The sequence below is a fragment of the Halopseudomonas salina genome (assembly GCF_008641105.1).
The window spans coordinates 282649-340076 of record NZ_VTTI01000006.1 but is presented as its reverse complement, the minus strand read 5'-3'; the positions used below and the strand labels follow the sequence as shown (position 1 = coordinate 340076).

Below are 57428 nucleotides of genomic sequence, written 5' to 3'. Positions count from 1 at the left end.
TGAAACTGGAGCGTAGACACAGCCTCTCGATAAAACTCTTGCGCCTGGTATTGATGTGGGCGCTGCTGGTCGGGCTGGTATTAAGTATGGGGCAGATCTTCTATGAGCTTGTAAAAGAGCGCAGCCAGATCGATTCGACCGCCAAACAGATTCTCGCCATGTCACGCGACCCGGCCACGCAGGCGGTTTATAGTCTTGACCGGGAGATGGCTCTACAGGTCGTGGAAGGCCTTTTCGAACATGACGCGGTGCGCTTCGCTTCGATAGGTCACCCTGATGAAACACCCCTTGCCAGCCGCGAACGGCCACTGGTTGACTACGCCTACCGACCGCTGACCGACTGGTTGTTTGGTACCGACCAGCATTACAGTATCGAACTGCATGGCCGCGAACCTTACAACGAATACTACGGCGACCTGCGCCTGACCCTCGATACGGTTCCCTATGGCCGGGAATTTCTCAACCGCTCCATGATAATCATGATTTCGGGCATGCTGAGAGCACTGGCAATGGCCCTGGTCCTGTTTCTGATCTATCACATACTTCTGACCCGGCCATTGTCAAAAATTATCGGCTATCTGGCCGATATCAATCCCGACCATCCAGGCAAGATGCATATCCCGATGTTGCCGGGACAAGAAAAGAACGAGCTGGGCATCTGGATTTACAAAGCCAATGAACTGCTCGAATCCATTGAACGCAACACCCACCAGCGCAGGGAGGCCGAGGCCAATCTGCTGCACATGTCCCAGCACGATACCCTTACCGGCCTGCCCAACCGAACCATGTTGCAGGAGCAGCTGACACGCATTCTGGCCGACGCTGCCCGTCGACAGCGAGGGGTAGCCATCCTGTGCTGCGGGCTGGACGACTTCAAGGAAGTGAACGAACAGTTCAGCTATCAATCAGGTGACAGCCTGCTGGTTGCCGTAGCTGACAGGTTGCGCGCCAACAGTGGGCGGCTTGGTAGCCTGGCACGCCTGGGTGGTGATCAGTTTGCTCTGATCCAGACCGGGATCAATGAGCCCTATGAGGCTGCCGAACTGGCACAGACCATTCTGGATGATCTTGCACGCCCTATGCTGCTGGGAGAGCAGAGCATCAGCCTGCGCGCGACCATCGGCATCACCCTTTTTCCTGACGACGGCGACGACGCAGAAAAGCTGCTGCAAAAGGCCGAGCAGACGATGATGCTGGCCAAGGCTCGTTCGCGTAATCGCTACCAGTTCTACATCGCCAGCCTGGACAGCGAGATGCGGGTACGCCGCGAACTTGACAAGGACCTGCGCGGCGCACTGCAGCGCAATGAGTTCTATCTGGTTTACCAGCCCCAGGTAAGCTACAGCACCCACGAGGTGGTCGGTGTTGAAGCGTTACTGCGCTGGCAGCATCCCGAGCGGGGCCTGGTTCCACCCGATCTGTTCATTCCCCTGGCGGAACAGAACGGCTGCATCATCGACATCGGTGAGTGGGTCCTGGACCAGTCCTGCCGGCAACTGCGTGAGTGGCATGACAGTGGCCTGAAAAACCTGCGGATGGCGGTCAACCTGTCTACCGTCCAGCTTCATCAGGGTGGCCTCTCCAAGCTTGTCAGCAATGTCATGCAGCGCTACCAACTGCCTCCTCACTGCCTTGAGCTGGAAGTCACCGAAACCGGCCTCATGGAAGACATATCAGCAGCCGCAGGTCACCTCAACAGCCTCAAGAAAGCGGGCGTGCTGATTGCGATCGACGATTTTGGAACCGGCTATTCCTCACTCAGCTACTTGCGCGGTCTGCCTCTGGACAAGATCAAGATCGATAAGAGTTTCGTCCTTGATGTGCTGGAAGACGAGGACGATGCCACTATCGTGAGAGCAATTGCCCAGCTGGGGCGCAGCCTGAATATGCAGGTCATTGCCGAGGGGGTGGAGTCGGCTGCTCAGGAGGCCTACATCGTTGCCCTCGGGTGCAACGAGGGCCAGGGCTATTACTACAGCAAGCCATTGACCGCTTCGGCCTTTCGCAAATGGCAGGAGACCTATTCCGTGAGTGAAGCCCGCAAGCGCACCTCAAGCATCATCTGAGGCTGTGTATCAGGCGATCAGCGCCAGCCACAGCCAACCTGCCGTCCCGCCGGCTATCGCCAGCCCTGCCAGACTCCATGCCGACTGCCTGCGCAGTTTCCTGCTCAGCTTTACCTCATGATGGTCAGAAAGGAGAAACGGCAGACCACTGTGAGGTGCTTTGCCCAGTTGATGCACCACGGGTGCAAGAGACTTGGCGCCTATCCGTCTCGAGGCTTCCTGATCTGCAGCCTTTCGGACCCTCTCCCATTCGGCCATATCCAGCTCGCCATCTCGATTGCGATCAAAGCGCGCAAGCAAGTCTGGATAATCGGCCTTCCACTGTCCGATAACCTGGCGCGCCACAGCCTGACGATCAGTAACCTGACGCCCTCCGCCGTGGCTCTCAAACCAGCCCAGAGCGTAAAGAATCTGCCCTTCTTCCAACCATTCTTCGGTATAGCGATAACGCTTGCCGATCAGCCCGGCCAGAATACCGGTGCGCAATGCGTGCCCCGCAGGCCAGCGTCGGTGTCCTTCCCACCGGCGCACGCGACTCGGGTGGACTTCCGCATCCTGGGGCGCAATCCAGCAGATACCCGTGTCATCACGCAGAACGAAGGGTCGCTCGGAACAGCCTTCTTCGACCGTCCGCCATTGGCTGCTTTTGCCACTGCGCCGGTACTCCTCCACACGAAACCGGTACCAGAGGCAATCCACCTCACCCAGTGGTGATATCAGGGGTGTATGCCCACCGGGATCCAATTGACCTTTCAGCTCGACCAGCCCCTGCGCCGCGGACCTGATCCGCGAAGTCGGGGTATCCTCGATCCAGCGTGCTCGGCGCAATCGGGTAAAGGTGCGATAAAGCAGTGCAAGGGTAACCCCGGTCATGATCGCCAGAATCAGTGCGTAATAGCCCACTGACAGCACCATGAAGCCATGTATATCGATCATGAAAACAGTGCGCGCATATCAACATCGGCGGTTTCGGCTTCAGAGAACTGCAGGAGTTCGGCAGGCTGGAAGCTGAACATCCGCGCCACCAGCACATCCGGAAATTGTTCGATCCGCACATTATTGATGTTCACTGCCTCGTTATAGAGCTCCCGACGATCGGCGATACCGCTTTCCAGACCGGTTATTCGCGACTGCAAATGCATGAACGACTCGTTCGCCTTGAGATCCGGGTAATTCTCAGCCAGGGCGAAAAGCTGCCCCAGGCCGGTTCGAAGTGCGGTTTCTGCACGCCCCAGGCCCTTGACGTCCGATTGTTCGCGCGCCTCTGCCACCGCGTTGCGGGCCAGCACCACGTTTTCAAGGGTCTGTTGTTCGTGCTGCATATAACGTCTGCAGGCTTCTACCAGCTTGGGGAGCTCGTCGTGGCGCTGACGCATCAACACGTCGATATTTGCCCAGGCCTTGCTGACAGCATGTTTGATACTGACAAGCTGGTTATATAGCAGGGCCGCATAGAGAAAGGCCACAATCAATACTGCGATAAACGCCAGAGTAAGTGGACTGGTCAGATCCATGATTAAGTCTCCTTGTTATTGCCGGCAGCTACCGACACGGCATGCCTGCGACCGTTATAACCCAACTCGGCTGGTTGTAAATACTGAAATCAGTCTATCCGGTAGACTGGCAGAAACGAAAAAGCCGGGCCATAAGATGGCCCGGCTTAGCACTCAGCGTCGATCGTGACGTTCTCAACTACTGAAGATGGACTCACCGCTCAAACCGTGGTGCTCGAGTATCTCCCGCAAACGTTTGAGCGCCTCGACCTGGATCTGCCTTACCCGCTCGCGGGTCAGACCGATCTCCCGACCCACTTCCTCCAGCGTGCTGCTTTCATGACCTCGTAGCCCGAAGCGGCGGGTAACCACTTCACGCTGCTTTTCACTCAGTTCGGACAACCAGTGATCAATGCTCGTATTGAGATCGTCATCCTGCAACAGCTCACAGGGATCAGTTGCCTGCTCGTCAGTCAGGGTATCGAGCAGCGTCTTGTCCGAGTCAGGGCCAAAGGACATGTCGATAGAGGCAACGCGCTCGTTGAGCCCCAGCATGCGCTTCACATCCTCGACGGGCTTGTCGAGCAACTGGGAAATTTCTTCCGGGGACGGCTCGTGATCAAGTTTCTGAGTCAGTTCACGAGCCGCACGCAGATAGATATTCAATTCCTTGACAACATGAATGGGCAACCGGATCGTACGGGTCTGATTCATAATCGCCCGCTCGATTGTCTGTCTGATCCACCATGTGGCGTAGGTCGAGAAACGAAAACCCCGTTCGGGGTCGAATTTTTCTACTGCCCTGATCAGGCCGAGGTTACCCTCTTCAATCAGGTCCAGAAGCGTCAGCCCGCGATTGACGTAACGTCGGGCAATTTTCACTACCAGGCGCAGGTTGCTCTCGATCATCCGCTTGCGACCCGCAGGATCACCCTTCTGTGCCAGACGGGCAAAATGCACTTCCTCTTCTGGGGTCAGCAGCGGTGAAAAACCGATTTCATTCAGGTACAGCTGGGTAGCATCCAGCTGCTTGGTAAATTCGAAGGCGTTCTCACGCTTGTGGGTACGGGGAGTAACGGGGGCACGCTTGGTTGGGCTGCATTCAGTGGGGCTGCAGTCAGCTGGACTGTTTTCGGTCGACTCGGAGCTGGCCGGCTCTGAATCCTGCGACGACGCGTGGGTGCTGGCGCTCACTTTTCCTTCCAGCGTTGCAGTTTCCTCGTCGAGAACCTGCCCGGATTCCATTTTGTCATTCAACGCCATGCCTGCATGCCCCATTTCGGTTCGATATCACGTGCGGTGTACGCATCCGTAACGCCCGGTGCGCCTTTCATATTATTCGGACAACTTATTCCGCCTATGGTTCTTATCGGTAAGACTACATCCCTGTTTACACCTACAACTACTTGATTAAGGTTACAACTTGGGAAGATAAACCAATGGATCGACAGGCTGCCCCTTGCGACGTATTTCGAAATGTAACTTCACGCGGTCGGTTCCGGTGCTGCCCATCTCTGCAATGGTCTGACCTGAGCGGACCCTGTCGCCTTCCTTGACCATCAACAGGCTGTTGTGGGCGTAGGCACTAAGATAGGTTTCGTCGTGCTTGACGATAATCATCTCGCCATACCCCAGCAATCCACGTCCCGCGTAGACCACCGCACCGTCAGCTGCGGCTTTTATAGGCTGGCCCTGTTTACCCGCAATATCAATGCCTTTATTCAAACTGCCGTTTGACTGAAAACGCGATATCAATGTCCCCTGGGCGGGCCAGTTCCAGCCTGAGACCCTCGCCGGGAGATTTGGGGTGGCAACGGGCTTTGAAGGCGCTGGACGCACCACTACAGGGGTCGGATCTGGTGCGGAAGGGGTGGAGATCCGTGGAGTGGAAGGGCGTGATGTGGATAACGGGGGAGCCACCGCACGGCTACCGCCTTGCGGGCGCAAGCTGATTTCCTGACCCGGATAAATGGTATAGGGTTCACGCATATTGTTGGCTCGGGCCAGCTCTTTCCAGTCCCAGCCATAACGGAAGGCAATCTGGTAAAGGGTCTCGCCTCGCTGAACACGATGCGTACCCGAGGTGACCGTTTGCATCTGTTTGCCACCACCGCGACCACGATCATCTATGGGCACAATGCCCGATGGCCCGGCACAGGCGGTGAGCATGAGCGCGAGCAGCAGCACACCCAGTTGCTTGGCTCCATACACGGCAGTTCTCACGTCAGACACATACGGCCCCTGGCCTGTTTGAACAGCGGATTGCATCAGGTTGCGGTCATCAATCTGTTTGCCGTCCCAACCACTCTAGCGCCAATACTAATACCACGGCCAACAGCATCAATGCCAACCCGGCCTGCCAGTACGAAGGCTCCCCCAGGATGGATTCATATTGCATGGGCCACAGGTTCTCCTGCTGCAGCGCGACGGACTCACCCTTGCTGTTTTCCCGCCAGGTGAGCGTCTGCTTCCAGGGCCACACCATGTTCAACGAACCGATGAGCAGCCCGGTCAGAAACGCCAGCGTAATATGTCGAAGGTGACTCAACAGCCACCCGAGCAGTCTCGAAAAACACAGCAGCCCCGCCACGCAGCCAAGCATGAAGATACCCAACAGGGTCACGTCAAACTCTTTCACAGCGCCAAGTACTGCGCCGTAAAGGCCCAAAAGCAGGAGAATGAAACTACCGGAGATGCCCGGCAGAATCATTGCACAGATGGCGATGGACCCGGCCAGGAACAGCATCAGGGGGGTCGCTTCCCATTGCAGCGGAACTGCCACCGTAATCAGGTAAGCAAACACCGCCCCACCAATCAATGCGGCCACAGTACTCGCGTTCCAACGACCGATCTGCTTTCCCACCAGCCATATGGACACCAGGATCAAACCAAAAAAGAATGCCCATATCAGCTGTGGCCAGGCCACCAGCAGATAACTGATTACGCGGGCGAGGCTGGCGATACTGGTCAATATGCCCGCTAGCAGAACAACCAGGAAAGTCCCGTCGATAGCAGTCCAGGTCTCCCGCCAGCGCCCCTGACACAGCCAGACAACCTTGGCCGGCGTACAGGCCGCAATGGCAGCCAGCAGACGTTCGTATATCCCGCTTATGAAAGCAATGGTGCCACCGGAAACACCGGGGACCACGTCGGCAGCTCCCATGGCAAGTCCTTTGAAAAATATGATACACAGGGAACTGAAGCTGTCCGGCTTGCTCAAGATCGTATGGCTCCTGCCAATAAGGGGACAAAATTCACCGGCTCAACCTGTTGGCGGATAAATGCGTCGCCTTCACGTATCACCAAGGTAAGAAATTGTTCGTGCTGACCTACCGGGATCACCATACGACCACCGTCGGCCAGTTGGTTCAATAGTTCTACAGGCACTTCCGCGGGCGCCGCAGTAACCAGGATGGCGTCGTAGGGCCCATATTGAGGCCAACCCCAATTGCCATCGGAATGTCTGAAAACCACGTTACGCACATCAATGGCCTTGAGTGTTTCCTTGGCCCGCTCCTGCAGCGGGTAGATCCGCTCGACGGTGAAAACCCGCTCGACCACCTGCGCCAGCACCGCGGTCTGATACCCCGAGCCGGTACCCACCTCCAGCACCTTGTCCAGCGGCCCGCCACCCAGCAACAACTCGGTCATGCGCGCCACTATGTAAGGCTGTGACAACGTCTGATTGTGACCTATGGGTAAAGCCGTATCTTCATAGGCCCGATGGGACAGTGCCTCATCCACGAACAGATGCCTCGGCGTTCGGCGCATGGTCTCCAGCACATGCAGATTACGGATGCCTTCCTCGAACAGACGCTCGAGCAAACGCTCCCGAGTTCGCTGTGAGGTCATCCCGATACCGTGGCGATTCATGTCTTCACGCGCAGCCATTCACTCAAGCCCCTCAAGCCATTGTCCGAGATGATCGAAGACCTCGAAGTGGGTCTTGTCGACCCGCAATGGCGTCACCGAGACGTAACCCTGCATGACGGCATGGAAGTCGGTGCCTTCACCACCGTCCTCGGCATCACCGGCTACCGAAATCCAGTAACCTTCCTTGCCACGTGGATCCACCCAACGGACGGGCTTGGCTGCTCTCTGACGATGCCCAAGACGGGTCAGCCGGATACCCTTGATCTGATCCAGGGGCAGGTTTGGAATATTCACATTGAGGATGGTGCGGGGCGGCAGATCCAGTTGATCGTGGGTTTCCACCATGCGCCGGGCAATACTCGCTGCGGTACTCATGTTGTCTCCCTGCCTGCCGACGAGGGAAAACGCCATGGCCGTGCGCGACAGAAAACGACCTTCCAGGGCTGCAGCTACCGTACCGGAATACAGCACATCGTCCCCCAGGTTGGCACCGTGGTTGATACCCGCCACTACCATGTCGATGCTGTCTTCATAGAACGCATTGAGCCCCAGATGAACACAGTCGGTGGGCGTACCATTGAGTCCGACAAAACCGTTTTCCAGTGTGAATGGACGCAACGGACGATCCAGACTCAAGGAACTGCTCGCGCCACTGCGGTCCTCGTGTGGGGCCACAACCACGCAGTCGGCGTAGTCAGTCAACGCACCATGCAGGGCCTTTACGCCAGGCGCCAGAACGCCATCATCATTGGTGATCAAAATTCGCATCAGATTTCGCTTTCCAGTCCGCCGCCCGGCTCGTCATCGAGTATGACCAGCTCACGTAACACCGCTGTCGCAAAACAACCGGTCGGCAAGGTGAATTCAAGTTCCAGGCTATCCGCTGAGGGATAATGCCATGCCAGGGCTTCAATGGGGAGGCGCAAGATTCTGCGTGCCTGTTCCAGCCCGGCTTTTTCCAGCCACGCAGTCAGGACGGGCTCGGCCCCGGTGATGACTTGCTCCATCTCCCGTACCTGGTCGCTGACCGGGAGCTCACCCTGCCCCCACAGCGGGCCTGTCGGGTGGAGGTCCAGGGCGGCCAGTCGGGGATCATTGGACTCCAGCCGCTCAGCCGAGAATTGACTGCGGCTGTTGGTGAAGGCCAGACAATCGCCGGGCAACACCCTGTTCCAGGAGCCATCGGCCACCCGACTGGCCAGCAGTCTATTGAACAACAGGCTACGCGCGGTAGATAGCAAGCGTGAGCGTGTTCCCCTGGCTGGTGGCAACGCCTCCCGCGCGGCCCAATTGCGCGCGTCAAACACATTGCTGCCACCGCGCCCGAAGCGCTGGGGCCCGAAATAATTGGGCACACCCTGACTTGCGATCTGTTGCAGGCGCTCTTCCAGGGCAGGCAGGTCTGCATCAAGTCGATTCAGGCGTATGACGAATCGGTTGGCACTGTGCGCGCCGCGCTGCAATTTGCGGCTGTGCCGCAGGGACTCGAGGCAGCGCAGGTTGTCGCCCCAGAGGCCTGTGAAATCAGGATCTTCCCGGCCGGGCAGTTGCAGGCTGAACCATTGGCTGGTGACTGCCAGCCGATCTTTCATTCCTGCATAGCTGACATCACGCAGTTTGACCCCGGCTACGCGGGCGAGTTGTCTGGCTACCTCCTCGGTATTCAGATTGCGCTTCTCGATCAGCAACCACAGGTGTTCACCTGCACCACTGAGCTTGATGTCCATCACCTCAGCGACCCGAAAATCCTCGGGCGAGGCCTTCAGTACCGCTCGACCACAAGGTTCACCCCATGCGCGGGGACCCAGCAATTGGTTACCGGGGACTATCAACGGGTCGTTCACAGGGGCAGCAGCAAGGCAACTGCGTGAACCGCGATGCCTTCCTCGCGCCCGGTAAAGCCAAGCTTCTCGGTGGTAGTAGCCTTGACGTTGACCTGATCACGGCCAATCTGCAGGTCGGCGGCAATAAACTCGCACATGGCCGCAATGTGTGGCGCCATTTTCGGAGCCTGAGCAACAATGGTCGCATCCATATTCCCAACCTGCCAGCCCTTACCCCGCACCAGAGTCAACGCATGGCGCAGCAATACGCGGCTGTCAGCCCCCTGAAAACGCTCATCAGTGTCCGGGAAGTGCTTGCCAATATCGCCCAGCCCGGCAGCGCCAAGCAAGGCATCGGTCAGCGCGTGCATCAGGACATCGCCATCAGAGTGTGCTATCAGCCCCTTGTTATGCGCAATCCGCACGCCGCCAAGGATGATGGAATCGCCTTCGCCGAAACGATGAACGTCATAGCCGTGCCCGATACGCATGAAGATCTCCCCCGATTAATCAGGGGGAGATCTTACAGTGTGAGGCGCAAAGCTTGAAGCTCAGGCGCGACCCAGTGCCTTGGCGTGATAGCGCAAATGGTCCTCGATAAAGGTCGCGATAAAGTAATAGCTGTGGTCATAGCCTGGCTGCCTACGTAGTGTCAGAGGATGTCCCACCGCTGCAGCCGCCGCCTCCAACGCCTCGGGGTTCAACTGCTGGATGAACTCATCACCCTCACCCTGATCAACCAGCAGCGGCAAACGCTCTGTCGCGCCTGCAATCAGCTCGCAGGTGTCCCACTTTTTCCATTGCTCAACATCGCTGCCCAGGTACCGCCCGAGCGCTTTCTGGCCCCAGGGCACCTGACTGGGATTGGTGATCGGCGCAAGGGCAGATACCGATTGATAATGACCCGGGTTTTTCAGAGCACAAATCAGTGCTCCATGCCCGCCCATCGAGTGACCGAAGATGCTGCGCTGTTCCGATACCGGAAAGTTGGCCTCAATCAGCTTGGGTAACTCATCCACCACATAGTCGTACATGCGGTAATTGCGCGCCCAAGGCTCCTCGGTAGCGTTGATGTAGAACCCGGCACCCATGCCGAAATCGTAGGCGCCATCCGGATCATCCGGCACACCCTCACCGCGGGGGCTGGTGTCAGGAGCCACAATAACCACTCCCAGTTCTGCGGCCACCCGCTGGGCGCCGGCCTTTTGCATGAAGTTCTCATCGGTACAAGTCAGTCCCGACAACCAGTAGACCACGGGCACAGGCTCACCCTGATCCGCCTGGGGCGGCAGATAAATCGCAAACGTCATATCGCAGGAAGTAGCGGTAGAGCGGTGACGATAACGCTTGTGCCAACCGCCAAAACTCTTGTTGGCGGAGATAAGTTCGATAGTAGACATGGTAGATCCCCTTGAGCGTCAAGCCGCAAGCTTCAAGCCGCAAGTTTAAACCCTCAACCTCTGTCCGGCACTTGTAGCTTGTAGCTTGTAGCTTGCCGCTTGTGGCTTGTGGCTTGTAGCTTGCCGCTTGCAGCTTGTGGCTTGTGGCTTGTGGCTTGTGGCTTGTTCTAGAAATGTATGACCGTACGGATGCTCTTGCCTTCGTGCATCAGGTCAAACGCCTTGTTGATGTCCTCCAGACCCATGGTGTGGGTGATAAAGGTATCCAAGGGGATTTCGCCGCTCTGGGATTTGGCAACATAGCCCGGCAGTTCGGTACGGCCCTTGACGCCGCCGAATGCGCTGCCGCGCCAGACTCGGCCGGTTACCAGTTGGAAGGGCCGGGTGCTGATTTCCTGGCCAGCTCCGGCAACACCAATGATGGTCGACTCGCCCCAGCCCTTGTGGGCGCATTCCAGGGCTGCGCGCATCAGCTGTACATTGCCTACGCATTCGAAGGAGTAATCCACCCCGCCATCGGTCATCTCGACGATGACTTCCTGGATCGGCTTGTCATGATCCTTGGGATTGACGAAATCGGTAGCACCAAGCTCCCGGGCGATATCGAACTTCGAGGGGTTGATGTCGATCGCAATGATGCGGCTGGCCTTGGCCATGGTCGCGCCAATAATCGCCGCCAGACCGATGCCACCCAGACCGAAGATAGCCACGGTTGCGCCCTCTTCCACCTTGGCAGTATTGAGCACCGCGCCAATCCCGGTGGTCACGCCGCAGCCCAGCAGACAGACCTTTTCCAGAGGCGCATCCTTGGGAATCTTGGCCAGGGAAATCTCCGGCAAAACGGTATATTCGGAAAAGGTCGAGCAACCCATGTAGTGATAGATGGGTTTGCCCTGGTAAGAGAAGCGCGAGGTGCCATCGGGCATCACACCCTTGCCTTGCGTACCACGCACGGCCTGACAGAGATTGGTCTTGCCTGACTTGCAGAATTTGCACTCGCGACATTCGGCGGTGTAGAGCGGAATGACATGGTCACCTACTTCCAGCGAGGTTACGCCTTCGCCTATAGCTTCAACTATCCCACCGCCCTCATGGCCCAGAATCGCCGGAAAGATACCCTCGGGGTCTTCACCCGACAGCGTGAAGGCGTCTGTGTGACATACACCGCTGGCAACAATACGGACCAGCACCTCGCCCTTCTGGGGTGGCGCGACATCTACTTCGACGATCTCCAGTGGCTTACCGGCCTCGAATGCGACTGCGGCTCGTGATTTGATCATGTGACTCTCCTGAGGGTAAAAGCGATGGGATGAGTGTAGTAGAAGCATCAAGTGTGGATAATAGGCCGCGGGACAAAACATTATTGCCACACAGGGATAATCACGCAGATATGAGTAACTGGGACGGTCTGGATGAATTTGTGAGCGTAGCTGAGCTGGGGCAGTTCAGCAGCGCGGCAAAGCAATTGGGCCTGTCGTCCTCCCATGTCAGCCGGCAGATCGCCCGGCTTGAAGACCGCTTGCAGACACGGCTGTTCTATCGCAGCACCCGCAAGGTGAGCCTGACTGAAGCAGGCCGGACATTTCTACAGCACTGCCAGCGTCTGCAGGATGCCCGCGAGGAGGCACTGCAGGCTATTGGTGACATGGGTGGTGAGCCCAAGGGGCTGTTACGCATGACCTGCGCCGTGGCCTACGGAGAGAACTTCATCATGCCGTTGGTGAACCGGTTCATGCAGCGCTATTCGCAGCTACAAATTGAAACCACGCTGACCAACCAGACCCTGGACCTGTTACATGGCAGCTATGATCTGGCTATCCGTCTGGGTCGGCTGCCGGATTCGAGCATGGTGGCAACGAAAATAGCTCCCAGACGCATGTACCTGTGTGCCGCTCCTTCCTACCTGGAGCACCATGGCGCGCCCCATAGCCTGTCTGAGTTGCCTCGGCACAACTGCCTGGTAGGCAGCACCGATAGCTGGGATTTTCAACAGGCAGGGCGTGAGCTGACCATTCGAGTGCAGGGGAACTGGCGCTGTAACAGTGGCAAGGCAGTGCTGGATGCGGCGCTGCTGGGCTTTGGGCTCTGCCAGCTACCTGATTACTATGTGCGCGAGCATCTTCAGAGCGGCGCACTACGCTCGCTACTGAATCAGCACCAACCTCCGCATACTGCTGTCTGGGCTCTGTACCCCCAGCAGCGTCATCTATCGCCCAAGGTGCGTCAATTGATTGAAATGCTCAAGGAAGGGCTGGCCGAGCGACCGGAGTATCAAGAACGGTAACTGCAGCCAAACAAAAACCGGCATAGCAAAAAGGCCACGCCGGTTCTCGGGGGATATTACTGCGAGCCGCCATCTGCGGCCCGGGAGCTCAGACTCAGTTGAACTGCTGAGCACGCTCCTGCAGGTCAGTATCGGTTTGCAAGCGGGTCGCAATCTCGTTGTACACAGGCACTTCAATACCAGTGTCAGTGACTGCTTCCATCATTTCTTCCTGTGCTTCCATCTGCAAGGACTGCGCTTGCTGCGGATCATCTACCCCGTTGAGCTTCTCGGTAAACTCATCGCGGATCTCGAAAACCTTATCGGAAGCTTCCACGAACTTCTCGAGATCGGCATCGCTGATTTCTGTGGCGGCTTGCTGGCCTGCCATGCCTGGCTGGCTGGCCATACCTTGCTGAGTCTGATTTTGCTGAGCCGGCTGACCCTGCTGCGCACCAGTAGCCTGCGCCATAACGCTGGGAGCCGCGGCGCCGAAGGCGGTAAGACAGATTGCGGCGGCGAGAGTTTTAAGGTTGTTCATATGGATATCTCCTTCTGAATGTGTACCTGACACTATCCATGTTCCATGCCAGTTTATGGAAAAAACCCCCAACACACTGTTTTAGCTAATATTTTTTAAATAATAGAATTTACCCAAGGACATCAACTGGCACTCGACAGGCGTTTTGTGTATCTTTTCTCTACATGAGCAAAAAATATCCGTTCAGATTGAATACACTCCGACACTTGCGATTGTTGCCTCCCATTAGCGGCCTGCAACGCTCACTGCTGTTGTTCGTCGTACTGCCATTGATGCTGCTTTCCGCCCTAGGTATTCGTTTCGGCCTGGGGCAAGCGAGCGAGTTTCAGGAGCAGCGGCTCAAGAATGACCTTGAGCTGATCGGACGTGCCATCAGCATTCCCATCGGCACCTCACTGGTGAAGGGCGATCGCGCAGGTATAGAACTGGCTCTGCGCTCGGTATTCGATATTGGCGAGGTGTACGGCGCTTCGGTTTACGATGTTGATGGTGTGCGGATCGCGTCCGCGGGCGTGACGGAGCGGGACCTGACCCGAACCACGATTCCCGAACGAATAGTCACCACCGGCCAGGGCCAGGAAGCCTACAGCCGCGTTGCTGGACGCAATCTGTTTTCCCACTTTCTCCCCCTGACCGATGCCACCGGTCAGATACGCGGACTGATCCAGATAACCCGACGCGCCAGTGACTTCGGCCGTGCTCTGGAACAACTGCAACTGATCGCGTGGCTGGTCTGGGCGCTTGCCAGTCTGACCATTCTTGGCGCGGTACTGCTGGGGCATTACGGAGGTGTGGGCCGTCATGTCGACAAGCTACTGGCTCATATGGGCCGTGTTGCCCATGGCGACCACTCCCACCGCGCCGCAGCAGAAGGACCCAGCGAGGTGGCTAATCTGGCCCATGGCCTGAACCGTATGCTCGACAGCATCGAGCATGCCCAGGCAGACGTGGAGGCGCATCGTCGTGCCGAAACAGATTTGCTGGGCCGCCTCAAGGATAACGAGAAAATGGCTGCAATCGGCAGTATGGCCAGGGGCATTGCCCATGAGCTTGGAGCACCGCTGAGTGTGATCGATGGCAGAGCCCGCCGCCTGCAACGCAGTGATGATCTGACTGCACAACAGCAACAACAGCTTGAGGGAATTCGCACCCAGGTCGCGCGGCTGACGCGCACTGTTCGGCAGCTACTGGACTATTGCAGACCCTCAGCGCCGCAGCATCGCCAGCTTTCGCCAACGCAGCTACTGCACAGTGCTATCGAGGCCCTGCGTCCGGAGGCCGACATGGCGGCAAAACAGGTACTCCTGGAGCAGGATGAGACAAAACTCCCGGGATTCGAGGGTGATGCGGGCCGGATTGAGCTGGCGTTGCTCAATCTGATGCGCAACGGCCTGCAAGCGGCATCCACCCGGGTAGTGATCAGCACCACGGCTGGAGCTCAAAGCCTGTGTTTCCATATCGATGATGATGGCCTCGGCCTCCCCGGTGAACCGGTCGCGCAGTTGCTCGAACCTTTCTACACCACAAAATCCTCCGGTGAAGGCACCGGTCTGGGCCTGGCAATTGTCCAGGCCGTGGCTGAAGAACATCAAGGATCCCTGATACTGGGCAGCGGCCCCCTTGGTGGATGCCGCGCCACACTCTGCCTGCCAGTTCCACGCCCCCGGCCCACCATCAACGGAGACACCGAACATGGCCCAGCCTGAATCCATTCTTCTGGTCGAGGACGACCGCGGCCTGCGCGAACTACTGACCGAAGAGCTGGAAGCCGAGGGTTACAGAGTTACCCCCTGCCGTGATGCCAGTGAGGGCGAGCAAGCGCTGGGCGAGACTCCCCCCGATCTCTTGATCAGCGACCTTCGCCTGCCCGATGCGAGCGGCTTGACCCTGCTGCCTGTGGCCAAAAATATCGAGCCACCGCCGGCGATTCTGATCATCACCGCCTTCGGGTCGGTGCAGCAGGCGGTGGAAGCACTCAAGGCCGGGGCGGACGATTTTCTTACCAAGCCGCTGGAAATGGATCACTTCCTGCTGGCGGTGTCGCGCCTGCTGGAAAATCGCCGGCTGAAAAGTGAGGTTCTGCAATACCGCTCGTTACTCGCCATTGAACAGTTCAACGGCATTATCGGCCAGAGCCCGGCTATGCAGCAGCTGTTTCACCAGATCCGGCAGATTGCTTCGGCGGACGGCCCCGTACTGGTCCAGGGTGAAAGCGGCACGGGCAAGGAACTGGTTGCGCGCGCCTTGCATGAAGAAAGTGGGCGCCGCGGCAAGCCCTACATGGTGGTCAATTGCGGCGGCATACCCGCAGAGTTGATGGAAAGTGAATTTTTTGGCCACGCTGCCGGGGCATTCACCGGCGCCCGCACCCAGCGCGCGGGCCTTTTTCAGCAGGCGGATGGCGGCACTCTGCTGCTCGACGAGCTTGGCGAGATGCCGTTGGCGCTCCAGGCAAAACTTTTGCGCGTGCTGCAGGACGGTCGCGTACGACCGGTAGGCAGTGATCATGAGATCCAGCTGGATGTACGGATCATAGGAGCGACCAACCGGAACTTGACAGAAGCGGTGGCTGACGGCAGCTTTCGGGAAGATCTGTTCTACCGGCTGGAAACCTTTGCCCTCCAGGTTCCACCCTTGCGCGGCCGAGGTGAAGACACGCTGCTGCTGGCGGAATTCTTTCTCACCCGATTCAATGCCCGCAAGCAGCAGTCGATCCGCGGCTTTACCGATGACACCCTGCGCGCCCTGCTGCAATACAGCTTTCCCGGCAATGTGCGCGAACTGCAGAACGCAGTGGAGAGGGCCGCCACCTTCTGTGACAGCGCCCTGATTGAAACGCGTCATCTGCCCCAGCGTATCCTCGACAATCCCACCGAGGGCCTCCCACGGCCTGATGCTCAGCCGCTGCCCAGCCGAACATCCCTGCCTGCAACTGCAGAGACGGATCCTGCGGGCATGCCAAGTCTGGAAACCGTCCAGCGCGACTACATCCATCAGGTACTGAACGCCACTGCCGGCAATAAACGCAAGGCAGCGGACATTCTAGGTATTACCCGACGGACTCTGTACCGCTGGCTGGAGTAATCGCCCGCAGGAGATCAGCCGGGTTAATCGGCATGGATTTCGCTGATGATTACAGAATCATTTGCCGGCCGGCTGGTATATGGTCAGGCTTTTACGGAGCCCTTTCCCATGCCTTTTGCCAAGGATTTTTTTGATGTTGGCCTGTTTACCAACAAGGCCGATGCTCTGCGGGCCTATTACAGCGACCTGGGCCTGCCCTTCGACCACACCCTGAAGCTTGGCGGCGGAGTTCTGCAACACCGTTACCAGGCAGATCAGGCCGTGCTGAAAATCAATGACGCCCGCGCCCCCCTGCCGCCACGGATAGACAACAGCCCGCTGGCGGAGCTGATCATTGCCAGCCCCAAGTGCACCGTGCCGACCACCGGTGTTGATCCGGACGGGACGCCTGTGCGCGTCGTGCCTCCGGGGCACGAGGGCGTAGAGGGGCTGGCAATGCGCCTGAAGGTCGCCAGTTTGCAGACCAGTCGGCAATTTTACATGGAGGCTCTGGGGCTGAACGAGGTTTCCCCGGGGGTTATGGCCTGTGGCCGGAGTCTGTTGCTACTGGAAGAAACCGGCATACCACCCCAGCCAGCTGCACCCCTGGCGACCCTGGGATTACGCTACCTTACGCTACAGGTATCCGATTGCGACGCGTCCTACGCCAAAGCTCTGCAGGCCGGTGCGACCTCAGGCCGTGCGCCGGAAACGCTTGGCAACACCGCGCGTATTGCATTCGTGTTTGATCCTGACGGAGTATGGATAGAAATCTCGGAAAGGGCTTCGGTTACCGGTAAGGCAGTCTGATTAACCTGACCGACAACCCCAGCACATTTATCTTGTAGCTGCGGGGCAGGAACGCATAAACGGTAGAAAAGGAAATCAACCGTCATGAGCTTGAAAGCTGCAACCAGAATACTCCTGGCAACCACCCTGGGATGCCTGCCTGAACTGGCCAGTGCGTTACCAGAGCCTGTCGATCTGGTCAGTGGTGACGATTATCCGCCATTTGCGGGCAGTACGCTGAGCGAGGGTGGCGTGCTTACACAGATGGTACGGCAGGCGTTTGCTACCGGGGGCCAATCGGCCAGAGTTGAATTCAAACCCTGGGCACGTGGTTACGAAGAGACATTGCGTCTCGAATACGACGCTACCTTCCCTTACCTCAGTACTCCCCGCCGTGCGTCGAGTTTTCTATTTTCCGACCCCCTGTATGAGTTGAATCTCAGGCTCTATGTTCGCAGCGACAGCACCTGGAAAACCGGCACGCCGGAAGAGCTCAGCGACGCAACCTTCTGCCTGCCCACGGGTTATGAGGTTAGTGGATGGGTACGTCTGGCAAGTGACCGCTTGGCGTTTGTCCGACCGCGCAGCATGGAGCAATGCCATGCGATGCTGCAACTTGGTCGCGTGGATGTGCTGATCAGCAACCCCGACGAGCTCGCCTGGCAGGCGGTCCCACCAATGCTGACACCGCGTAATGTTCGCAAGCTACCCGAACCGTTGGACGATGTTAGCCTCCATCTGATCATTCCCCGGGATCATCCCCGGGCACAGCAGCTGATGGACGCTTTCAACCACGGATTGCAGCAACTGGTCGACAGCGGTGCACGCGATCGATTATTCCGGGCCAATCAGGATTACCGGCGCAGCCTGGAAGCTGACCGCTGATACGCCTCTTTACAGAGTCTTTACCTTTCTCGTCCCCGCCCTGACGCTACCGACTGTAGACTTGGCCCGGACATTTCACGCAGGGCAGGTTCATGCAGGCTGGCAAATCCCGATCGCTCCCCAGGCTTCTACTACTGGTAACAACGGCGTTGGCAATAGCCGGCGCACTGGCCTGGTTTCTATGGTTTGCGCCGCAAAGCCGCTCCGCGGACTATCTGACAGCCGAGGTGCTGCGCGGCGACATTGAGGAGAGCATTACCGCGCTCGGTACTCTGGGTCCGCTGGAGTATGTGGATGTTGGCACCCAGGTATCCGGCCAACTACTACGTCTGCATGTGGAGCTTGGCGATCGTGTCGAGGAGGGCCAATTGCTCGCCGAGATCGACCCGACTCTGTATCTGGCCCGTGTGGAGGCCAGTACCGCCCAGCTGGAGAACCTGCAGGCTCAGCTTGCCGATCGCGAGGCCCAATATACCCTCGCCCGGTTGCAGGCAGAGCGGCAACAGAGCCTGATCGAACTGGATGCGACCAGCCAGGAATCGGTTGAAAGCGCACAGGCTACACTGCGCTCGGCCCAGGCCCAGATTGCCGCAATCAAAGCACAGATACGCCAGACTGAATCGACATTACGCGGCGACCAGGCGGACCTGGACTACACCCGCATTCATGCACCCATGACCGGCACGGTTGTGCAACAGCTCGCCAATCAGGGCCAGACCCTCAACGCCAATCAGACGGCACCGGTGGTAGTACAGATCGCCGACTTGTCGACCATGACCGTAAAAACCCAGGTCTCAGAGGCAGACATCAGCCGACTTGAAGTGGGCATGCCGGCCTACTTCTCCACGCTGGGCCGCCCGGAGCGCCGCTGGGAAGGCATATTGCGCCAGATTCTGCCCACCCCGGAAGTAATCAACAATGTGGTGCTGTTCAACGCGCTTTTCGACGTCAGTAACAGTGATGGCGAGCTGCTGCCGCAGATGAGCGCTCAGGTATTTTTTGTCCGCGACTCAGCCGAGAATGTACTGACCATTCCAGTAGCCGCCCTGGGCCAGGCCGTGCCATCCAGCGAAACAAGCTCGGACGAAGCGCCGCAAGCACAGGGCAAGCATTATCAGGTCCAGGTTCTCGACGCCCAGGGGCAGCCGCAACCTAGAAAAATACGCATTGGCACGCGCACGCGGATTGCCGTTGAGGTACTCGCAGGCCTTGAAGAGGGCGAACAGGTTGTGACCGGCGGACTACCTCCAACGGCTGACGGCGATACAAGCCGCCCCTCAAGACGGTTCATGTGACCATGACAGAGGCACTCATCGACCTGCAGGGCATCAGCAGAACCTATCGTAACGGGGAGCTCTCGACTACCGTTCTGCACGACCTCAACCTGCAGATCAGGCAGGGTGAGTTCGTGGCCATCATGGGCGCTTCGGGCTCCGGCAAGTCGACCCTGATGCACCTGCTCGGCTGCCTCGATCGCCCCACCACCGGCCGCTATCTGCTGCGCGGCCAGGATGTGGCGAGCCTGGGACGTGACGACCTTGCCAGGCTGCGCCGCGAAACCTTCGGGTTCATCTTTCAGAGCTATCACCTGATTGCCTCGGCGAGTGCAACCGAGAATGTCGAAGTGCCGGCCATCTACGCTGGACTGCAGCGACTTGAGCGACGCGAGCGAGCCGAGTCATTGCTGACCGGTCTGGGGCTCGGAGAGCGCCTGCGCAACAAGCCCAGCCAACTGTCGGGTGGCCAGCAACAGCGGGTATCCATCGCCCGGGCGCTGATGAATGATGCACAGATCATTCTCGCCGACGAACCGACGGGTGCGCTGGACAGCCAGAGCGGCAAGGACGTTCTGGCACTGCTGGCCCAGCTGCACAGTCAAGGCAAGACAGTCATTATCATCACCCACGATGCCGAAGTCGCCAGCCATGCCCAGCGCCTGATCGAAATGCGCGATGGCCGGATTCTGCGCGACAGCGGTGCCGTTCCCGTTGCTGGAGCACCCTCCCCCGACAACCCGGAGAACGCCCCATCACCGGCCGCCGGGGAGCACCGCGAACAGGCCGTAGCCTCAACACTGGCCGACGCAGGCGAGGCTGTGCGCATGGCGTTACGGGCCCTTCGCGCCAACGTCTTCCGTACCGTACTGACCCTGCTGGGTATCGTTATTGGCGTGGCGTCAGTGGTGGTGATGCTGGCTGTGGGTAATGGCGCACGCCAGGAGGTGATCGAGCGTATCAGCTCCCTGGGCACCAACCTGCTGCTGGTGCGGCCTGGCGCGCCCAACACCCGCAGGTCACAGGACGGGTCAACCAACACCCTGATGCCACTGGATGCAGAACTGGCCGGCCAGCTCGACAACGTGATTGCGGCCGTGCCGGAAATGAGTGGCCGGGCTACCCTGCGCGCCGGTAATACCGATTATCAGACGCAGATCACCGCAACCAGCCCGGCCCTGCCACTGGCCCGCGACTGGCCGGTAGCCAGGGGCGTGTTTCTGGATGAAGAAGATAACCGGCGTTATGCCGCTGTTACCGTGCTGGGCAGCACCGTGGCTGACAATCTGTTCGGCGCCGGTGCCGACCCTCTGGGCGAGTATGTGCTGATCAACAATGTGCCTTTCCAGGTTATTGGCGTCATGGCGCCCAAGGGGGCAACGCCCTGGGGTGCGGATCAGGATGATGTGCTTTTCGTACCCCTGAACACGGGGAGCCTGCGCCTCATAGGCCAGCGTCATCTGAACTCGATCACTGTGATGATCGATGATCTGACCCAGGCAGAGGCCACCCAGGAAGCCCTCAGACAAACACTGCTCCAGGCCCATGGCGGCGTGGAGGACTTCCAGATACGTAATATGGCTTCGCTGCTGGAAAACGTGGCCGACACCCAGAACACCTTCACCGTACTGCTCGGATCAATCGCCGCCATTTCCCTGTTGGTGGGTGGAATCGGGGTGATGAACATCATGCTGGTCAACGTTACGGAACGCACCCGGGAGATCGGCATTCGGGTCGCCACCGGTGCACGCACCCGGCACATTCTCCAACAATTCATTGTCGAGGCTCTGGTGGTATCTGCCATCGGAGGGCTGCTTGGCGTGGCGTTCGGCCTGGTGTTTGCGGCGGGGCTTCAGACCCTGGGGACAGCAATCGAATTCACTGCCGGACCGGTGTTGCTGGCGTTTGGATGTGCCTTTGCAACCGGCCTGATTTTTGGTTACATGCCCGCCCACAAGGCGGCCAACCTAGACCCAGTGGTGGCCCTCAGTGCTGACTAGATCCTTTCTGATTCTCCTGCCGGGACTGCTGCTGGGCGGCTGCAGCCTGACCACCCCCATGCCCGAGCAGACGTTGGTGGTACCCAAGCAATGGAATGCGCCCGTCGCAGGGCACGCATGGCCAGAGGCCGACTGGTGGCGCCAGTACCAGAGTCCGGCACTGGAAACCCTGCTGGCCAGAGCAACTGCTGGCAACCTGGATCTGGCCAGCGCAGCCAGCCGACTCCGCCAGGCTGAAGCTCAATTACGTCAGACACGCGCGTCGCAGCTACCCCAGCTCAACGCCAGCACGGATGTCAGCCGCCGCGGCGACAGCGACACCAGCACAAGCGCCTATGGCGCCGCCTTGACCACCCGTTATGAGCTGGATTTCTGGGGGCGCAATGAGGCCACCACCAACGCGGCGCGCGCCACCTTGCTGGCCAGTGAATACGACGCCCAGACACTGGCCATCAGCATCCAGGCCACCGTGGTCAGCAACTGGCTGCAGACTCTGGAAAACCGGCAACGCCTGGCCCTGACCCGCAGCAGTCTGGCCAATGCCGAACGGGTGTTGAACCTGGTCGAGACCCGTTACCGTTTTGGCGCAGCGGACAGTCTGGAGGTCAGCCAGCAACGCACCCTGGTCGCCCAGTTGCGCGCCAGCCTGCCCGGGCTTGAGCAGCAAAGCCTGCAGTTGCGTAACAGCCTTGCATTGCTCCTGGGGCAGGCGCCGGACGCACAACTGCCCGCGGGAGAGAATCTCACCGATGTAGCGGTACCCCTGATAGGTGCCGGATTACCAGCGGAGCTGCTCAATCGTCGCCCGGATATCCGCGCCAGCGAGGCGCGCCTGGTCGCTGCCAACGCCAATGTGACAGTGGCCAGGGCAGCGCTGTTTCCCAGCATCGCCCTGACCGGCCAGTTGGGAGCCCAAAGCGCCGCTCTGGGTACACTACTAAGCAGCTCCGCCACCGGCTGGACATTGGCAGCCGGGTTAGCCCAGTCGATCTTCGATGGTGGCGCCCTCAAAGCACAGGTAGAACTGTCCCGTGCCCGCCAGGAGGAGCTTCTGATCGACTATCGTAGAACCTTGCTCATTGCACTCGGCGAGGCCGATACTGCACTTGGCGCGGCTCAGCAGGCCCGATTGCGCTTTCAGTTTCTGGAGCTGGCGACCAGCGAGGCGGAACGCGCTTTCAACCTGGCCGAGATCCGTTACCGGGCAGGCTCCATTGATCTAGTCTCACTGCTGGATACCCAGCGTACCTGGTACCAGAGTCAGGATACGCTTATCCAACAGCGCGCAATCGTACTGTTGGCCAGCGTGGACCTGTTCCGCGCACTTGGCGGCGGCTGGCGTGAGCCTGGGGTTCTTTATGGGGCAAGCATGGTGAGGTAAGCTGCCTCACCACACCCCTCTCTCCAGGACTTACCATGCCCGACAGATTGCAGCTGACCACACTGCAAGGCCGTGAATTCCAGCAGGATCAACATAACCTGATTCACATGCTCAGGCATCTGGCTGCACTCGACGAGTTGTGCCGCAGCCTGGGAGTGAGTCGGATCAGCGGGTTTGTCGATATCAGCCTGCTTGAACTGGAAGATGCGGCCAATCTGATGGCGCGAGAAACGCCGGGGGAAATTGAAGCCGACTCCGAGACGGGTATGGTTCTGGCGATAGAAGACCTTGTCTGGCATTCTGCAGCCCTCGGCATGGCGAGTCTGGAAGCGGCCATTCATCACCTGGAACGTGGTACGAGTAGTGCGGTGGATCAGATTGACGTTCCAGGTCTACTGGCTGATTTGCGCTTGTGCCAGAAGCGACTTGAACCACTTGAAGCACAAGGTGGTCAATTTCATCTGTCGGTCCGGAACGAATAAGGCCTTCGGCCATCAAAAAGAACATCAAGGTGGTGCTGCAGAGTCCTGAGCGTGGACGTTTCTTGAAATACAACTAACACCTTTTCAGGATCGTTACAGCCTATCCTGCACTCAACAAAATGAAGATTACCCGGGTGTCTGAATGACCGATCTGATTCGCATTGTCTATATAAGCCGCGCCACTTTTCCCATATCCAAAGCCAATGACGGAATCGAACCCACGGTAGCGCGAATACTGTCAACTTCGCGCACAAACAATCGCAAGAACGGGCTGGTCGGCATGTTGTACTATGGCGATGGCTGCTTCTTTCAGTGTCTGGAGGGTGAAACCTCCAAGGTGCAGGCTCTTTACAAGACTCTGCTCAAGGACCCTCGCCATAAGGATCTGAAAGTGCTTGCCAGCGAGCCGATCAAGCGGCTCTCCTTCCCTGACTGGTCGATGAAGTATGTCCCCGTCGATGAGCACATGCTCAAGCTACTGGAAGAGCACGGCTTCGATACTTTTGACCCCTATCGCTTCGATCACCACCTGGTCGAACGCGTGATGCAGTTGCTGCAAGGTGTACCCGACCCAACCATCCCGGTGGTCGAGGCCCGCGCCTCTGCGCCTGCGCGTACCGTATTGGCAATGACGGACCCGCACCCCGATTCTCCGCCACCGGTGCCAGATAAAACCGCCAAGCTCAGCCTTGTGATCAGTATCGTTGCGCTGGTCATCAGTGGGTGCGCATTGCTGATTGCCCTCGGCCTGGTCTGATCCACGACGATTTCATATCATTGGCCAGGGTGAATACCTTACCTTGCTGAATATCCTAACCCATAGCCCCTATGCATGGTCGGCTCTTCGGGCAGTGAATGCAGCGGCGCGGCAAAGCGATGTTTGCGATAGTAGCGGGTGAAACTTCCCTTCGCAGCCACGGAGCGCCCATGTGCCCAACTGAACACCAGATGCTCGATGTAAACGGTATCCGCCTGAGTTTGCATACCGCAGGTCCGCAGGATGGCCGCCCCGTCTGGCTACTGCACGGATTTCCAGAGTGCTGGTATTCCTGGCGTCATCAGATCGAAGCGTTGGCAGCCATGGGTTATCACGTACATGTACCTGAAATGCGCGGCTACGGTGAAACCAGTGCCCCTAACGATCCTGGCGCTTACGACCTGATAACCCTATGCGCTGATATTCAGGCAGCCATGCAGGTATTGGGGCATGAGCAGGTCGCCATGATCGGTCACGACTGGGGCGCACCTGTTGCATGGCACCTGGCGCTACTGGAACCCAAGCGGGTCAAGGTTGTCTGCGGCATGTCGGTACCCTTTGGCGGTCGCCCCAAGAGACCGGCCATCGAGGTAATGCGCGAGCTTTACCAGGACCGCTTCCATTACATGCTGTACTTCCAGAAACCTGGCCTGGCAGAGGCGGAGATGGCCGAGGATATACCTCGAACCATGCGCGTCATGATGCATGGCATGTCCGGTACCGCCGGCGGCAGTACCCTGGTGCAGGACAAGCCGGCCGACGCCCGCTGGCTGGATGACCGGATCGATCCTGGAAGCCCGCCCGCCTGGTGCCCGCCAGAGGCGTTCGAGGTCTATGTGAAAACCTTCCAGCAAAGCGGTTTCCACGGTCCGGTCAGTTGGTATCGCAACTTCGAGCGCAACTGGGAACGTACCGCCGGGCTCGCCGGCCAGAAGATACTGCAGCCGGCACTCTTTCTGATTGGGGATCAGGACCCTGTGGGGGAGCTAGAGGCCTATACAATCAAGAAGATGCCGGCTGTGGTGCCGCTGGTGGAGCAACACGTGCTGGATGATTGTGGCCACTGGATTCAGGGTGAAAAGCCACAGCAGGTCAATGAACTGCTACTCGCCTTCCTGCATCAGCATTATTGAAAAAAAGAACGCAACAGGAGCATCGTCAATGGCATTTCCCGATCTAGCCGGCAAACGAATCTTGCTGACCCAGGCAGATGTATTCATGGGCCCGGTGCTGAAGCAGACACTCATCCAGTGTGGTGCCGATGTCATTTCCAGCACCACCACCCTGGTGGAGCCCCATGCCGCAGACGAACTGATTGCGCAAAGCGGGGAGCTGGATGTACTGCTGATCAATCTCGGCGTACCGGCACCCTCCACCCCCGCTGAAAAAGTCGACGATGCCGAATGGCGATTGATGTTCGAGCGCATGGTCGATCCCCTGCAACGCCTGGTTCGCGCCGTATTGCCGGGCATGATCGAGCGTCAGCGCGGCAAGGTCCTGCTTATGGGCAGCGCTTCGGCACTGCGCGGCATGAAGCGGGCGTCCAGCTACAGTGCCGCACGGGGTGCGCAACTGGCTTACGTGCGCGCAGTCGGGGTGGAAGTGGCGAAGCACAACATTCAGGTCAATGCGATTGCCCAGAACTTTGTCGATAACCCAACCTACTTCCCGCAGGAAATCCAGGACAACCCCGCTTTTCAGGAGCGGGTAAAACGGGAGGTCCCCCTGGGTCGTCTGGTTACTGCGGATGAGGATGCACAGTTCGCTGCGTATCTCTGCAGCGATGCGGCAAACTGTTTCGTCGGTCAGGTATTTCCCGTTTGCGGCGGTTGGGCTGACTGAAATCCGGTATCCGGTCACAGCTTGTCAAACAAAGGGGCTGCGCTACAGGAAAGTTGTCATGTGACTCTGATATGGTTTTGACAAATAAGAACCAAGAAGGGAATCCACCATGTCGGCTACTACCCTGCGTCTGGCTTGCCTGACCTCCGCTCTGGCTCTGGCCTTTCCAACCACGCTACTGGCCCAGCAAAGCGGTTCACCCCTGGCTGAAGCGATAGCGGCGGCAGGAAATTATCCCGGATACCAGAACCGGATAAGCTCTGCTGAACTGCAAAACCTTCTCGATGCGGCAGCTCGATCGGATCTGGCCCTGCGCACTGCCGCAACCCCGATGATAAACCGCAGCCGTGAGGCCGGCCTGTCGGTCTACGTGGAAACGCTCGGCATGGTCAGCACTACCCAGTCAGCGCTGCTCGAGCAGATGCTGCAAAGCCGATACGGCGCATCCTCCGTTACCTCTGTCGCATCTGCCGACGCCAGTAACAACGGCGGCATCAGTACCGGCTGGCTGTTGGGTGGTGCGGCAGTAGCGGGTATAGCCGCAGCAGCAGGTGGTGGTGGTGGTGGTGGCGGTGGAAATAGCGCGCCTGTCGAGGATCCGATTGTCGATGAAACTCCCGGCCTGCCCACATCACCCGTTTCGCCTACCCCACCGCCGACCGAGGAGCCCGCCCCCGAGCCCACCGACCCTGACCCAACCCCGGAGTACGGGCCCGAGCCAGGACCGGAGAACCCCGCCGACAAGCTGCTGCCCCTGTCCAACGAGCACGCACTTACCAACGGCTATAATCTGACTTACGGCCACATCGCCCACGAGCGTGGCTTTACCGGCGCCGGTAGCCGGATCGCGATAATCGACAGCGGCGTGCGCAGTACGCACATCGAATTGAACGGTCAGATAGCGGGTCACTATAACGTGCTGACCAACGAGACCTCGGCCCAGGCCGGCAGCGACAGCGGTGACCACGGTACTCACGTGGCCGGCATCCTGGCCGCACGCCGCAACAACACCGGGACTGTTGGCTACGCCTACGGGGCGCAGTTGCTGAACGTGCGCTTCACCAATGACGCCGACGAAATCACTGCCTCTGACCAGCAATTGGCTACCGGCTTTGCCTGGGCGCGCAACAACGGTGCCCGCTGGTTCAACAACAGTTGGGGCATCGATGTCACCGTAGCCGACGCCGGGCGGGCCACCATCGAGAGCGCATTTCCGGCACTCCTTGCCGAATGGCAGACCGGCGTTGCTGATCAGCGCGTGTATGTCTGGGCAACCGGCAATGAGGATTTGGATCAGCCCCTGGTATTTGCAGCACTTCCCTCCTTGTATCCCGAGCTGCAAAACCACTGGATCGCCGTTGCCAGCGTGGATTCGAATACCGGGGTTCTCTCATCGTTTTCCAACGCCTGCGGAGACGCGGCGCAGTGGTGCCTGGTAGCGCCGGGTACCGACATTGTCTCGAGTATCAATCTGGGCGACGACCGCTATGGAAGGTTCTCTGGCACCTCGATGGCAACCCCTGCGGTGACGGGTGCACTGGCTGTAGTCAGCCAGGCATTCCCGACCCTGTCCAGCGATCAGGTTGTGCAGCGGCTCTTCTACACTGCCAACAAGGAAGGTCGATACGCGGACACAAGCCTCTATGGCCAGGGCTTGCTTGACTTGGAACTGGCTACTCGGCCAGTGGGCACGCTGACTGTGGTCAGCGCAAACGGCAAGGCCTTACCGGTGGCTGGCTCCGCGCTGGTGTTGGGTGCCCCCTTCGGCAGTGCCAACCCCTTGGCCGGCCTGCAGGTGATGACTACCGACCAGTTGAGTGCGGGTTTTGCGATAGACCTGGGTCAGATGCTGACGCCACGGGACTTTCGGTATGACAGTGGCCGGGGCTTCACCAGACTGAGTCGTAGCCAGGCGACGGAAATCCGCGACCAGCAGCGCTTTACCCGGTTTTCCGCAGAGGGCCGGGAAGACAGTCTGGTAATGACCCTTAGCCAGGGCAACGGTCAATCCCTTTCGATTGGTCAGGTGGACAGTATGGATATGCTCGATGACCGGGCCTCCCTGTCCGGATTGAGCCAACTTGATACCGGGATGGCCTCGCCATTCTGGTTGCAACAGCAGGGAGAGCAGGCTCTGGCCATGCGCCAACGGATACCTCTCGGGTACGCCAGCCTTGAAATCACCAGTGCGGCCAGCGCCCTGCGTCACGGCATGTCTATCGGATTGAGTAGCACCACCAGCACCTATGCGGCGACCCTCGAAGCGGGCTATCTGCGGGGTCGTGATGGCCTGTTCGACAGCCGCGGGCGCGGGGCACTGGATCTGTCCAGCTCCAGTCAGACCTTGTATGCCGGTGTGCGGGGCCATATGCGCCTGGGCGCATTGGCGATCGAGCATGCGGGCTATATGGGCCAGACGCAAGTGGATGGCGCGGGGCTGTTCGGTGACCTGGGCCGAGTGCTCAGCAGCAGCTGGCTAGTGTCAGGTGTCTATAACCGCGGCAGCGAAGACCTGGGGCTGGTGTTCCAGCAGCCCCTGCGAGTTGAATCTGCCGATACCCGCGTCAACGTCGCCACCGGCTACAACGGCAACCTGTTCGACATGCAGTCGTTGACTCTGAATCTCGCGCCTGACGGACGTCAGATGAATCTCGAGGCATTCTGGCGCAAGCGTCTGCCGGGCAACAGGGACGTCAAGCTGTCCTGGCTGGGCATCCGAGAGCCTGGACATCAGGCGGACGCGCCACCCATGCAGGTTCTCATGGGCCAATGGCAGCAACGTTTTTGAGTGGTGGGCAGGCCTCTGCGAGGCCTGCCATTGATTTACCGCGGAGCCTTATTCGGCTGTCAGGTAGGAGGAGCGGGTCAGACCCAGGCGCAGGGCATCGACAAAACGTGCACGCTCGACCGAGGTAAGCTTTGCGCCGGCAACCTTGTCGCGATACCGGGTAACCAGCTCATCGGGCTCGAAATGCACGTAGCGCAACATGTCCTCGATGGTGTCGTGGGTTTCGATGCCGCCATGCACCACCTTGCCATCGCTGCGCAGGTAGACGTTGACTGAATCGGTATCGCCGAACAGGTTGTGCATGTCACCGAGAATTTCCTGGTAGGCGCCGACCATGAATATCCCCAGCAGATAGTCCTCGCCTTCGCGCAGCTCATGAACCGGCAGACTGTTCTCGATGCTTTGCTCGTCCACATAGTGGCGGATCTTGCCGTCGGAATCGCAGGTAAGATCCTGCAGCACCGCTCGGCGCATGGGCTCCTCGTTCAGACGATTGATCGGCATGATTGGCAACACCTGATCGATTGCCCAAGTATCAGGCAGACTCTGGAACACCGAGAAGTTGCAGATGTACTTGTCGGCCATCTTGTCGTTCAACTCATCGAGTACTTGCCGGTGCGAGCGCTGGCGTGCCTTGAGTAGTGTATGCAGGCGCGAGCAAAGAGCGAAGTAGCACTGCTCGGCAAGGGCCTTCTGGGACAGGTTGAGCTTGCCCTCTGCATACTGGGCCGCCACATCGCTCATGTAGTGGGTAGCGCGCCAATAGGTTTCGGTAACCATCTCGATGTCATTGTGATCGAGCAGCCCGACAAGATTGCGTACAACCTGCGGCAAGCTCTCTAGATCGTCGATCGGCGGCACAGTGTCATTGTGCCTTTCGACGTCGGTCACCTGAACCACCAGCACCGCATGGTGGGCCGTCATTGCCCGTCCGCTCTCGGAGAAGATGTGCGGATGGGGCAGATCCTGCGCTTCACAGAAATCCTTCAGCATGCTGACGATGGTGTGTGCGTACTCGCCAACGTCATAGTTGATCGAGCTGGCATTACGCGAATGCGTGCCATCGTAATCGACGCCAAGTCCACCGCCCACGTCGATATGATCTACTGGCAGGCCGAGGGACCGCAGCTCCCCGAAGTAACGTATCGCCTCACGGAACCCGTGCTGGTAATCAGCCAGGTTGGCAATCTGCGAGCCCATGTGAAAGTGCAGCAGACGTACCCCTTCCTGCAAACCGGCATCACGGAACTGCTCGACCACGCGCAGGAGTTGGGCCGCGGACAGACCAAACTTGGATTTTTCGCCACCAGTATCCGCCCACTTGCTTGAAGCCAGCGAGGATAGCCGCACACGCAAACCCACCTGCGGCGTCACGCCCAACCTTTCGGCTTCGTCGATGACCAGACGAACCTCGGACTCTTTTTCGATAACAATGAATACGTTATGCCCAAGCTTTTGCCCGATCAGTGCGAGGTTGATGAACTCGCGATCCTTGTAGCCGTTGCAGACGATGGTGCCGCCCTTGGGCGCCAATGCCAGCACAGCCATCAGCTCCGGCTTCGAACCAGCCTCCAGTCCGATGGAGACGTTCTCGGTAGCGATGATATTTTCCACCACCGCCTCCTGCTGATTGACCTTGATCGGATACAGCGCGGTGTAGCCACTGCGGTAATCAAGCTCTGCAATACTGCGATCAAATGCGCCGGTCAGTTGACGGACCCGGTCCTGCAGAATATCCGGAAAACGCACCAGCAACGGCAAGTCCAATCCGCTCTCGCGTAGTTGCGCTACCAGTTCATGCAGGTCGATAGGACGGCCATCTGCGCCGCGGGGCATCACATCAACGTGACCCTGTTCATTGATATTGAAATAGCCGGCACCCCAGTGACGGATTCCGAAAACGCTGCGGCTGTCTGCAACCGTCCAGTCTGATGCGTCTTCCTTGCGCGAACGTCGCTGTGACACCATCTGTTCCACCTCCTGAATGGGGCCGCATGGGCACCCTGAAATCTGAAAAACAGGCTACAGGATAAAGCAAAACGGGCAATCTCGCGCGCTCGCACAGCGCGATGGCAACCTATTTACCATATCGATGGAGCCCCGCGCCCTCTGGCCTGAATACTCTTCAACCGCTAATGTGCCTGACATCTATTGAGCCCGCAGGGCCTAGCAATCAAGGAGCATTATCATGCAGCAATATTTCAGCCTGGCTGGTCGCACCGCACTAGTGACCGGCGGCAGCCGTGGAATCGGCAAGATGATCGCCAGGGGGTTTCTGGAGGCTGGCGCCCGCGTCATTATCTGCAGCCGCAAGCTGGACGAATGCGAGGCGACAGCCAAGGAGCTGGGCCAGTACGGTGAGTGCCTGGCACTGAGCGCCGACCTATCCTCCGAGGAGGGCGCGCGTCAGCTGTATACCGATTTGCAGGCGCACTGCCAGCAACTGGATATCCTGGTCAATAACGCGGGGACCAGTTGGGGTGCGCCCCTGGAGGAATTTCCAGTCAAAGGCTGGGAGAAGGTCATGCAACTGAACGTGACCTCGGTATTCAGCTGCATCCAGCAGTTGCTGCCGCTGCTGCGCAAAGCCGGTTCGGGCACGAGCCCGGCCCGGGTGATCAACATCGGATCTGTTGCCGGCATCAGTGCCTTCGGCGAACAGGCCTATTCCTACGGGCCAAGCAAGGCAGCGGTGCATCAGTTGTCGCGCATGCTCGCCAAGGAGCTGGTCGGCGAACACATCAATGTCAACGTTATTGCGCCGGGACGTTTCCCGAGCAAGATGACCAGCCACATCCAGAGTGATCCAGCGGCATTGGCCGAGGACTGCAAGTTTATCCCCATGAAGCGCTGGGGACGTGAGGAGGAGATGGCTGCCCTGGCTATCATGCTGGCCAGCACCGCAGGAGCCTACATGACCGGCAATATCATCCCCATTGATGGGGGCTTTACACTCTAGAGCTGTATCGGCAGCGGTGCGCAATGTGCCGCTGTCATGACCGCTTAGCGTTCCGAGCTGAACACTGCCACATTCTTGCCCTTGGCTTTGGCCCGGTACAGCGCCCTGTCCGCGCACTCGAGAACCTCATCGGTTGTCGCTCCATCTTCTGGCCAGAAGGCTCCACCGATACTGCAATATACGCGAGCCTCACCCGCTTCCAATGCTACGGGCAGGCTGACCGCCTTGAGGGTGCGATCAGCGAGTTGACGAGCAATACGCTGGATATCACCGGAACCCGGCACCAGCACAATGACGAACTCGTCCCCTCCCAACCGCACCAGCAAATCGCCGTCTCTCACCTTGGACTGCAGACGCTCGGCCACAACCGCCAACAACTCATCACCTGCCGCATGCCCCATTTCGTCGTTAACCCGTTTGAATCCATCCAGATCAAGGAACAATAGAGCCAAGGGTAGCGTGGGATCGTGACTAAGCAAAAAGCGCTCGAATGCGGCCCGGTTGGCCAGGCCGGTGAGGCTGTCAGTCAGCGCCAGTTCGGACATCTCGTCCAGCCGGTTCTCCTGGTGACCCAATGCCTCTACCAGGTGCCGGATAGAAGCGCCCAGGATCTCGATCTCGCGCGCTCCCCTGATGACCGGAATTTCTGCATGCTCTCTTGCACTCAGGCGATCTGCAGCCCGAGCGATGCGTTTGAGTGGAGCGGTCAGATAGCCACTCATCAACCAGCCTGCGATAGCAAAAACCAGCGCCAGAAGCGACCCCGCAAAAAATATGAACGTCTGCGCATTTTCGGCTGGTTGATCGGCAACGGCCAAGGGCTGGCGGGCCACCACGACCCAACCCAGACCGGCATAATCCCCATGACCATCGGCAAACGCCACACCTGTCAGGTACTTCGCCTCCCCCGGCCATTCGACGACCTGCCACAGACCGGCTGACTTGCTGCCCGAAACCGGTAGAAAATCCTCAACCTGCTTGCCAACCCAGTCTTTGGGCCCAAGCAAGACAGCGCCGTCAGAGGCAAGTACGAAAAACTCCGCTTCACGGCGCTCTTGAGTCGCACGCAGCAGCGATCGGCTGATTTCCCCCGCCCAGGACCAGGAAAGATGCGCAGCCAGCACACCCAGCAACCGACCTTCGTCGTCGCGCATTGGCCAACTGATATCGACGAACTTCATTGTCTCACCGGACGGATTGGGTAACAGGCTCTGCAACAGAAGCGCCTCGTGGACATCACCAATGAACAACCCGTCCAATGCCTCGCGGTAAACCGGGCGGTGGGCAATATTGATGCCCTCTAGAATTCGGTCACTACCGACAGAGACAGTGCCCTGTGCATCCAGCAGACCTATCCAGGCCAGAGCAGGCATCTTCGCGCTAAGCTGATCGAGCAAACGGATCTGCTCCTGCCGTGCGTCCGGTTCACGCAACGCATCTAGCTGGGCAAGTACTTCGAGTATGGAAGCCCGCGCTGCCATATCACGGTCCAGCCGATCCCCCATCTGATAGGCCAGCTCCACCAGCTCACGACCTGACTCCTCGCGCAGTCGCTGGGACAGGTCAACGTTGATAAAGGTACCCAGCAACCAGCTCAGCAGGACCACGATCAACGCGATCAACGCAGCGAGACGGGTTCGAAGGCTGGTACTGCGGGCCATCATGGAATCCTTCATTTGGCCTTTGAATTTATCGAATTATACCTGCGCGAGGGGGTCAAATACGACCGTGAGCACCCGGTTTACCCGCTCACAACGACCCCGGAAGAACCGGCTGCAGCCCTTGACTCATGCCGCCATGCATACAAATATGACGAATCTATTTAACAGCTATAAATATTATATGAGCAAGGAACCTGCCCTGTACGTGCCTTTAACAGCGGGTTGAGATAATTTTTCATATATGTTTATCATGTATAAAGTATTTACACGTAAATATTGGACACCCATGACGCAGACACCCGTAACACTTAGAAAACCAGAGGCCACAGACGGCTTTGCCCTGAACGAATTAGTGGAGCGCTGTAAGCCGCTGGACACCAATTCGGTTTACTGCAACCTGCTGCAGTGCAGCGATTTTCGCGATACCGCCATCGCCGCACTCACCGACGAGGGAGATCTGGTCGGATTCATTTCCGGCTATCGTCCCCCGGCCCGGTCCAACACGCTTTTTGTCTGGCAGGTTGCTGTAGATAGCCGCATGCGTGGCCAGGGCCTGGCGCTCAAGATGCTTATGACGCTGGTCAAGCGCGTCGCAGCCGAAGGTGTTGACCATATTGAAACCACTATTTCACCCGGCAACGAAGGATCCGAAGCGCTGTTCAAGAAAGCCTTCCGTGAACTCGGTGCCGAGTACGAAACCAGTGTTCTCTTTTCCAGCGCAACGCATTTCAACGGTCACCATGACGATGAAGTGCTCTACCGCGCAGGACCTTTTGCAATAACGACTGCCTAAGAATTTGATATCAGGAGATACCATGAGCAACTTCGAACAATTCGAAAAACATGAGTCCGGCATCCGCAGCTATTGCCGTTCCTTCCCCGTCCTGTTCAAACAGGCGCGCGGCGCGGAACTGATCACCAGCGAAGGCAAGCACTATATTGACTTTCTAGCCGGCGCCGGCACGCTGAATTACGGCCACAACCACCCGGTTCTGAAAAAGGCCCTGATTGACTATATTTCCGACGACGGCATCACCCACGGTCTGGACATGTATTCAGGTGCCAAGGAGACCTTCCTCGAGGCGTTTCATCGGATCATTCTCGAGCCGCGCGGTTTCGGTGACTACGTGACCCAGTTCAGCGGCCCTACCGGTACCAACTCGGTAGAAGCCGCGCTGAAGCTCGCCCGCAAGGTAACTGGCCGTAATAACGTCATCAGCTTCACCAATGGCTTCCACGGCGTTACCGTTGGCGCACTGGCCGTGACCGGCAACCAGCATCACCGTGGTGCCGCAGGCGTCCCGCTGACCGACGTCAGCCGCATGCCCTATGCCAACTACTTCGGTGAAGGCGTGAACACCATCTCGATGATGGACAAACTGTTGAGCGACCCCAGCAGCGGCATCGACAAGCCCGCTGCCGTTATTGTGGAAGTGGTCCAGGGTGAAGGCGGTCTGAATACCGCATCAGCCGAATGGATGCGCAAACTGCAGAAGCTATGCAAGAAGCACGGCATGCTGCTGATTGCCGATGACATCCAGGCTGGCTGTGGCCGTACTGGTACTTTCTTCAGCTTTGAGGGCATGGGCATTCAGCCAGACATTATTACCCTGTCCAAATCGCTGAGCGGCTACGGTCTGCCCTTTGCGGTTGTGGTAATGCGTCGGGAGCTGGACCAGTGGGAACCGGGCGAGCACAACGGTACCTTTAGAGGCAACAACCTGGCCTTCGTCACCGCAGCTGCCGCCATGGAGCACTTCTGGACCACTGACGAGTTCGCCAAGAGCGTCCAGGCCAAGGGCAAAATGGTCAAGGAACGGATGCAGAAGATCGTCCGCAAGCACGGCCCCGATTCCTTGTTCGTCAAGGGTCGCGGCATGATGGTCGGCATCAGCTGCCCCAACGGTGAGATTGCATCAGCAATCTGCCGCGAAGCATTCCAGCATGGCCTGGTAATTGAAACGAGCGGCAATCACAGCCAGGTAGTCAAGTGCCTCGCCCCGCTAGTTATCACCGAACAACAGATCGACCAAGCCATGACGATTCTCGAAGCAGCATTTGCGAAAGTCATGAACGAAGACACTGCCGAACAGGCATCTTGAGGAGAACGGAATATGATCGTACGTACACTGAAGGATTGCGAAGCCTCGGATCGCCGGGTCAAGTCGGATAACTGGGAAAGCACCCGCATGTTGTTGAAAGACGACAATATGGGCTTTTCCTTTCACATCACTACCATCTATGCCGGTACCACGACGCACATCTGGTACAAGAACCACCTTGAGTCGGTGTACTGCATGAGTGGTGACGGCGAGATCGAAACTATCTCGGATGGCAAGGTCTACAAGATCGAGCCAGGCGTGCTCTACATTCTCGACAAGAACGATGAGCACTGGCTGCGTGGCGGCAAGACCGACATGAAAATGGCCTGCGTATTCAATCCGCCTTTGAGCGGCAAGGAAGTGCACGACAAGGATGGCGTCTATCCGGTTGATGATAGCGTTTCTGGCTGATTGCCCGCCGCCGGCAAAGGCGCACCGACTATGCGTCTGCGCCGGCAGCGACGGCTGAAGCCGTTGGTAAGAAGTCACCCGCACCCGCGAGGGATGCGAGCAACATTCACCAACGCAAAATGAGAATTATGCATACAGTAGAAAAAATCGGCGGCACCTCGATGAGCCGCTTTGATGAAGTACTCGACACCCTTTTCATTGGCGACCGCAAGAAAAGCGAGCTGTATAATCGCGTCTTTGTGGTTTCCGCTTACGGTGGCATGACCAACTTGCTGCTGGAACACAAAAAATCCGGTGAGCCCGGCGTCTACGAGCGTTTTGCCGACGCACAGAACGAAGATGCCTGGCTGGACGCGCTTGATGCGGTACTGGTCAGCATGCAGGCCAAGAACGCCGAACTGTTCAGCGGTGAATATGAGCGTCAGGCAGCTGATCGCTTTATTGAAGGCCGCATAGGTGACGTTCGTGACTGCATGCTCAGCCTGCAGCAACTGTGCACCTATGGCCACTTTCAGCTCACCGAGCATCTGATGAAGGTGCGCGAGATGCTGGCTTCACTGGGCGAAGCACACAGTGCTTTCAATACAGTCCTGGCCCTGAAGAAGTATGGCGTCAACGCCCGCCTGGTCGACCTCACGGGCTGGAACCAGGCAGAACCCAAACCGTTTCTGGAAATGATCAAGGACAGCTTTGCCGGGATCGACCTGAGCAAGGAGCTGGTGGTAGCCACAGGCTATACCCACTGCAGTGAAGGTCAGATGAATACTTTCGACCGCGGCTACAGTGAAATCACTTTCGCCCAGATTGCTGCCACAACCAGCGCTCGCGAAGCGGTGATCCACAAGGAATATCACCTTTCCAGTGCCGATCCGAACCTGGTTGGGTTGGACAATGTGGTCACCATAGGCCGCACCAATTATGACGTAGCCGATCAGTTGTCCAATCTCGGCATGGAAGCAATCCATCCCAAGGCGGCACGTACATTGCGTCGCGCGGGCATACAGCTACGCATCAAGAATGCCTTCGAGCCGGATCATGCGGGCACCTTGATCAGCCAGGATTATTGCAGCGAAAAGCCCTGCGTAGAGATTATCGCCGGTCGCAAGGACGTCTTTGGTCTTGAGGTATTCGACCAGGAAATGCTGGGCGATGTGGCCTATGACATCGAGATAACCAAGCTACTCAAACAGCTCAAGCTGTATGTAGTTAACAAGGATTCCGATGCCAACAGCATCACCTACTACGCGTCCGGTTCCCGGAAGATGATCAATCGCGCTGCACGCCTGATCGAAGAGAAGTACCCCATGGCGGAAGTGCACGTGCATAATATTGCCATCGTCTCCGCGATCGGCTCGGACCTGAAGGTAAAAGGTATTCTGGCCAAGACGGTCGCTGCGCTGGCCGCAGCCGATATCAGCATTCAGGCAATCCACCAGTCGATCCGCCAGGTGGAAATGCAGTGTATTATCAATGAAGATGATTACGACGCTGCAGTGGCTGCCTTGCACCGCGCGCTCATCGAGCCCGAAAACCACGGCGATGTAATAGCTATCGCATGAAATGTCGCGTGAAACAGTCGCATGAAATGTCGCGTGAAATAGCCGCCTGAGCAATACGGCAAGCGACCCAGAGAAAGCTGCAAGCACACCTTGCAGCTTTTTTTATGGCTGATCCCTAGCCCCTGCCAGGCCCCGCCCCTAGAATGGCGGTTTACAATACAAAGAACGGGAATTCCATTTTGATCGAAGCTGTCTGGATCGCCTTTGCCTTCATCCTCGGTCTGATCATGCGTCAGGTGGGACTACCACCCCTGATTGGCTACCTTGCGGCAGGTTTTGCGCTGGCAGCTTTCGGCGATACCTTCGGCGTTGGCCCCCAGGACAGTTATATTCTGGCCCACATTGCCCATCTGGGCGTTCTGCTGCTGCTCTTTACCGTCGGCCTGAAGCTCAAGCTCAAGAACCTGGTACGCCCAGAGGTGATCGGCGGCAGCCTGATCCATTTCGTGTTATCAACGGTCATTTTTCTGCCCGGCATTCTGGTGCTGCTGGACATCAGTATGCGCGAATCGATTCTGCTGGCCGTCGCACTGTCATTCTCCAGTACCGTACTTGCCGCCAAGGTATTGGAGAGCAAGCGCGAGTTGCGGGCCTTTCACGGCCGCGTGGCTATAGGCGTGCTGATCATGCAGGACCTGATCGCCCTGTTGGTCATCAGTATCGCCAGCGGCACTTCCCCCTCCGCCTGGGCGCTTCTGGTATTTGCGATACCACTGCTCAAACCCCTGCTCTATCGTTTGCTGGATATGTGTGGTCACGAAGAGCTGCTGGTGCTGCTGGGCCTGTTCCTTGCGCTGGTTATTGGTGGCGTGGGTTTTGAATCTGTCGGGTTGAGTTCGGAGCTGGGCGCCCTGGCTTTTGGTGCCATGCTGGCCAACCACAAACGTGCCGGCGAGTTGTCGCAATCACTGTGGAGTCTGAAAGAAGTATTCCTGGTCGGTTTCTTTTTGCAAATCGGTATAGGCGGGCTGCCCGACGCGGATGCCATTATCTTTGCCCTGGTGATGGCCGTGGTGCTGCCGCTCAAGGGCGTATTGTTCTTTTTCCTGTTTCTGCTCTTCAAGCTGCGTGCGCGCAGCGCCTTTCTCAGCAGCGTGAGCCTGACCAACTACAGCGAGTTTGGCCTGATTGTTGCCAGCGTGGTCCTACCCGAATGGTTGATTCCTCTGGCGATAACCGTATCGCTGTCGTTCATTTTTTCCGCCCCCATCAATCGATTTGCGCACCCGCTTTACGAGCGTCTGGCCAATCGCTTGATCCCATTCGAGCGGGACATCCGACATCCTGACGAACAGCCACTATCGCTGGGTGACGCTGAAATCCTGATCATGGGCCAGGGCCGGACCGGCCGCGCGGCATACGATAGCCTCGCAACCAAGGGCTACCGGGTAGTAGGCCTGGATTCTGACCCGGTAGCCATAGAAGCAAGCATTGCTGCCGGACGGCAGGCGCTTTTTGCCGATGCCGAGGACCAGGTGTTCTGGCAAAGCTTGCAGATGCCCCAGGTGCATTCTGTGGTGTTGGCAATGAACGACGCCGAAGCCAAGACCATCGCGGTGCAGAAGCTGCGCAGCCGTGGTTTCAAAGGCCTGATCGTTTCCCACGCCATGTACGAAGACATTGCCGAGCGCATTCTGGAAGCGGGGGCAGACCTGGCCTACCTGACGATGAGCGAAGCAGGCAACGGCCTGGCCGAGCAGGTGAATCGCGCCATCATCAGCCGTCAGCCAGCGCCGCAAGACCAACAAAACTAATTACTGGAAAGCAGAAAGGCCTTCACCTGCTGCGCCGCTGTAACCGAGTGCTCCTGCATGAAACAGTGGCCGCCCGGGGTCGCACGTGAAGTCACCCGGGCGTTGCTTGCAGCCAGCTTGCGAGCGGACTGGAGAACGAACGGATAGGTGTTTTCACCGTGAATCAGCAGGGTATCGGTGCGGATGCGTTTCAGCGCTGGCCAGAGGCGCTCAGGCATGCTCTCGAACACCTCGGCCTCGCGGGAGGGCCGGCATTTCAATTCGACGCCAAGCTCGTCATGGTCTTTCAATGCGTGATCGATGTGGGCGCGAAAAGCAGCCTCCTCCCAGCCCCTGAAAATGCCACGACCATGCAGTGCGGCGTAGGCCGCCTCGCGGTCCGGCCAATGGTGACGGCGGGCTCGCGCGCTATCGGCCATGGGATTGCGGCGCATGCCAAGCAGGCTCAGGCTGGTACGCAGCCCGATCAGGGACACAGGAAACAGGACCGGATCAAGCAGGACCGCACGGCGGAACACATCAGGATGACCCGCCAGAATCAGGCTGGTCAGAACACCGCCGAAGCTGTGTCCGCACGCGTAAGCCTCTACCGCACCAAAGCGCTCACGGCCGGCTGAGAATGCCTCGAGAGCGAGCTCGGCATTCCGATTCCAGCCCAGAAAACGCCCTCCATGGTCGCTTTCCCCGTGGCCTTGCAGATCGCATAACCACAGATCGAAATCCGCGGCCAGGTGCTCGAGCATCAGCTCATAGCTGCGAGTGCAGAAGCCGTTGCCATGCAGGAAGTGCAACAGGGGCTTGCCGGAGGGCGGCGAATGCCAGCCTCTCAGAGTAAAACCGGCGCGGGTATTGTGACTCCAGGGTAGCAACTGCATCGGGGGCGGCTCTTTTGTTTAAAGCGGCATTCTAGAGGGCCAGCGCCCGGATGTCAGCGATTTGTGGACTCAGACAGGCCCAGCCCGGCCCCCACACCAGTCTCATGACTGGCGCAATCGCCTGGCTTACTTCAGCCAGTCCAGCGTCAACAGCAGGCGGCGTTCGCCCTGCCGCACGCCTGGTGAACGATGAATCAGGCCCCGACCCGTATTACCCTGCCAGCGCTCCCCCTTGAGCAACGCCACCTCCCCGACTCCCAGGGCCTGGCCGTGTACATGCCGAGCGTAGCGATCTATACCCGGGCCGCCCAGATGCTCGCGCGGCAACTGCCCTTCGGCCAACCACTCCGATCCCGGCCCTGCGTAGGAAGTCACCAGCCGCACCGGCACATGATCGACATGCCAGCGCGGGCACATGGCCTGCTCAAGGGAGCGCAGGCGCAAGCCGATAATCTGCGCGTCCACCAGACAGGCGAAAGCGTCCACCAGATGGGCCACATCGGCAACAAAGTCGGCATAGCCCTCAAGATGACTCATGGCCCCTGCCAGGCGCGGCATGCGCACAGCACAATTACCCGAGTCATCGGTAATGACATCCAGGGTGTGGGATTCGGCCAACTGGCCACCACACTGCAGCAGAGCGTCGGAAAAGCGCTCCACTGATGTCGCCAGCGGTCGTTGCCATACCGCCAGATTGATCTCGTCGCGGAAGATCTCGAGCAGCGTATCCATGGAGCCTGCCTGGACCCAGGCGGGTACCGTCATCTGATCTGCCGCATGCATCAGGCGGCCTGCTCTTCGGACCAGGGACCGAAGGGGTCGGTCAATGCCGTCCAGGCACCCTGCCCCATGGCCATTTCCTCCTCAGTCAGCAAGCAGGCATCGAGGTCCTGGCGCAAGCGAGCGAAGTCGATGTGCTGGCCGATGAACACCAGTTCCTGGCGGCAATCACCCACCTCGGCATCCCAGTTGGCCATGATTGTCTCGACCTCCTGCTCCTGCGTTGGCCAGTGCGCCCGGGGAACCGAACGCCACCAGCGGCCCGCATAGCTGTAGCGCATCAAACCACCCGCTTGGGACCAGCTACCGGCTTCGGACGGCCGACTGGCCAGCCAGAAATAGCCCTTGGAACGCAGCAGCCTGCCGTTTTCCCAGGTGCGAGCGAGGAAGGCATGGAAGCGTTCGGGGTGAAATGGCTTGCGCGCCTGGTAGGTGCCGGAGGCGATGCCGTATTCCTCGGTTTCGGGAACATGCTCGCCACGCATTTCCTTGAGCCAGCCCGGGGCCATGGCCGCTCGCTCGAAGCTGAAGCGCCCGGTATTGAGTACCTTGTCCAACGGCACCTGGCCCATGACCATCGGAATTATCTCGGCCTCGCTGTTCAGTCCACGCAAAATGGCCTGCAGCTCCTCACGGGCAGTAAGGGATATCAGGTCGACCTTGCTGAGCAGGATGACATCGGCAAACTCCACCTGCTCGATCAACAGATCGGTGATCGAGCGCTCATCCTCTTCACCCAACGTCTCGCCGCGACTGGCCAGAGTCTCGGCAGCCTGGAAATCGTTGAGAAAGTTGACCCCATCGACCACGGTTATCATGGTGTCCAGCCGCGCCAGGTCGGAGAGACTGCGCCCCTGCTCGTCCCGGAAGGTGAAGGTCTCAGCTACCGGCAGCGGCTCGGAGATACCCGTGGATTCGATCAGCAGATAATCGAAGCGTCCCTCGCCAGCGAGCCTGGCGACTTCCTCCAGCAGGTCCTCGCGCAGGGTGCAACAGATGCAGCCGTTGCTCATCTCGATCAGTTTTTCCTCGGCACGGTTGAGCGTCACATCACGCTGGACCTCACTCCCGTCGATATTGATCTCGCTCATATCATTGACGATAACGGCCACCCGCAAGTTCTCCCGATTACGCAGAATCTGGTTGAGTAGCGTGCTCTTGCCTGCCCCAAGAAATCCTGACAATACGCTGACAGGCAATAACGAATCACTGTGCTGCATCAGACATACTCCGACTATGACAACATTGTTTAATATTGATATAACATAACATTATTCCTCAGGCAGATAGAAGGCGTTCAGGCAAATAAAACAGCAGGTCTCTCTGCGCCGAGACCTCCAACTGCTAGAATGCCGATAAATACAAACACAACTGCCACGGCCTCACATGAATCCCGATCTCGGTTTGACGTACCAATTGCAAGCACTGGCCTCCAATCAACCTGTGGAATTTCTGCAGATCCGGTTCAGTGAAATCGACTTTGTCAGCCATGAGCTCTGCACAACGCTATTCGATGTGCCCTGGGGAGAGGAGGGTGAAGCCCATGCGCTGTCCCTGGACTTCGATCAGGAAATTCTTCTGGAGCTGTTGAGCCGTCTGAGTCCCGAAGCCCAACAGGCCTTTCTGGAGGAAGTGAATGGGCAAATGCCACCCTTTCACGTCAGCCTCCCCGAGCCGGTGATGGTTGAACGCGTGTGGTGTGAGTTGGGTGAAGAGCAGGAAGTGGAAGGGGAAAACTTCATCCCCTTCGTTATTCAGCGCCTGGAGTGATTAGCGCAGTATGTAATCAACACTGGTTACCACTCGCACCCGCTTGGTCTCGGGCGTGAAAGGATCTACGTCCTCGATCGAGAAGTAGCCCTGGGATGCACGCCGGATGCTTCCTACGCTGGCCTCGGCATCACGTGCAAACTGATCTGCCGCGGCGCGCGCATCGCGCGTGGCATCGGCAATCATTTCCGGCTTTATCGACTCCAGCTTGGTAAATACGAAACTGGGCTGAAACTCGTAGCTCTGGGTCAGGGCAACACCCGATTTCACCAGTTCGCCAACCGACTGCATACCCGACTTGACCCGCTCCACATCTTCAGTGCGGACCAGCACTGTCGCGTCTGCTCTGTAACGCTCCGCCGGCAGCGCAGAGCCATAAACATTAGCGTGCTGGTCGGTGATCTTGGGCATGGATAACTGGATATCATCCTCAGCAAACCCCTTGAGCAGCAGGAATGACCTGATCAGGCTCTGCTGCGCCTCGATGTCGTTCTGGAGTTGGTCCAGGCCATTACCAAGCACGGAGAAATTGATCGGCCACAGCGCCAGATCGGCCTTTACAGTGCGTTCGGCCAACCCTTTTACACTCACCACGCGGTCAGCATCACGGAACTGCAGCATGCCACTCTTGATATTGACCGCCATGAATGCCAACGCCAGTGCGATAAACGCGCCTGCCAGCATCTGCCATATTGCGCCGGATCTGCCTGTCATTGCCTTAACTCCTGTTTTGAATAGCGCGCCACTGTGAGCGGTATGTATACGCTGCAGCTTCCCTTGGCAGCAACGGCTTATTCATCCTTTCGCAGGTCTTCGGGGATGTCCGGATTGGGCATTGGCCCTGGCCGTTTGCCTTGACCCGCCCGATATTGGCGCAGCTGGAATACATAAGCCAGGACCTGCGCCACCGCGAGATAAAGCCCGGCGGGAATCTGCTGATCCAGCTCCGTGCTGTAAAACACCGCCCGCGCCAGCGGCGGGGACTCGAGCACCACGACATTGTGCTCGGTTGCCACCTCGCGAATACGCTGGGCCACGAAGTCGGCCCCCTTGGCTACCAGAACAGGCGCGCCCGCATTCAGCGGATCATATTTCAAAGCTACGGCAAAGTGGGTCGGGTTGGTTATGACCACATCTGCCTGGGGTACCTCGCCCATCATCCGCCGCTCAGCCATCTCGCGCTGCAGTTGGCGAATACGCCCCTTCACCTCTGGCTTGCCTTCGGAGTCCTTGAATTCGTCGCGCACTTCCTGCTTGGTCATTTTCAACTTCTGCTTGTTGTCCCAGAGTTGAAACGGAATATCCACCACCGCAATCAGAATCAGAGAGCACGCCAGAAAAAACAATGCCGTACCCAGAATCCACAGGCTGTGACCAATCGCATCGGGCAGAGGCTCACTGTCGAGTTCGAGCATGTCGTTCTGAAAAAAGGCAAGCACCAGCAGCGCCATCGCTAGCACTACCAGAAACTTCGCAAGGGCCTTGAGCAGCTCTACCAAAGCCTTCAGTGAGAACATCCGCTTGAGACCCGCCAGCGGATTCATCCTGCTGAATTTGGGCGCCAGGGATTTGCCACTGAACAACCAGCCGCCCAGCATGATCGGTCCCACGATAGATGCGACAAACAGAATGAAGAACAGCGGCGCAAGTATCATCAGCCCCATGTTTACCGACTCGAGCAGATGTAAGCCCATGCTGTCAGTAGCAAAGAGTGCATCGCGCTCCAGGGAAAAGTTATAGGTCATCAGATCAATCAGCAGGCGGAACATGGCGGGACCAAACATGATCAGACCCACCGCCGAGCACATGACTACCGCGAGGGTATTGAGCTCCTTGGAGCGGGCAATCTGGCCCTTGTCACGGGACTCCTTGAGGCGTTTCTCCGTGGGGTCTTCGGTTTTTTCCTGACCGCTATCCGATTCTTGCGACATCAGCTAGCCCTCACCAGCTCACGCAACCAGATCAGTGTGTCGGAGACCACGATCTGGTAATGCTCTCCCACGCTGCCTATCAGAACCCAGAGTATGAATATCCCGAAGACCAAGGTGAGCGGAAAACCGATCGAGAAAATGTTCAATTGCGGCGCGGCCCTCATCATCACGCCAAAGGACAGATTGACGATCAACAGCGCGGTAATAGCCGGCAGGCCAATCAGCAATGCTGCTGCCATGACCCAGGAAAAACGCAGCACAACTGCCTGGAAATCCGAGACCAGAAAGAACTCACCCAGGGGTAAGGTGGTGAAGCTCTCGACCAGGACCTCGATCACTACCAGGTGACCATTGACAGCCAGAAACAGCAAGGTAGTCAGCATGGTAAATACCTGGGCAACCACCGCGACCGAAATCCCCATGGTCGGATCGTTCATCGAGGCAAAGCCCAGACCCATCTGCATGGCAACGATCTGACCAGCAAGCACATGGACCTGGAACAGCAACTGCAGAACGAAGCCCATGGTGGCCCCAATGAGTATCTGTTCGGCAATAATCGCCCAGGTGTTCAGACTCAATGGATCCAGGGACGGCGGGGTCGGAATATGCGGAGCGACAAGAAAGGTCACTGCCACGGCGAGAAACAGACGAATGCGCGCCGGCACCAGTTGCGTCCCGATCACCGGCATGGTCATCATCACACTGGCAATACGAAAAAACACCCACATGTAGCTGGATACCCAACGGCTGATATCCCCACCGGAGAGCTCGATCATCAGCCGATCAGGCCTGGTATGCTGCGATACAGGCTGTCGGTGTACTCGATCAACTGCGTCACGATCCAGGGCCCGAGCACAATCAGGGTGAGAAAGGTCAGCAGCAAACGGGGCAGAAAGCTCAGTGTCTGCTCGTTGATCTGGGTCGCGGCCTGGAACATCGCAACCACCAGACCCACAAGCAGGCTTGGCACCACAATAATGGCCACCAGCACAGTGGTCAGCCAGAGTGCCTGACGAAACAGCTCCACAGCAACTTCGGGTGTCATTGTCCGGCTCCTATGTCACGGCAAAGCTGGCGGCCAGGGTACCTATGATCAAGGCCCAACCATCAACCAGCACGAACAGCATGATCTTGAAAGGCAGGGAAATGATCAGCGGCGACAGCATCATCATACCCATGGCCATCAATACACTGGCCACCACCAGGTCGATCACCAGAAACGGAATGAAGATCATGAAACCTATCTGGAATGCCGTTTTCAACTCCGAGGTAACAAAGGCCGGCACCAGAATATGAAAAGGTACTTCCTGAGGGCTGGTGATGTCATCCCGGCGGGCCAGGCGCACGAAAAGCTCCAGATCCGTTTCGCGTGTCTGAGCCAGCATGAAACCCCGCAGAGGGATACTGGCTCGCTCGAGAGCCTGCTGCGGAGAAAGCTCTTCATTGAGATACGGCTGCAGTGCGGTCTCGTTCATCCGCTCGAACACCGGTGCCATGATGAAGATCGACAGAAATATGGCCAGACCAATCATGATCTGACTGGACGGCGTCTGCTGCAAACCCAGGGCCTGACGCAGAATGGCAAAGACAATGATGATCCGGGTAAAGCTGGTCATCATCATGACGAACGCCGGGATGAAGGTCAGCGCCGACATCAGCAGCAGAATCTGCAGACTGACCGAATAGGTCTGGCCACCCTCCTCATCGGTGCTCAGCGTGATCGCATCCATGCTCAGCAGATCACCCGCGCCCTGGGCAAACACATTGGGCGCCAGAAATATCATAAGCAGCAGCATCCAGCGGATCATGGCTGTGGCTCCCGCTTGAGCAGCGTGCGCAGGGTTTTGGCGAAGTCGCTGTTCATCCCCGGCCCATCCGGCACCTCTGCCACAGGCTCTTCAAATGTATGCAGAGTCGTTATCCGCCCTGGAGAAGCGCCCAAAAGCAGTTGCTTGCCGGCAACGTCAATCAGGATCAATCGATCACGCGGTCCTAGCGCGAGGCTACTGACCAGCTTGATCTGTTGTCTGCCGTGGGGCGCGAGGGGACCCACGCGGCGCATCAGGTAACCAATCAGAAATATCAGCCCAACTACCAGCACCAGCCCCAAGGCCAGCTGGCCGAGTTGCGCCAGGACATTGATCTGACCGCCCTCTGCCGCCTGCTGTGCAAGAACCGCAGGCGAAAACAGCAGCACCAGAGTACATACCCCAGATATGCGTGCGGCCGGCATCAGCGAAGCTTCTTGATTCGTTCAGAAGGGCTGATCACATCGGTCAGACGAATACCGAATTTCTCGTTCACCACTACTACTTCGCCGTGGGCGATGAGAGTACCGTTGACTTTCACATCCAGCGGCTCTCCAGCGAGTCGATCCAGCTCCACCACGGACCCCTGGTTGAGCTGCAACAGGTTGCGGATGGTAATGTCGGTGTTTCCCACTTCCATTGAAATGGTCACCGGAATATCCAGGATGACATCCAGATTGGGCGTATCGCCTCCCGTCTCGAAGTTATCACCGGGCTGAATCGTCGGCGCGTTGAACTCCTCCATCGGCATGCGCGGCGATTTCTCGTTCTCCGCTAGCATGGCGTCGATATCGTCCTGACTGGCGTCGCCCGACTCATCCAGTGCCGCAGCCCATTCATCCGCCAGAGCCTGCTCTTCGGGGGTTACGTCGCCGGACGTTTTGTCATCGGCCATCTTGTTATTCCTCAATGCTGATTATTGGCGTGATTTTATCGAGTTCTGTAATACGTCTGGCGCTCGCGTTCAACGCGGCCGAGTAACCGGCCCCAGTATCTGCAACGCCAGGTTGCCCTTGACCGAACCGAGCTTGGCCTTGAATGTGGGAACACCGTTGGCGCACAGGACCATATGCTCGGGCAGTTCGACCGGAATCACATCTCCGGCCTGCATGCTCAGTAGGTCCTTGAGTTTCAGTTGGCGTCGCACCACGGTGGCACTGAGCGGCACGCGAGCCGCAGTGATCTCCTCGCGCAGTGCGCGTACCCAGCGTTCGTCGTGATCGTCCACGTCGGACTGCACACCCGAGTCGAGAACTTCGCGCAGGGGTTCAATCATGGAATAGGGAAAGGTGATATGCATATCGCCGCCGCCACCATCGAGCTCCACGTGGAAAGTCGACACGACCACCACCTCGCTCGGGCTGACGATATTGGCCAGGGCCGGATTGACTTCCGAGTTCACATATTCGAAATTCACCTCCTGGACTGCCTGCCAGGCTTCCTTGAGATCCAGAAAAGTCTGGTCCAGAACCATGCGTACCACGCGCAATTCCGTCGGGGTAAATTCCCGGCCTTCGATCTTGGCATGCCGGCCATCGCCGCCAAAAAAATTGTCGACCAGCTTGAAGACCAGCTTGGCATCCAAAATGAACAGGGCGGTGCCGCGCAGAGGCTTCATCTTGACCAGGTTGAGGCTGGTCGGTACGTAAAGTGAATGTATATATTCGCCGAACTTCATCACCTGTACGCCACCCACGGCAACGTCAGCGGAGCGACGCAGCAGATTGAACATGCTGATGCGGGTATAGCGGGCGAAGCGCTCGTTGATCATCTCCAGGGTCGGCATGCGTCCACGGACGATACGGTCCTGACTGGTCAGATCGTAACTCTTGATCGAGCCGGGCTCGGAATCGACCTCCGTATCGACTGCCCCATCGTCGACACCGTGCAAAAGCGCGTCGATTTCGTCCTGTGACAGCAGATCCTGTACGGCCATCGGTAATTCCTATTGCAAGACTATGTTGGTGAACAGCAGGGCTTCGATAACCGGATTACCCAACTCTTTTTCGAGCGTCGACTTGACCGCCAGGGTCGCACTTTCTCGCAGAGCTTCCTTGCCCTCGGGCGTAAAGAGCGAAGTGAACTCTTCACTGCTGAATTGCAGGACCAGCTCGTTGCGTATCAGCGGCATATGCTGGGCAAGCGCAGCCATCAACTCGGGGTCACGACCCATCAACACCACATTGACCTGCATATAACGTCGACGGCCCTCATGGGTAAAATTGACGACGAATGCGGGGTCCATCGGCTGATACAGGGCCGTCTGTTGAACTGGCGCAGTATCTGCCGCAACCTCTTCCGGCTCTTCCTCGCCACCCATCAGAAAGAAAGCCGCGCCCCCTGCCGACAACAAGACCGCCAGAAAAACGGCGCCAACCAGAATCAGCAGTTTTTTCTTGCTTTTGACCGGAGCTTCTTCACCTTCAGCCGCCGCCGGTTTAACCTTTTCCTGCTTTGCCATGCCAGAATACCGTCACTTATGCCGTGAAAAGCCTTTTCACAGGTGGTTGAGTAGCACTTTGCACTGAATGCTGCACTGAATGTGCCAACTTCCAGGATCAGTGCAGTATATGAGCGCCAAGGATAAAGCCAAGCGAGACAAATGTCTTTGCCTGCAGGTTACAGGATTCCAGACGAAACAAAACCGGGCCTGGGCCCGGTTTGCAGTACTGCGCCAATATTGACGTCAGGCGTAATAGTCCACGAGGCGGCTGGACTCCGCCTGGCTTGCGGCGGCGGAGGCCAGCATCATGCCTGCCTCGTCAGCTTCCAGGGTCTGGGCACCGGCAACGCCACGATTGCGCCCCTCAGCCCCCTGCTCCTGGCTATGGTGGGCCTGCTGGTCAACGGCCGAGTCACCGACGGAGACATTGACCAGGTCCATACCCTGCTGGCTGAACGCCTCACGCAGCCGGAACATCTGCGCCTCGAGCGCTTCGCGCACGGATGGATTCTGTGTCACGAACTGAACCTGATGCTCCTGCCCCCGCGTCTGGATATGGATCTCAAGAGGTCCGAGGTCCGCCGGATCCAGGCGAATTTCAACACTGCGCAGATTCTGACTGGACATCCACATCATCTTGTCCATTACTGCATCGCCCCAGCCTGCCTGACCGAAGGGCACGTTCAGCGTCTGACTGGCCGCCAACACCGGCCGCGCCGCCAACGCGCCCTGGGCTGCAGCCTGAGTTTGCGTACCAGGACGTAACATCGCTTCAGCGGCGTCAGGGTCAGAGGTTGCCGTCCGACCGCCCAGCGTTTCCAGGGTCTCGGCGAGCTTGCCGGCAAAGGCCGCCCTGCCATCCATCGCAGCGGGTGTCATATCCAGATTACGCTGTACCGGCTGTTGACCCTCGGCTGCAGCACCGCGCTCGGCCATGGCCCGCAGTCCATTGTTACCGGCTGGCTCCTGGCGCATATCTCGCTCACCACGGGTAGCCTGCTCTTGGGATAACTGCAGACCCGCGCTAGAAGTGTCCCACCGGAGTTTTCTGGCCGGGTCGAGGAGCGGCTCACCAGTGGTCCCGGTGACGGCGGCGGGTGCCAGAGGTGGAGCCACAGCAGTCTGGGCAGCACCAGGCGATCCCAGGGCGGTACTGGCTGCTTCCGCTGCCTTGGATGCCAGCTGGGCGCCCACCAGCTCCGCCATGGTAGCCAGGGCGTCAGCCGCATCTGCGTCAAGCGACGCGTTGGGGCCCTGCCCTTCCTGGGCCTTGTCCATGAACTGGCGGGCCTGATCCAGCCATTGGGACCAATCTTCCACCAGGGCACCCAATTCCTGCTGCTGCTCATCCGACACCGCACCTGCGTGCAGCGAAGCAGTCTGATCTTCGGTTTCGCTGCGCAGCTCATCCAGCTGCGCCAACCATTCCTGCATGCCTGCCGGCAAGTTCTTGCCGTCGGCGGCAATTTCGGCCAGGTCCAACAGACCTTGTGCCTGATCGCCTTCGGCGCCTCCCAGCAGCTGCATAAGAGCCTCGACATCGCCGGGCTGCTGGTCCGTTAGGATCTCGGCAAAACTGGCGAGACCCTCCAACTGGCCGCTGTCTGCCGCGTTTGCAGGCGTCGCCGAGGACTTGATCTGTGGCGATGCGCCACTGAAAAACGCCAGCAGATTCTGACTGACCGACATTGCGTACTCTCCACTGCAAGAAAGGGGATGAAGCCTGACTTTTATTAATGCAAGGCACGCGCCAGTTTTATAGGTAGCGCAAAAGACGAGTCAGTTTTGCAGATCAGATAGACGCTGGAATACCAAGCAAGGGTGCAACCCGCTGGAAGCAACGCTGAACGTCCTGGTAGCTGCGCTGCGCTTTAAACGCATCTGCTTCCAGACCAGCAAGCTCGGCTTTCTCGCAAGCCTCCTGCAACGCAATGGCGCCCATATTGCCGCAGCTGCCCTTGAAACTGTGGGCCGCCTGGCGAAATCCCTCCCAGTCCGAGCCGCTCAGGCACAGCCGCAATTGAGCAAGACGCTTGTGGGCATCGCGACTGAAGGTGTCGATCAACAGCGCATAATCCTCCTGCATCAGTTCGCGAAGCGCGTCCTGCACGGAGGGATCAATGTCGATGGGCAAATCCGCCATGCAGCTTATGTCTCCCTGGCTTTCATCAGACTGTCATCATTCAGATGCCGGCAGTATGCCCAAGCTCCCAGGCAAACACTACCCTGGCCTGGTTCCCCCGGCGATTGAAGCGTACCTCATCGCAAAGCGCGCGTACCAACTCCAGGCCACGGCCCGCATAGCCGTCCAGGCTATCGCTCGGACTCTGTTCGACAAAACCGTCACCACTATCTTCGACTTCTATAGCCAGAACCCCACCGTCGGGATTCGGTTGATGATCAAGTACCACGCGTATCCAGCCATCACGCAACACCCGCAAGCGCTGATTGCGCTCCCGGTAGTAACGATTGAAGCCCTTGGAGTCCAGCTTCAGGGAGGAATCGAGTTGCAGCAGACCGTGCTCCAGGGCGTTGCTGTACAGTTCGCTGAGAATGGTGAACAGCCTGCCGGCATGGGCACGCAGACCGGGGACCTCCATCAGCACCTCAAGCAGAAAAGGCAGAGGGTTGTGCTCTCGAATCGACGCCGCGCGGAACGTGTAAGCCAGTTGCCAATCCTGACTGTCAAGGTGCCTGGCATCTTCATGGAGGAGCGTCGCGGGTGGCGCTGCGAGCGGTTGCATGATCACTTCCAGCAAGCTGATATCGTCCTCAGGGCTCCCATGGAAGGCTTCAAGCGCGCCGAGTAGACCTTCGAATATTGCTTCGGGCCGACCCTGATAACGATTGATGAGGTCGATCACCCGCTCTTCGCCATATTGGTCGCCAGCCTGATTCCGACTCTCGATCACACCATCGGTCAGGCACAACAACCGCTCACCGCTTGCCATTGGCAACACTGTTGGCGTGGGATCGAATCGCTCTGATGTAGCCACTGCCAACGGCAGGTGGGTGGAGGGTACCCGATGCAGGAGAGCACCCCTGCGGTCCAGGAGCAGCACTTCAGGTAGGCCGCCATTCCAGATACCCACCAAGCCCTTGTCTGGATTGATTTCAATCAGCACCGCGCAGCAGAAAATACCTGTCGGGAGTATCCGACTCAACTTGCTGTTCGCTTCAAGCAGAATATCGCTCAAATTGAAACCGCGGGCGGTCATCGAATAGAAGACCTCAGCCAGGGGCATCGCGCCTATGGCCGCAGAAAGGCCATGGCCGGTGAAATCGCCCAGCAGAATATGCATGCCGCCTGAAGGGCGGTAGGCAGCAAGAAGAATATCGCCATTGAACATGGCAAAAGCGGTCTGTACGTAGCGCAGATTGTCGGCACCCAGGCTCCCCGCATGGGCGACCCGGTCATAGATGATCTTCGCCAGCTCCTGCTCGTGCAGCAGACGCTCATGCTGGCTGCTGATCAGATCACGCTGATCCTGCAGGGTCTGATGCATCTCCTGCATGCGATTGAAGGCCTGAATCTTCGCCTGCAGGATGACCGGGTTGTAAGGTTTGGTGAGGAAATCATCACCACCGGCCTCAAGGCATTTCACCAGGGCGCCAGTGTCGGTCAGGCTGGTCAGAAAGATGATCGGGATGAGATTCTCGCCGGACTGCAATTTCATCCGGCGGGCGGCCTCGAAGCCGTCCATTACAGGCATCAGCGCATCCAGCAAGACCAGATCAGGCCGCTGCACGCTGAACTGGACCAACGCCTCAAGGCCATTTTCGGCGCTGACCACCTCATGCCCGAGCCGGGCAACCAGTCGGGCGAGAATCATCCGGTCGGTGGGGTTGTCGTCCGCAATCAACACCTTCAGCGGGGTGACCTGCTGCGCCAGTGGATGCCCCTTGGCCCCGTTGTCAGCCACGGGCTATTCGATACTGAAGAGCTGTTCGAAATTCGAGATACTCAGAACCTTGCGCACATTCTGGTTGCAATGAATGATGCGTATGTCTGCCGCATCACCGCCGGCATGATCCCTCAGCAGCAGCAGCATGCCCAGGGCTGAACTGTCGATATAGTCGGTGTCATGGAGGTCTACTACGAAGCGTTGGGGGGACAGACCTCCGCGTTCGTATGCTTCGCGAAAATCCTGATGCGCGCTGAAATCGAATCGCCCAGATACCTTGATTGTCAGTTCCTGGCCGTCGGGGGACAGGGTGGCCTTGATGGGCATATAACTTCCTTATTGAGTCTGCACACAATGCTAATTACTAGCACAGGGAGCATAACCTGTCAGGAATTATTTGGGGCCTCTTTCGAAAGCCCGCTGGGATAATTCATCGAGCAATTTCTGCTCCTGACGGTCCGCCTTGAGTCGCGCTTCATCCCGATAACGCTCAATCAGCTTGCGCATACCTTCAAGGCGCTGATAACGCAGACGCCACTGTTCGCGGGCCTTTTCCAGGCTTTGACCATTCCATGTAACCGTCTGCTGTTGCTGCTCGATTGCCGTCTGCATCTGCGCAAGGAACCGCTGATAATTGAGCAGCCAGTCACGCCCGACCCCTTGCTGGCCGCGCTGAACCCAGCTTTTCTGATACTCGCTGCAATAATATTCCAGGTCCTGAAGGCGTGCGCGGGCGCTATCAAGCTGCTGCTGGGCCTCGCCCAGTCTACCTGCCGCCTTGCGTTCCTCTTCAAGAGCCATGTCCAGCACCGGCGCCAGACGCCGTATGCGGCTTTCACTCATGGCTGATCAACTGTTCCAGGGCGGCGCGGCTGTCAGCCAGGTTGACCTTGACGTGCAAACCCTGGCGCAGGAAAGCCTGCATCTCGGGCATTTTCGCCATGGCCATATCAGTCAGCGGATCGGACCCGGCGGAATAGGCGCCGACACTGATCAGATCGCGGCTCTGCTGATACCGGGCATAGATCTGCTTGAAGCGCTGGGCGCCCTGCATCTGGGTTTCGTTGACAATTTGCGGCATGGCCCGGCTGATGGAGGCTTCGATATCGATGGCCGGGTAATGACCTTCTTCAGCCAACCGCCGTGACAGCACCACGTGACCATCCAGAATCGCCCGCGAGGCGTCGGCAATCGGGTCCTGCTGATCGTCCCCTTCAGACAGCACCGTGTAAAAGGCGGTGATCGAGCCTCCGCCCTGCTCGGCGTTACCCGCCCGTTCCACCAATTGTGGCAGCTTGGCAAATACCGAAGGCGGGTAGCCCTTGGTGGCAGGCGGTTCACCAATGGCCAGGGCAATTTCACGCTGGGCCTGGGCAAAACGGGTCAGGGAGTCCATGAGCAGCAATACATTCTTACCCTGATCACGAAAATACTCGGCGATGCGTGTGCAATACATCGCCGCACGCAGCCTCATGAGCGGCGCATCATCGGCGGGCGAAGCCACGACTACCGAACGGGCCATGCCCTTCTCGCCCAGGATCTGCTCGATGAACTCCTTGACCTCGCGGCCCCGCTCACCGACCAGACCCACGATAGTGATATCGGCGTCAGTAAAGCGCGTCATCATGCCCAGCAACATACTCTTGCCCACGCCACTACCGGCGAACAGGCCCAGACGCTGGCCGCGCCCGACGGTGAGCAAGCTATTGATCGAGCGAATGCCCACATCCAGCGGCTCTTCGATCGGATGGCGTTTGAGAGGGTTGATGCTGGGGCCATTGAGGTCCACCCAGTCATCAGCCCGGAAATCACCCTTGCCATCCAGTGGCCGACCGATACCGTCCACCACGCGGCCCAGCATGGCCGTGCCCATCGGCAGCTTGCCACCGCCCTTGGAGGGCACCACGCGCGCTCCAGGCTGCACACCCTGCAGGCTGTCCACTGGCATCAGATAAATCTTGCTGCCGGCAAAACCCATGACCTCGGCCTCGATCTGGCTGCGACCCTGGGCCGTTTCGCTGATCACCAGGCAACGGCTGCCCACTGGCGCCTTGCAACCCTCGGCTTCCAGGGTAAGGCCAACCATGCGAATCAGGCGCCCCTCGACTATCGGTTCATCAGGCAGCGTCAATACCGGCTCGTATGAGGCCAGGCGACGGGCGAAGCTGATACGCTCAGGCCTGACCATCGCCCTGCACCTCGTTGCCATCATCAGCACCTGACGGCTCAACACTGATATCGGGCTCTGGCGGATGAGCTCGCTGCTCGCGTTGCTGTTCAAAAAGCTGCTCGGTGATCTGCTGCAAACGTGTCTCTACTGTGGCATCAAGCTGGCTGTGCTCGGTTTCCAGACGGCATCCGCCGGGCAGTAACTGATCATCCTCAAGCAGGCGCCATTTTTCCTCATGGCGCTCGCGAAGCGCCTTGGCAGCATCGAAGTCAACCGGATTGAGATAGATACGAATATTCTCGGCGCCCATAGGCAGTGCTTTCAACGCGCCTCTGAGTACCTTGATGATCTGGCTGGAGTCAGTCTGGAGCTCGCGCTGCACAACCTGGCGCACCATGGTTTCGACGAGCTTGAGTAGCATGTCTTCAATCTGGTCGTCCTGTTCGTGCATGGGCTCCATCAACTGCGTCATCAATGCTTCCAACTCGGCGAGGCGAGCATCGACTTTGGTTTTTGCTTCTTTCTGCCCCTTGAGCTGACCAGAATGAAAACCATCCTTCTCACCCGTGGCAAAGCCCTCGTTGTAGGCTTCCTCACGGATCTGCTCAAGCTCTTCCACGGTGAAGGGCTTGGGCGCTTCCTCCTGGGGCTCCTGGTCGGCGTCCACGTCGGTTTCGTCCAGAGGCGCCCTGATGTCGGCCTCCGGCTCCTCGCGATCCAGCGGAACATGATGGGGTTCGGCATCGAAACTGGGCAAGTCCCAACGGGCGAAAGCGGACTGTTCGCCACCGCGCAGCAACTCGCTACCTTCCGTTCTCGCTGCGGTGGTGCTCGGGGTTTTCATTTACAAGCTTCCCAGTACCGGCATATCAAATCATTTCCTCGCCGCCCTTGCCGCCCAGCACAATCTCGCCGGCATCGGCCATGCGCCGCGCAATGGTGAGAATCTCTTTCTGCGCCGCTTCCACCTCGCTGATACGGACCGGGCCCTTGGCTTCAAGATCATCCTGCAACAACTCGGATGCGCGCTTGGACATATTCTTGAGAATTTTGTCCTTGATTGCCTCATCAGCGCCCTTGAGGGCAACGATCAACACCTCGGAAGAAATTTCGCGCAGCAATGCCTGAATACCCCGGTCGTCCACGTCTGCCAGGTTGTCGAACACAAACATCAGATCCTCGATTTTGCTTGAGAGATCCTCATCCATATCACGGATAGCTTCGATCAGCTGCGACTCGGTGCTCGACTCGAGGAAGTTCATGATATCTGCGGTGCGCTTCACGCCGCCCATATTGGCGCGGGTGGTATTGGAGTTGCCGGCAAACTGCTTTTCAAGGATCTCGTTGAGCTCCTTGAGTGCCGAAGGCTGCACGGTGTTGAGGGAGGCTACGCGCAGCAACACATCCAGGCGGACCTTGTGATCAAAATAGCTGATCACCTCAGCCGCCATGTCAGGGTCCAGATAGGCCACCACAATGGCCTGAATCTGCGGGTGCTCGAATCGGATCACATCGGCTACGGCCCTGGGCTCCATCCACTTGAGACTGTCCAGACCCGAAGTGCTGCCACCAAGCAGGATACGATCAACCAGCCCGTTGGCCTTGTCTTCACCCAGGGCCTGGGTAAGCATGGTGCGTATATAACTGTCGGCGCCAACACCCAGGCCGGTCTGTTCACCAACGGTTTCAATGAAGTCGCCCATCACCTGATGCACGTGTTCACGGTTGATGGTGCGCAAACCAGCCATGGCGCTACCGACCCGCTGGACCTCCTTGGGCCCCATGTGCTTGAGCACTGCTGCGGCGTCGGACTCCCCCAGACTCAATAGAAAGATGGCGGCCTTGTCCAGCTTCGACAGCTTGGTGGCTCGCTTGGCTGCGTCTTCACTCATCGGCGTTTATCCACTCTTTGACTACCTGGGCGACGCGGCCCGTATCTTCGGCCAGCAACCCCTTGATTGCATTCAACTGCTGTTCGTAATCTGCGCCGGGCGAAGGCAACAGCATGGCGGCTCCTGCGCCTCCCGCGGCAGCCCCGGACAGGCTGACATGGTCGTCACGCAGATCACCATCCAGCTCACCGGTGCCACCATACTCGGCAGGATATCCGCCCGCACCACTCTCGCGACTGGTCGTGGTCAGATTCTTGAGTACCGGGCGTAGCACACCGAACACCAGAATAAGGATGAACAGCACACCCAGAATCTGCTTGGCCACATCCCAGAACCAGGGCTGCGACCACAACGGAACCTCGGGTAGCGGCTCCAGGGCTGCCTGGGCAACAAAGGGGCTGTTGACTACGCTGACGCTGTCACCACGACTCACATCATAACCCACTGCATCCTGAACCAGTCGGGTCAACCGGGCAAGATCCGCTTCGGTCAGGGGTACGCGGGTGGTTTCACCGGTTTCCGCGTTCACTGTCACCGGATCATCAACCACCACCGCTACCGACAACCGGGCAAGCCGACCTTGCTGCTGGCGGGTATAGCTGATCTGGCGATCGAGTTCAAAGTTACGCGTGGCCTGTTCGCGAGTGTCCATTGGGACAGGCGCCGGCAGTGGCGCGCCATCTTCATC

56 protein-coding genes (2 of these 56 only partly in view) are annotated in these 57428 nt (G+C 58.3%); 21 read left to right on the top strand and 35 right to left on the bottom strand.

Translation table 11 applies throughout. From position 1 onward, the window contains the following. On the top strand, positions 1-2066 hold the 3' portion of the coding sequence (locus FZF01_RS12435) for a putative bifunctional diguanylate cyclase/phosphodiesterase (RefSeq protein ID WP_150278492.1). Its footprint begins 1 nt before the window's first position; 2066 of the gene's 2067 nt are visible here — the last part of the coding sequence; only part of the start codon is in view: it crosses the left edge, with 2 bases visible at positions 1-2; its stop codon occupies positions 2064-2066. A 9-nt stretch (positions 2067-2075) separates the two neighbouring features. Here the strand turns inward: FZF01_RS12435 and FZF01_RS12430 are convergent, their stop codons facing one another. From FZF01_RS12430 to FZF01_RS12380, 11 genes are all read right to left on the bottom strand, one after another. After that, positions 2076-3002 carry an E3 ubiquitin ligase family protein gene (locus FZF01_RS12430; RefSeq protein ID WP_223825499.1) on the bottom strand — a complete coding sequence of 309 codons (927 nt, stop codon included), beginning with the start codon at positions 3000-3002 and terminating at the stop codon, positions 2076-2078. Beyond that, a complete protein-coding gene (locus tag FZF01_RS12425) occupies positions 2999-3580 on the bottom strand; it encodes a LemA family protein (RefSeq protein WP_150278491.1) in 582 nt (193 codons plus the stop codon). The genes FZF01_RS12430 and FZF01_RS12425 overlap by 4 nt, the downstream gene beginning before the upstream one ends. A gap of 174 nt (positions 3581-3754) precedes the next feature. Next, positions 3755-4822 carry an RNA polymerase sigma factor RpoS gene (rpoS, locus tag FZF01_RS12420; protein WP_373286433.1) on the bottom strand — a complete coding sequence of 356 codons (1068 nt, stop codon included), beginning with the start codon at positions 4820-4822 and terminating at the stop codon, positions 3755-3757. 153 nt (positions 4823-4975) lie between these two features. After that, positions 4976-5791, bottom strand: coding sequence for a peptidoglycan DD-metalloendopeptidase family protein (locus FZF01_RS12415; RefSeq protein ID WP_223825498.1), 816 nt, complete (start codon positions 5789-5791; stop codon positions 4976-4978). 49 nt (positions 5792-5840) lie between these two features. Next, a complete protein-coding gene (locus FZF01_RS12410) occupies positions 5841-6722 on the bottom strand; it encodes a DUF368 domain-containing protein (protein ID WP_150278489.1) in 882 nt (293 codons plus the stop codon). A gap of 53 nt (positions 6723-6775) precedes the next feature. Continuing rightward, positions 6776-7450: a protein-L-isoaspartate(D-aspartate) O-methyltransferase gene (locus FZF01_RS12405; protein ID WP_150278488.1), complete on the bottom strand. Its 675-nt coding sequence runs from the start codon at positions 7448-7450 to the stop codon at positions 6776-6778. Then, positions 7451-8200 carry a 5'/3'-nucleotidase SurE gene (gene surE / locus FZF01_RS12400; protein WP_150278487.1) on the bottom strand — a complete coding sequence of 250 codons (750 nt, stop codon included), beginning with the start codon at positions 8198-8200 and terminating at the stop codon, positions 7451-7453. It lies immediately after the preceding gene. Beyond that, positions 8200-9261, bottom strand: coding sequence for a tRNA pseudouridine(13) synthase TruD (gene truD / locus FZF01_RS12395; RefSeq protein ID WP_150278530.1), 1062 nt, complete (start codon positions 9259-9261; stop codon positions 8200-8202). The genes surE and truD overlap by 1 nt, the downstream gene beginning before the upstream one ends. A gap of 11 nt (positions 9262-9272) precedes the next feature. After that, on the bottom strand, positions 9273-9746 hold the full coding sequence (ispF, locus tag FZF01_RS12390; RefSeq protein WP_150278486.1) for a 2-C-methyl-D-erythritol 2,4-cyclodiphosphate synthase: 474 nt from the start codon (positions 9744-9746) through the stop codon (positions 9273-9275). A 60-nt stretch (positions 9747-9806) separates the two neighbouring features. Beyond that, positions 9807-10655 carry an S-formylglutathione hydrolase gene (gene fghA / locus FZF01_RS12385; protein ID WP_150278485.1) on the bottom strand — a complete coding sequence of 283 codons (849 nt, stop codon included), beginning with the start codon at positions 10653-10655 and terminating at the stop codon, positions 9807-9809. Positions 10656-10822: 167 nt separating this feature from the next. Further along, on the bottom strand, positions 10823-11935 hold the full coding sequence (locus FZF01_RS12380; RefSeq protein WP_150278484.1) for an S-(hydroxymethyl)glutathione dehydrogenase/class III alcohol dehydrogenase: 1113 nt from the start codon (positions 11933-11935) through the stop codon (positions 10823-10825). Between the two features lie 110 nt (positions 11936-12045). Here FZF01_RS12380 and FZF01_RS12375 point away from each other — a divergent pair, with 110 nt between their 5' ends. Then, positions 12046-12939, top strand: a complete 894-nt coding sequence (locus tag FZF01_RS12375) for a LysR substrate-binding domain-containing protein (RefSeq protein ID WP_150278483.1) — start codon at positions 12046-12048, stop codon at positions 12937-12939. A 94-nt stretch (positions 12940-13033) separates the two neighbouring features. Here FZF01_RS12375 and FZF01_RS12370 read toward each other — a convergent pair whose 3' ends face one another. Beyond that, positions 13034-13459, bottom strand: coding sequence for a DUF4168 domain-containing protein (locus FZF01_RS12370; protein ID WP_150278482.1), 426 nt, complete (start codon positions 13457-13459; stop codon positions 13034-13036). Between the two features lie 212 nt (positions 13460-13671). Between FZF01_RS12370 and FZF01_RS12365 the strand changes: the two genes are divergently transcribed. The 12 genes from FZF01_RS12365 to FZF01_RS12310 all read left to right on the top strand — a co-directional run bounded on the left by FZF01_RS12365 (position 13672) and on the right by FZF01_RS12310 (position 28720). Beyond that, positions 13672-15165: a sensor histidine kinase gene (locus tag FZF01_RS12365; RefSeq protein WP_188434391.1), complete on the top strand. Its 1494-nt coding sequence runs from the start codon at positions 13672-13674 to the stop codon at positions 15163-15165. Beyond that, positions 15152-16543 (top strand): sigma-54-dependent transcriptional regulator, encoded by a 1392-nt coding sequence (locus tag FZF01_RS12360; RefSeq protein WP_150278480.1) that lies wholly within the window; start codon positions 15152-15154, stop codon positions 16541-16543. Before FZF01_RS12365 ends, FZF01_RS12360 begins: the two co-directional genes overlap by 14 nt. 45 nt (positions 16544-16588) lie before the next feature. Beyond that, positions 16589-17332: a VOC family protein gene (locus tag FZF01_RS12355; RefSeq protein WP_150278479.1), complete on the top strand. Its 744-nt coding sequence runs from the start codon at positions 16589-16591 to the stop codon at positions 17330-17332. An 84-nt stretch (positions 17333-17416) separates the two neighbouring features. Further along, positions 17417-18196 carry a substrate-binding periplasmic protein gene (locus FZF01_RS12350; protein ID WP_150278478.1) on the top strand — a complete coding sequence of 260 codons (780 nt, stop codon included), beginning with the start codon at positions 17417-17419 and terminating at the stop codon, positions 18194-18196. 92 nt (positions 18197-18288) lie between these two features. Next, complete coding sequence (locus FZF01_RS12345) at positions 18289-19491, top strand: efflux RND transporter periplasmic adaptor subunit (protein WP_150278477.1); 1203 nt, start codon at positions 18289-18291, stop codon at positions 19489-19491. Between the two features lie 2 nt (positions 19492-19493). Beyond that, on the top strand, positions 19494-21470 hold the full coding sequence (locus FZF01_RS12340; RefSeq protein ID WP_150278476.1) for a MacB family efflux pump subunit: 1977 nt from the start codon (positions 19494-19496) through the stop codon (positions 21468-21470). Continuing rightward, positions 21460-22851 carry an efflux transporter outer membrane subunit gene (locus tag FZF01_RS12335; protein WP_150278475.1) on the top strand — a complete coding sequence of 464 codons (1392 nt, stop codon included), beginning with the start codon at positions 21460-21462 and terminating at the stop codon, positions 22849-22851. Before FZF01_RS12340 ends, FZF01_RS12335 begins: the two co-directional genes overlap by 11 nt. A 35-nt stretch (positions 22852-22886) precedes the next feature. Then, on the top strand, positions 22887-23333 hold the full coding sequence (locus tag FZF01_RS12330) for a hypothetical protein (protein ID WP_150278474.1): 447 nt from the start codon (positions 22887-22889) through the stop codon (positions 23331-23333). A gap of 142 nt (positions 23334-23475) precedes the next feature. Then, a complete protein-coding gene (locus tag FZF01_RS12325) occupies positions 23476-24090 on the top strand; it encodes a BLUF domain-containing protein (RefSeq protein ID WP_150278473.1) in 615 nt (204 codons plus the stop codon). 170 nt (positions 24091-24260) lie between these two features. Next, positions 24261-25223, top strand: a complete 963-nt coding sequence (locus FZF01_RS12320; RefSeq protein WP_150278472.1) for an alpha/beta fold hydrolase — start codon at positions 24261-24263, stop codon at positions 25221-25223. Between the two features lie 28 nt (positions 25224-25251). After that, entirely contained in the window at positions 25252-25932 is a 681-nt protein-coding gene (locus FZF01_RS12315; RefSeq protein ID WP_150278471.1) for an SDR family oxidoreductase, read from the top strand. Positions 25933-26041: 109 nt separating this feature from the next. After that, positions 26042-28720 (top strand): S8 family peptidase, encoded by a 2679-nt coding sequence (locus tag FZF01_RS12310; protein WP_150278470.1) that lies wholly within the window; start codon positions 26042-26044, stop codon positions 28718-28720. 48 nt (positions 28721-28768) lie between these two features. On the opposite strand, the gene speA is transcribed toward FZF01_RS12310, so the two are convergent. Next, on the bottom strand, positions 28769-30685 hold the full coding sequence (gene speA, locus FZF01_RS12305; protein ID WP_150278529.1) for an arginine decarboxylase: 1917 nt from the start codon (positions 30683-30685) through the stop codon (positions 28769-28771). A gap of 223 nt (positions 30686-30908) precedes the next feature. Between speA and FZF01_RS12300 the strand changes: the two genes are divergently transcribed. Next, positions 30909-31679 carry an SDR family oxidoreductase gene (locus FZF01_RS12300; protein WP_150278469.1) on the top strand — a complete coding sequence of 257 codons (771 nt, stop codon included), beginning with the start codon at positions 30909-30911 and terminating at the stop codon, positions 31677-31679. A 44-nt stretch (positions 31680-31723) separates the two neighbouring features. Here the strand turns inward: FZF01_RS12300 and FZF01_RS12295 are convergent, their stop codons facing one another. Next, entirely contained in the window at positions 31724-33340 is a 1617-nt protein-coding gene (locus tag FZF01_RS12295; protein ID WP_150278468.1) for a sensor domain-containing diguanylate cyclase, read from the bottom strand. Positions 33341-33626: 286 nt separating this feature from the next. On the opposite strand from FZF01_RS12295, the gene ectA reads away from it, so the two are divergent. The 5 genes from ectA (at position 33627) to FZF01_RS12270 (ending at position 39166) form a co-directional block, all read left to right on the top strand. Beyond that, the gene (gene ectA / locus FZF01_RS12290) at positions 33627-34133 is read left to right on the top strand and encodes a diaminobutyrate acetyltransferase (protein ID WP_150278467.1); all 507 of its coding nucleotides are present in this window, start codon (positions 33627-33629) and stop codon (positions 34131-34133) included. Positions 34134-34155: 22 nt separating this feature from the next. Next, a complete protein-coding gene (ectB, locus tag FZF01_RS12285; protein ID WP_150278466.1) occupies positions 34156-35442 on the top strand; it encodes a diaminobutyrate--2-oxoglutarate transaminase in 1287 nt (428 codons plus the stop codon). A gap of 12 nt (positions 35443-35454) precedes the next feature. Beyond that, positions 35455-35853, top strand: a complete 399-nt coding sequence (locus FZF01_RS12280; protein WP_150278465.1) for an ectoine synthase — start codon at positions 35455-35457, stop codon at positions 35851-35853. Positions 35854-35981: 128 nt separating this feature from the next. Next, positions 35982-37412: an aspartate kinase gene (locus FZF01_RS12275; RefSeq protein WP_150278464.1), complete on the top strand. Its 1431-nt coding sequence runs from the start codon at positions 35982-35984 to the stop codon at positions 37410-37412. 179 nt (positions 37413-37591) lie between these two features. Then, the gene (locus tag FZF01_RS12270) at positions 37592-39166 is read left to right on the top strand and encodes a cation:proton antiporter domain-containing protein (protein WP_150278463.1); all 1575 of its coding nucleotides are present in this window, start codon (positions 37592-37594) and stop codon (positions 39164-39166) included. Here FZF01_RS12270 and FZF01_RS12265 read toward each other — a convergent pair. From FZF01_RS12265 to zigA, 3 genes are all read right to left on the bottom strand, one after another. Continuing rightward, entirely contained in the window at positions 39163-40041 is an 879-nt protein-coding gene (locus FZF01_RS12265) for an alpha/beta fold hydrolase (protein WP_150278462.1), read from the bottom strand. The two genes, FZF01_RS12270 and FZF01_RS12265, sit on opposite strands and share 4 nt — an antisense overlap. A 126-nt stretch (positions 40042-40167) precedes the next feature. Beyond that, positions 40168-40824: a DUF1826 domain-containing protein gene (locus FZF01_RS12260; RefSeq protein WP_150278461.1), complete on the bottom strand. Its 657-nt coding sequence runs from the start codon at positions 40822-40824 to the stop codon at positions 40168-40170. Continuing rightward, on the bottom strand, positions 40824-42041 hold the full coding sequence (zigA, locus tag FZF01_RS12255; RefSeq protein ID WP_150278460.1) for a zinc metallochaperone GTPase ZigA: 1218 nt from the start codon (positions 42039-42041) through the stop codon (positions 40824-40826). The genes FZF01_RS12260 and zigA overlap by 1 nt, the downstream gene beginning before the upstream one ends. 166 nt (positions 42042-42207) lie before the next feature. On the opposite strand from zigA, the gene FZF01_RS12250 reads away from it, so the two are divergent. Then, positions 42208-42591, top strand: a complete 384-nt coding sequence (locus FZF01_RS12250) for a hypothetical protein (protein WP_150278459.1) — start codon at positions 42208-42210, stop codon at positions 42589-42591. On the opposite strand, the gene FZF01_RS12245 is transcribed toward FZF01_RS12250, so the two are convergent. The 18 genes from FZF01_RS12245 to fliF all read right to left on the bottom strand — a co-directional run. Continuing rightward, positions 42592-43305: an SIMPL domain-containing protein gene (locus tag FZF01_RS12245; protein ID WP_150278458.1), complete on the bottom strand. Its 714-nt coding sequence runs from the start codon at positions 43303-43305 to the stop codon at positions 42592-42594. A gap of 77 nt (positions 43306-43382) precedes the next feature. Further along, positions 43383-44522 (bottom strand): flagellar biosynthesis protein FlhB, encoded by a 1140-nt coding sequence (gene flhB / locus FZF01_RS12240; RefSeq protein WP_150278457.1) that lies wholly within the window; start codon positions 44520-44522, stop codon positions 43383-43385. Then, positions 44522-45298 (bottom strand): flagellar biosynthetic protein FliR, encoded by a 777-nt coding sequence (fliR, locus tag FZF01_RS12235; protein WP_150278456.1) that lies wholly within the window; start codon positions 45296-45298, stop codon positions 44522-44524. The genes flhB and fliR overlap by 1 nt, the downstream gene beginning before the upstream one ends. Beyond that, on the bottom strand, positions 45298-45567 hold the full coding sequence (gene fliQ, locus FZF01_RS12230) for a flagellar biosynthesis protein FliQ (protein WP_150278455.1): 270 nt from the start codon (positions 45565-45567) through the stop codon (positions 45298-45300). The genes fliR and fliQ overlap by 1 nt, the downstream gene beginning before the upstream one ends. Before the next feature lie 10 nt (positions 45568-45577). Beyond that, the gene (gene fliP, locus FZF01_RS12225; protein ID WP_150278454.1) at positions 45578-46330 is read right to left on the bottom strand and encodes a flagellar type III secretion system pore protein FliP; all 753 of its coding nucleotides are present in this window, start codon (positions 46328-46330) and stop codon (positions 45578-45580) included. Beyond that, positions 46327-46755 (bottom strand): flagellar biosynthetic protein FliO, encoded by a 429-nt coding sequence (gene fliO, locus FZF01_RS12220; RefSeq protein ID WP_150278453.1) that lies wholly within the window; start codon positions 46753-46755, stop codon positions 46327-46329. The genes fliP and fliO overlap by 4 nt, the downstream gene beginning before the upstream one ends. Continuing rightward, the gene (gene fliN, locus FZF01_RS12215; protein ID WP_150278452.1) at positions 46755-47225 is read right to left on the bottom strand and encodes a flagellar motor switch protein FliN; all 471 of its coding nucleotides are present in this window, start codon (positions 47223-47225) and stop codon (positions 46755-46757) included. The genes fliO and fliN overlap by 1 nt, the downstream gene beginning before the upstream one ends. A 69-nt stretch (positions 47226-47294) precedes the next feature. Further along, positions 47295-48266: a flagellar motor switch protein FliM gene (gene fliM, locus FZF01_RS12210; RefSeq protein WP_150278451.1), complete on the bottom strand. Its 972-nt coding sequence runs from the start codon at positions 48264-48266 to the stop codon at positions 47295-47297. 9 nt (positions 48267-48275) lie between these two features. Next, positions 48276-48791 (bottom strand): flagellar basal body-associated FliL family protein, encoded by a 516-nt coding sequence (locus FZF01_RS12205; RefSeq protein ID WP_150278450.1) that lies wholly within the window; start codon positions 48789-48791, stop codon positions 48276-48278. A gap of 225 nt (positions 48792-49016) precedes the next feature. Further along, positions 49017-50462 (bottom strand): flagellar hook-length control protein FliK, encoded by a 1446-nt coding sequence (locus FZF01_RS12200; protein WP_150278449.1) that lies wholly within the window; start codon positions 50460-50462, stop codon positions 49017-49019. A 103-nt stretch (positions 50463-50565) separates the two neighbouring features. Continuing rightward, complete coding sequence (locus FZF01_RS12195; RefSeq protein ID WP_150278448.1) at positions 50566-50916, bottom strand: Hpt domain-containing protein; 351 nt, start codon at positions 50914-50916, stop codon at positions 50566-50568. Between the two features lie 40 nt (positions 50917-50956). Beyond that, on the bottom strand, positions 50957-52696 hold the full coding sequence (locus FZF01_RS12190) for a fused response regulator/phosphatase (RefSeq protein ID WP_223825497.1): 1740 nt from the start codon (positions 52694-52696) through the stop codon (positions 50957-50959). 3 nt (positions 52697-52699) lie between these two features. Further along, positions 52700-53005, bottom strand: coding sequence for an STAS domain-containing protein (locus tag FZF01_RS12185; RefSeq protein ID WP_150278447.1), 306 nt, complete (start codon positions 53003-53005; stop codon positions 52700-52702). A gap of 66 nt (positions 53006-53071) precedes the next feature. Next, complete coding sequence (fliJ, locus tag FZF01_RS12180) at positions 53072-53521, bottom strand: flagellar export protein FliJ (RefSeq protein ID WP_150278446.1); 450 nt, start codon at positions 53519-53521, stop codon at positions 53072-53074. Then, positions 53514-54866: a flagellar protein export ATPase FliI gene (fliI, locus tag FZF01_RS12175; protein ID WP_150278445.1), complete on the bottom strand. Its 1353-nt coding sequence runs from the start codon at positions 54864-54866 to the stop codon at positions 53514-53516. The genes fliJ and fliI overlap by 8 nt, the downstream gene beginning before the upstream one ends. Then, complete coding sequence (gene fliH, locus FZF01_RS12170; protein ID WP_150278444.1) at positions 54853-55692, bottom strand: flagellar assembly protein FliH; 840 nt, start codon at positions 55690-55692, stop codon at positions 54853-54855. The genes fliI and fliH overlap by 14 nt, the downstream gene beginning before the upstream one ends. Positions 55693-55717: 25 nt before the next feature. Then, a complete protein-coding gene (gene fliG / locus FZF01_RS12165; protein WP_150278443.1) occupies positions 55718-56740 on the bottom strand; it encodes a flagellar motor switch protein FliG in 1023 nt (340 codons plus the stop codon). After that, positions 56733-57428, bottom strand: partial view of a flagellar basal-body MS-ring/collar protein FliF gene (gene fliF / locus FZF01_RS12160; RefSeq protein ID WP_150278442.1) — the 3' end only. Its footprint extends 1038 nt past the window's final position; the window shows 696 of its 1734 coding nt (coding positions 1039-1734); its start codon lies off the right edge, out of view — the gene reads right to left on this strand; its stop codon occupies positions 56733-56735. The genes fliG and fliF overlap by 8 nt, the downstream gene beginning before the upstream one ends.

What these genes read in the sequence shown, in the direction of transcription:
- FZF01_RS12430 (WP_223825499.1), bottom strand. Translation starts at nt 3,002, where the DNA reads ATGATCGATATACATGGCTTCATGGTGCTGTCAGTGGGCTATTACGCA.
- FZF01_RS12425 (WP_150278491.1), bottom strand. Translation starts at nt 3,580, where the DNA reads ATGGATCTGACCAGTCCACTTACTCTGGCGTTTATCGCAGTATTGATT.
- rpoS (WP_373286433.1), bottom strand. Translation starts at nt 4,822, where the DNA reads ATGGCGTTGAATGACAAAATGGAATCCGGGCAGGTTCTCGACGAGGAA.
- FZF01_RS12410 (WP_150278489.1), bottom strand. Translation starts at nt 6,722, where the DNA reads ATGGGAGCTGCCGACGTGGTCCCCGGTGTTTCCGGTGGCACCATTGCT.
- FZF01_RS12405 (WP_150278488.1), bottom strand. Translation starts at nt 7,450, where the DNA reads ATGGCTGCGCGTGAAGACATGAATCGCCACGGTATCGGGATGACCTCA.
- surE (WP_150278487.1), bottom strand. Translation starts at nt 8,200, where the DNA reads ATGCGAATTTTGATCACCAATGATGATGGCGTTCTGGCGCCTGGCGTA.
- ispF (WP_150278486.1), bottom strand. Translation starts at nt 9,746, where the DNA reads ATGCGTATCGGGCACGGCTATGACGTTCATCGTTTCGGCGAAGGCGAT.
- fghA (WP_150278485.1), bottom strand. Translation starts at nt 10,655, where the DNA reads ATGTCTACTATCGAACTTATCTCCGCCAACAAGAGTTTTGGCGGTTGG.
- FZF01_RS12380 (WP_150278484.1), bottom strand. Translation starts at nt 11,935, where the DNA reads ATGATCAAATCACGAGCCGCAGTCGCATTCGAGGCCGGTAAGCCACTG.
- FZF01_RS12375 (WP_150278483.1), top strand. Translation starts at nt 12,046, where the DNA reads ATGAGTAACTGGGACGGTCTGGATGAATTTGTGAGCGTAGCTGAGCTG.
- FZF01_RS12370 (WP_150278482.1), bottom strand. Translation starts at nt 13,459, where the DNA reads ATGAACAACCTTAAAACTCTCGCCGCCGCAATCTGTCTTACCGCCTTC.
- FZF01_RS12360 (WP_150278480.1), top strand. Translation starts at nt 15,152, where the DNA reads ATGGCCCAGCCTGAATCCATTCTTCTGGTCGAGGACGACCGCGGCCTG.
- FZF01_RS12355 (WP_150278479.1), top strand. Translation starts at nt 16,589, where the DNA reads ATGATTACAGAATCATTTGCCGGCCGGCTGGTATATGGTCAGGCTTTT.
- FZF01_RS12350 (WP_150278478.1), top strand. Translation starts at nt 17,417, where the DNA reads ATGAGCTTGAAAGCTGCAACCAGAATACTCCTGGCAACCACCCTGGGA.
- FZF01_RS12345 (WP_150278477.1), top strand. Translation starts at nt 18,289, where the DNA reads ATGCAGGCTGGCAAATCCCGATCGCTCCCCAGGCTTCTACTACTGGTA.
- FZF01_RS12340 (WP_150278476.1), top strand. Translation starts at nt 19,494, where the DNA reads ATGACAGAGGCACTCATCGACCTGCAGGGCATCAGCAGAACCTATCGT.
- FZF01_RS12330 (WP_150278474.1), top strand. Translation starts at nt 22,887, where the DNA reads ATGCCCGACAGATTGCAGCTGACCACACTGCAAGGCCGTGAATTCCAG.
- FZF01_RS12325 (WP_150278473.1), top strand. Translation starts at nt 23,476, where the DNA reads ATGACCGATCTGATTCGCATTGTCTATATAAGCCGCGCCACTTTTCCC.
- FZF01_RS12320 (WP_150278472.1), top strand. Translation starts at nt 24,261, where the DNA reads ATGTGCCCAACTGAACACCAGATGCTCGATGTAAACGGTATCCGCCTG.
- FZF01_RS12315 (WP_150278471.1), top strand. Translation starts at nt 25,252, where the DNA reads ATGGCATTTCCCGATCTAGCCGGCAAACGAATCTTGCTGACCCAGGCA.
- FZF01_RS12310 (WP_150278470.1), top strand. Translation starts at nt 26,042, where the DNA reads ATGTCGGCTACTACCCTGCGTCTGGCTTGCCTGACCTCCGCTCTGGCT.
- FZF01_RS12300 (WP_150278469.1), top strand. Translation starts at nt 30,909, where the DNA reads ATGCAGCAATATTTCAGCCTGGCTGGTCGCACCGCACTAGTGACCGGC.
- FZF01_RS12295 (WP_150278468.1), bottom strand. Translation starts at nt 33,340, where the DNA reads ATGGCCCGCAGTACCAGCCTTCGAACCCGTCTCGCTGCGTTGATCGCG.
- ectA (WP_150278467.1), top strand. Translation starts at nt 33,627, where the DNA reads ATGACGCAGACACCCGTAACACTTAGAAAACCAGAGGCCACAGACGGC.
- ectB (WP_150278466.1), top strand. Translation starts at nt 34,156, where the DNA reads ATGAGCAACTTCGAACAATTCGAAAAACATGAGTCCGGCATCCGCAGC.
- FZF01_RS12280 (WP_150278465.1), top strand. Translation starts at nt 35,455, where the DNA reads ATGATCGTACGTACACTGAAGGATTGCGAAGCCTCGGATCGCCGGGTC.
- FZF01_RS12275 (WP_150278464.1), top strand. Translation starts at nt 35,982, where the DNA reads ATGCATACAGTAGAAAAAATCGGCGGCACCTCGATGAGCCGCTTTGAT.
- FZF01_RS12265 (WP_150278462.1), bottom strand. Translation starts at nt 40,041, where the DNA reads ATGCAGTTGCTACCCTGGAGTCACAATACCCGCGCCGGTTTTACTCTG.
- FZF01_RS12260 (WP_150278461.1), bottom strand. Translation starts at nt 40,824, where the DNA reads ATGCATGCGGCAGATCAGATGACGGTACCCGCCTGGGTCCAGGCAGGC.
- zigA (WP_150278460.1), bottom strand. Translation starts at nt 42,041, where the DNA reads ATGCAGCACAGTGATTCGTTATTGCCTGTCAGCGTATTGTCAGGATTT.
- FZF01_RS12250 (WP_150278459.1), top strand. Translation starts at nt 42,208, where the DNA reads ATGAATCCCGATCTCGGTTTGACGTACCAATTGCAAGCACTGGCCTCC.
- FZF01_RS12245 (WP_150278458.1), bottom strand. Translation starts at nt 43,305, where the DNA reads ATGACAGGCAGATCCGGCGCAATATGGCAGATGCTGGCAGGCGCGTTT.
- flhB (WP_150278457.1), bottom strand. Translation starts at nt 44,522, where the DNA reads ATGTCGCAAGAATCGGATAGCGGTCAGGAAAAAACCGAAGACCCCACG.
- fliR (WP_150278456.1), bottom strand. Translation starts at nt 45,298, where the DNA reads ATGATCGAGCTCTCCGGTGGGGATATCAGCCGTTGGGTATCCAGCTAC.
- fliQ (WP_150278455.1), bottom strand. Translation starts at nt 45,567, where the DNA reads ATGACACCCGAAGTTGCTGTGGAGCTGTTTCGTCAGGCACTCTGGCTG.
- fliP (WP_150278454.1), bottom strand. Translation starts at nt 46,330, where the DNA reads ATGATCCGCTGGATGCTGCTGCTTATGATATTTCTGGCGCCCAATGTG.
- fliO (WP_150278453.1), bottom strand. Translation starts at nt 46,755, where the DNA reads ATGCCGGCCGCACGCATATCTGGGGTATGTACTCTGGTGCTGCTGTTT.
- fliN (WP_150278452.1), bottom strand. Translation starts at nt 47,225, where the DNA reads ATGGCCGATGACAAAACGTCCGGCGACGTAACCCCCGAAGAGCAGGCT.
- fliM (WP_150278451.1), bottom strand. Translation starts at nt 48,266, where the DNA reads ATGGCCGTACAGGATCTGCTGTCACAGGACGAAATCGACGCGCTTTTG.
- FZF01_RS12205 (WP_150278450.1), bottom strand. Translation starts at nt 48,791, where the DNA reads ATGGCAAAGCAGGAAAAGGTTAAACCGGCGGCGGCTGAAGGTGAAGAA.
- FZF01_RS12200 (WP_150278449.1), bottom strand. Translation starts at nt 50,462, where the DNA reads ATGTCGGTCAGTCAGAATCTGCTGGCGTTTTTCAGTGGCGCATCGCCA.
- FZF01_RS12195 (WP_150278448.1), bottom strand. Translation starts at nt 50,916, where the DNA reads ATGGCGGATTTGCCCATCGACATTGATCCCTCCGTGCAGGACGCGCTT.
- FZF01_RS12185 (WP_150278447.1), bottom strand. Translation starts at nt 53,005, where the DNA reads ATGCCCATCAAGGCCACCCTGTCCCCCGACGGCCAGGAACTGACAATC.
- fliJ (WP_150278446.1), bottom strand. Translation starts at nt 53,521, where the DNA reads ATGAGTGAAAGCCGCATACGGCGTCTGGCGCCGGTGCTGGACATGGCT.
- fliI (WP_150278445.1), bottom strand. Translation starts at nt 54,866, where the DNA reads ATGGTCAGGCCTGAGCGTATCAGCTTCGCCCGTCGCCTGGCCTCATAC.
- fliH (WP_150278444.1), bottom strand. Translation starts at nt 55,692, where the DNA reads ATGAAAACCCCGAGCACCACCGCAGCGAGAACGGAAGGTAGCGAGTTG.
- fliG (WP_150278443.1), bottom strand. Translation starts at nt 56,740, where the DNA reads ATGAGTGAAGACGCAGCCAAGCGAGCCACCAAGCTGTCGAAGCTGGAC.